This window comes from Azospirillum sp. ST 5-10 (assembly GCF_051225715.1).
In the GTDB taxonomy this organism is placed as follows: domain Bacteria; phylum Pseudomonadota; class Alphaproteobacteria; order Azospirillales; family Azospirillaceae; genus Azospirillum.
In genome coordinates this window covers 1-55,329 of sequence record NZ_JBPJSP010000032.1, presented here as the reverse complement: position 1 = coordinate 55,329, position 55,329 = coordinate 1, and the positions used below count along the sequence as shown (strand labels likewise).

Here is a 55,329-nt window from a genome sequence, read left to right as displayed (position 1 = left end):
AGCCGGTCGCCGGCATGAGCGTCGCCGAGCGCGCCCGCACCGCCGAACTCCTCAACCGCATCACCGCGGGCCGCGCCGTGGTGGTGATCGAGCACGACATGGGCTTCGTCGAGAGGATCGCCCACCGCGTCACCGTGCTGCACCAGGGCCGGACGCTCGCCGAGGGCAGCATGGAGACGGTGCAGGCGAACCCGCGGGTGCGCGAAGTCTATCTCGGCCATTAGAGCAAGATCGCTTTTGGCCGATCCGGCCAAACGCGCGAATCATGCTCCAACCATTTGAATTCGGAGCGGGATTCACACTCCAGGTGATTCCATCTGGAGTGACCCCGCTCCGGGAGGGCATCCGATGCTGGACATCCAGGACCTGCACGTCAGCTACGGCCAGAGCGAGGTCCTCCACGGCATCGACCTGGCGGTCGGGCCGGGCGAGATCGTCGCCGTGGTGGGGCGCAACGGCATGGGCAAGTCGACCCTGATGAAGTCGCTGATCGGCGTGCTGCCCACCGCCCGCGGCGCCATCCGGATCGGCGGCCGCGACATCACCGGCGTGCCCAGCCACCTGCGCGTCAGGAGCGGGCTGGCCTACGTCCCCCAGGGCCGGCAGATCTTCGGCACCATGACGGTGAAGGAGAACATCGAGACCGGGCTGGTGGTGACCGGCCGCGCCGCCGTGCCGGGCGAGCTCTACGAGCTCTTCCCCGTGCTGAAGGAGTTCGCCGGGCGGCGCGGCGGCAACCTGTCGGGCGGCCAGCAGCAGCAGCTCGCCATCGCCCGGGCGCTGGCGACCGACCCGTCGGTCCTGCTGCTGGACGAGCCGACCGAGGGCATCCAGCCCTCCATCATCAAGGAGATCGCCCGCAAGCTGCGGGAGATCCGCGACGCCCGCAACCTCTGCATCGTCGTGTGCGAGCAGGTGCTGAGCTTCGTGCTCGACGTCGCCGACCGCATCCTCGTCATCGAGAACGGCCGCATCGTCCACGCCGACCGCCGCGACCAGGTCGACGAGGCGACGGTCGCCGGATACCTCGCGGTCTGAGGAAACCTCTTTGCCCCCCGCCCCTCCCCCTTTGCACCGGCGGGGACGGCGCCCGCGGCGCGGGACGATGGGGGCGCCCGCTTCGGCACCCAACCAGAACACAGGGAGACCACACCGATGGCCGAAACGCTGATCAAGATCGACCTTGCGAGCTCGCCCTACGACAACGACATGATCCACAACCGCTGGCATCCGGACATCCCGATGGTGGCGTGGGTCAGTCCCGGCGACGACTTCGTCGTCGAGTGCTACGACTGGACCGGCGGGCAGATCAGGAACGACGACGACGCGGCCGACGTGCGCGACGTCGACCTCTCCCAGGTCCACTTCCTCTCCGGCCCGATCGGCGTCAAGGGCGCCGAGCCCGGCGACCTGCTGGTGGTCGACCTGCTCGACATCGGCGCCTTCCCCAGCCAGACCTGGGGCTTCAACGGCTTCTTCTCCAAGAAGAACGGCGGCGGCTTCCTCACCGACCACTTCCCCCTGGCGCAGAAGTCGATCTGGGACATCTCCGGCGTCTACACCCACTCCCGCCACGTGCCGGGGGTGCGCTTCGCCGGCCTGATCCACCCCGGCCTGATCGGCTGCCTGCCCTCGCCCGACCTGCTGGCCAAGTGGAACAGCCGGGAAATGGCGCTGATGGAGACGGCGCCGACCCGCGTGCCGCCGCTCGCCAACCCGCCCTTCGCGCCGACCGCCCACATGGGCCGCCTCAAGGGCGAGGCGCGCGACGCGGCGGCCGCCACCGGGGCCCGCACCGTGCCGCCGCGCGAGCACGGCGGCAACTGCGACATCAAGGACCTGTCGCGCGGCGCCAAGGTCTATTTCCCGGTCTACGTCGACGGCGGCGGGCTGTCGCTGGGCGACCTGCACTTCAGCCAGGGCGACGGCGAGATCACCTTCTGCGGCGCCATCGAGATGGCCGGCTGGGTGCACATGAAGGTCGACCTCATCAAGGGCGGCGTCGCCAAGTACGGCATCCGGAACCCGATCTTCAAGCCGAGCCCGATCACCCCCACCTACAACGACCATCTCATCTTCGAGGGGATCTCGGTCGACGAGGCCGGCACCCAGCACTATCTCGACGTCCACGTCGCCTACCGCCAGGCCTGCCTCAACGCCATCGAGTACCTGAAGAAGTTCGGCTACAGCGGCGCCCAGGCCTACGCCATCCTCGGCACCGCCCCGGTGCAGGGGCACATCAGCGGCGTCGTCGACATCCCCAACGCCTGCGCCACCCTGTTCCTGCCCACCGAGATCTTCGACTTCGACATCCGTCCCAACGCCAACGGCCCGGTCAAGGCGATCGACGGCTCCGTCTACGTGCCGCTGGCCCCCGATCTCTGATCCCTTCACCCAACGCCGCGACGCCCCCTCTCCCCCCTTCGGGGGAGAGGGGGCCCGTTCCAGACGGGAGCCCGCCGATGCCGATGTACGAGTATCTCTGCGCCCACTGCGGGCCGTTCAGCGACCTGCGGCCGATGTCGCGGTCGGCCGAGCCGGCGCCCTGCCCCGGCTGCGGCGCCGAGGCGCCGCGCGCCATTCTCACCGCCCCCCATTTCAGCCTCGTCGCCGGCGCCACGCGGCGCGCCGTCGAGACCAACGAGCGCAGCGCCCACGCCCCCATGAGCAGCGCCGAATACAAGGAACGGCGCGCCGCCGGGCACGGTGCCGGCTGCGCCTGCTGCTCCGGCACCAAGGCGCTGCGTTCCGCGGCGGTGACCGGCAAGGACGGCGCCAAGGCCTTCCCGACGAAGCGGCCCTGGATGATCAGCCACTGACGGCGGCCGGTCCGCGTCGTCAGGTGCTGCCGCGCTGGATCAGCGTCAGGTCGAGGATGTCGGTCGCGCGCTCGGGGGTCTCGCCCTGCAGGCGGGCCAGCAGCAGCGCGCCCGCCCGGCGGCCGAGCTCGCGGCTGTCGACGCCGACGGTCGTCAGGCCCGGCGCGATCTCGTCGGCCATGTCGTTGTCGCCGAAGCCGAGGATGGCGAGACCGTCCGGCACCGCCAGTCCCCGCCGCCGCGCCTCGAAGAGGGCGCCGATGGCGAGCAGGTCGTTGGCGCAGAACACGGCGTCCACCGCGCCGTCGCGGGCGAGCAGCTCGCCCAGCGCCGCCCGGCCGTCGGCCACGCCGTTGACGCTGTCGACGAAGATCTCGGCGGCGATCTCGAGCCCGCCGGCCCGCGCCCCGTCGCGGAAGCCGCTGAGGCGCAGGGCGCCGCGGCCGCTGCGGCGGCCGATGTAGGCGACCCGGCGGTGGCCGCGCCCGGCGAGATGCTCCGCCGCCAGGCGTCCGCCGTCGACGTTGGAGAACCCCACCAGCATGTCGATCGGGTCGCGCGGATAGGCCCACGTCTCCATGATCGGGATGCCCAGGTCGCGCAGGGCCTGCCGGTTCCCCTCGATCTCGATGACGCCGGTGAACAGGACGGCCGCTGGCCGCAGCGCCCGCAGCGACTGGATCATGCTCGTCTCCTTGGCGTAGGAGTACGAGGTCTGGCCGATCATGAGCTGGTAGCCGTGCGGCTCCAGGACCTCGGCGCAGCCCTGCACGGCGAGGCAGAACTGCTGACTCATGATGTTGGAGACGAAGGCGGCGACGATGCTCGACTGGCCGGAGCGCAGGGCGCGGGCGTGCGGGTTGGAGGCGTAGCCCGTGCGCTCGACGATCTCGAGGATGCGCCGGCGCTTCTCCTCGGCCACCTTGGCGGGCTGGCGCAGGGCGCGCGACACCGTGATCGGCGACACCCCGGCGAGCCGGGCCACCTCCTCGATGCGCGGCGGGCGCTGTGCCGTGCGCCGGCCTCCCGCCGCCGGGGCGGCGGGCCCCGGCGCGGTGACGCGCACGACGTCGTCGATCGTCGCCGGGCGCCGCTTCGCGTCGGAGTCGCTCATCCCCACCCTCCCCTCTCCGTCACGCCGCCCGCGCCAGGACCGCGGCCTCGTCGACCGGCCGCGCCACCTGGATCAGGCAGTCGCCGGCCTCGCTGTCGGCGTGCAGCCGCCGCGAGATGACGATGCCGCCCTCGCGGAAGCGCAGCTCCTCCTCCGGCGCGTCGAGGCGCGTCAGGTCGTGGAACCAGCCGGCGACGTCGCCCGCCGCGACGCGCGCGCCGAGGTCCACCGCCGGCTCGAACCAACCGCGCCGGAGCGCGAAGATCAACTGCTCCTGATTGTCGAGCGACAGCAACTGCATGGGCGCCGGCGGCAGCGCCGCGGGATCGAGCACGGGCTGCCGAATCGTGCCGAGGGCCAGGAGCAGGTTGTCGATCGCCCGCGCCGCGGCCGCCATGGTCGCCGGCGTCACCGCGCCGCCGCCGCCGAACTCGCCGCTGATGCCGATGGCGCCGGCGCGGGCCGCCGCCGCCATGGAAGTGGGCGCCTGGGCGCCGTTCTCGGCCACGAAGCCGTACGGCATGCCGAGCCGCCGCATCAGGTCGAGCGCCTGCGCCAGGCGGTCCGGAGTGCCCTGGCGTTCGATGAGCGCGCAGGGCAGATGCGCCATGGAGGTGCCGCCGGCGTGCAGGTCGAACACCACGTCGTGGCGCGGGAACAGCTCGTGTTCGAGGAAGTGCGCCAGCCGGGCCGTCGGCGGGCCGCCGGCGTCGCCCGGGAAGGCGCGGTTGAGGTTGCCGCCGTCGAGCGGCGAGCAGCGCCGCGCCGCCATGACGGCCGGCGCGTTGGTGAGCGGCAGGATGGTCACCTCGCCCCGGACGGCGTGTGCCTCGAGACGGCGGAACAGCCGCCCGAGGAGGAGTTCGCCCTCGTACTCGTCGCCGTGGTTGCCCGCCATCAGGAGGACGCGCGGCCCGGCGCCGTTGCGGATGCGGCAGACCGGAACCTTCACCTGGTAGTAGGGCGAGCGGTCGACCGAGACGGGAACGCTGAGATAGCTCAGCGCCTTCCCCTCGGCGGCGAAATCGAGCGCGTGGAACAGGCCAGTGTGCATTCCTGAAACCTTCTAGCCGCGGCGGCGCGCCCATCGCGCCGCCACCGTCCTGCCGGAAAGGGGCCGCTCACAGAGCGGCGATCGCCGTCATCTCGACACGCAGGTCGGGATCGGCGAGCCGCGCCTCGACGCAGGCCCGCGCCGGCGGGTTGGCCGGATCGATCCACGCGTCGTAGACCTCGTTCATCGCGTCGAAGTCGGTGATGTTGGGCAGGAAGACGTTGACGGCGACGAGCTTGGAGCGGTCCGTCCCCGCCTCGCGCAGCAGGGCGTCGATCTTCGCCAGCACGTCGCGCGTCTGGCCCTGGAGCGACGCCTTGCGGTCGTCGGCCACCTGGCCGGCGATGTGCACCATGCCGTGGCAGACGACGGCCTGGCTCATGCGCGTGCCGACCTGGAACCTCTTGATCATCGGTGATCCCTTTTCGATTGCACTCGGTCGCGCTGTCCGCCTCACATGTGCGGCAGCGTCTGGGCTTCCTTGAACCACGTGAGCTGGATGGCGGCGAGCTTGCCGTTCAGCCGGTTCTGGAAGAGGAAGGTGTTGATCCAGTTGAGGAGGTTCTGCTCGCCCTGGCGCACGGCGGCGTGGGCCGGCGACTGGCGGATGAGGAACTTCAGCCCGACCTCCTTGCCCGGGTTGTCCTCGGCCACCTTGAGGGCGATGGCGCTGTTCTCGGCGAAGGTCTCGACCTGCCCGGCGAGGTAGGCGGCGATGGCGGCCGGCGTGTCCTCGAAGCGCACGAGGTTGACGCCCTTGGCGTTGTCGGTCAGCCAGACGTCCAGGGTCGATCCCTTGGCGACGCCGACGCTGTGGCCCTTGAGGTCGGCCGGGTCCTTGGTGGCGGCCATGCTCGCCGGGCCGTACACGCCGAGGTTCACGGCCGCGTAGGGCTGCGAGAACATCACCTGCAGGGCGCGTTCGGAGGTGGCGCCGGCGGCGGCGATCAGCACGTCGATCTTGTCGGCGAGCAGGCTGGGGATGCGGTTGGCCCCGGTCACCGGCACCAGCTCCAGGGTCACGCCCATGTCGGCCGCCATCAGCTTGGCGAGGTCGACGTCGAGGCCGCTCGCCTCGCCCTTAGCGTTCTTGAAGCCCCAGGGGGCGGCGTCCAGCAGCACGCCGACGCGCAGGCTGCCGGCGTCGAGCACGTCCTGCAGCTTGTCGGCCCTGGCGGCCCCGGGGAGAGCGACGACGGGAAGGGCGACGATGGCACAGGTCAGCGCGGCGGCGACCAGGTTGCGAAACCGTGTCATGAAACTGCTCCTCTGTTCGTTCGTTGTCCGGCCCTGTGCGGCGGGCCTACTTCACCGAGCCGATGAAGCTCCTGAGCTCGGGCGTGCGCGGGTTGGCGAAGAGCTCGGCCGGCGGGCCCTCCTCCCAGACGCGCCCCTGGTGCATGAAGACGAGCTTGGTCGCGACGTCGCGCGCGAACGCCATCTCGTGGGTGACGAGGATCATGGTCATGCCCTGGCGGGCCATGTCCTCCATGACCTTGAGCACCTCGCCGACGAGTTCGGGGTCGAGGGCCGAGGTCACCTCGTCGAACAGCATGAGGTGCGGCGCCATGGCGAGGCAGCGGGCGATGGCGACGCGCTGCTGCTGGCCGCCGGAGAGCTGGCTCGGGTGGGCGTCGACCTTGTCGGCGAGGCCGACGCGCGCCAGCACGTCGAGCGCCAGCGCCCGGCCCTCGCCCTTGGCGACCTTCCCGGTGAGCACCGGGGCCAGGGTGATGTTGCGCTCAACCGTCAGGTGCGGGAACAGGTTGAACGCCTGGAAGACGATGCCGACGCGCTGGCGGAACTGGCGCAGGTTCGCCATGTCGGTCCGCACCGCCTGCCCCTCGACGAGGATCTCGCCGCTGTCGACGCGCTCCAGCGCGTTGATGCAGCGCAGGAGCGTCGACTTGCCCGAGCCCGAGCGGCCGATGATGGTGACGATCTCGCCCTCGTTCACCTCGAGCGAGACGCCCTTCAGCACCGGGACGGAGCCGAAGCTCTTGCAGACGTTGCGGATGTCAACGAGCGCCATTGAGACGGGCCTCCAGGGAACGCGACCACAGCGTGAGCGGCAGGCAGGCGGCGAAGTAGATCGCCGCGACGACGGAATAGACGAGCAGCGGCTGGAACGTGGCGGCGCTGGCGAGCTGGCCGGCGCGGGCCAGCTCGACGAAGCCGACGATGGACGCCAGCGACGTGCCCTTGATGAGCTGGACCAGGAAGCCGACGGTGGGCGGCAGCGCCATGCGGAAGGCCTGGGGCGCCACCACGTGACGGAACTGCTGCCAGGCCGAGAGGCCGAGGCAGGCCGCCGCCTCCCACTGCTCCTGCTTCACCGCCTGGATGCCGCCGCGCCAGATCTCGCCGAGGAAGGCGGCGGTGTAGACGGTGAAGGCGATGCCGACGGCGACGAGGGGCGGCACCTGCAGACCGAGGAACACCGGCACCCCGAAATAGAAGAAGAACAGGAGGCCGAGCAGGGGCACGCCCTGGACGAGCTGCAGGAACCCCGTCGCCAGCCACCGCAGCGCCCGGCTGCCGCTCGTCCGCATCAGGGCAAGGGCGAGGGCCAGCGGACCGCCGAAGGCCAGGGCGATGGCGACGAGGGCGACCGTCCATTGCAGCGCTGCGAACAGCGACAGGAGGTCGGCGGTGGAAAAGGAACGCATGCCGGCTCTCCCTCTCAGCGTCCCACGGGCCAGCGGAAGACGGCGTGCGCCAGGGCGGCGAACAGCGCCTTGAAGGCCATAACGAGGGCGAAGTAGATGCCGCAGACCACGGCGTAGACCTCGAAGCTGCGGTAGGTCCGGCTCTCGACGAAGCCGGCGGTGTGGAACAGCTCCTCCGCGGAGACCTGCGACGCCAGCGAGGTGCCGAGGAGCAGCAGGACGAACTGGCTGGTGAAGGCCGGGTAGACGCAGCGCAGGGCCGGCGGCAGGACGACGTGGCGGAACACCTCCCACCCCGTCAGGCCGAGGCACTGGCCGGCCTCGACCTGGCTGCGCGGGACGGAGTCGAGCCCGGCGCGGAAGATCTCGATGCAGTAGGAGCCGAAATAGATGCCGAGCGCGATCACCGCCGCCGCGAAGGACGACAGCTTCAGGCCGAAGTTCGGCAGCACGAAGAAGACGATGAAGAGCTGGATCAGCGACGGCGTGTTGCGGATCACCTCAATGTAGGCGCGGATCGCCCAGCGCACCGGCCGCGGCCCGCCGCGCACCAGGACGGCGCCGGCCACGCCGATGGCCACCCCGATGGCCGCCGAGGCCAGGGTCAGCACCAGGGTCAGCACGGTGCCGTCGATGAACTGGTCCTGGTAGCGCCAGAGCTGGTTGAAGTTCAGGTTCGTCATGTCGGCCGGTCCCCGCGCCGGTCAGCCGAAGAAGGTCCGGTAGGCGGTCCGGACCCGGCCGGCCGCGTCGAGGCCGAACACCACCCGCCAGCGGTCGAGGCAGGTGCAGGGGTGGGAGATGCCGAACTCCACGACGTCGCCGACCGCCAGCGGATGGCCCGCCGGCACGGCCAGGAAGGCGTGCTGGTCGTTGAGCCGGGTCACCGCCAGCCCGGCCGCGCCGCCTCCGTTCGAGGCGGTCCCGTTCGAGGCGGGCCCGTCAAGGGCGACGCCATCCAGGGCGACGCCGTCGCGGTGGACGCGCAGCGGCTGCGGCAGGTCCTGGTCGAAGGAGGCGTCGCGCATGCCGAAGCCGCAGACGGCGAGGCCCGGCTCGGGGCGCGAGAGCACCTCCGCCCACAGCCGCAGGGCCGGGCGGAAGGCGGTGGCCGCCGGCTCGCCGCCGGACGCGAAGCCGCCGCGGCCGTCCATCGCCCCCAGCGCCCGGGCGTAGACGCCGTGGTCGTGGAAGAAGATGGCGCCGCCGCGCAGCACCACGGTGGCGTTGCCGTCGGCGCGGGCCACCGGGGCGAGGCCGCCGACCACCAGGTCGAAGAAGGCGGAGCCGCCCGCCGTGACGAGGAGGTGCCGGCGCGGTTCGGCGGCGCGCACCAGGGCGAAGACGTCGGCGGTGAGGTCCATGAGCGCGGCGATGGCCGCGGCGGTGGCCGCCGGGTCGGCGCTCGCCGCCGCGCCCTCGTAGGTGGCCACCCCGTCGAGCACGAGGCGTCCGCGCGTCCGGCGCACCGCCTCGATCACCGCCTCCGCCGCCGCCCGGTCGCGCGCCCCGGCGCGCCCGGCGCCGACCTCGACCAGCACCGGCAGGGCGTCGCGCCCGGCCCGCCCGGCGGCGACGGCCAGCGCCTCGACGGCGGCCGGGGAATCGGCGAAGGCACGGACGTCGCCGCCGGGATGGGCCTCCAGCAGGGCGCCGAGACGCTCGCCGCTGGCCCGTCCGCCGATCTCGTTGGCGAGGATCAGCCGCGTCACCCCGGCCCTGAGCAGGACGGCCGCCTGCTGCAGGTTGGCGACCGTGGCGCCCCAGGCGCCGGCGGCGACCAGATCGGCGGCGAGCTGCGGCGCCATCGGTGTCTTGGCGTGCGGGGCGAGCGCCACGCCGTGGCGGCGCGCGTAGGCGAACATCCGGTCGCGGTTGCCGGCGAAGGCCGCCTCGTCGAGGGTCAGCACCGGCAGCGGCATGTTCCCCGACGCCGGGCACCAGCCCGCCGCACCGACGTCGCGCAGGCGCACGGGCGCGGTGCCGGGCGGAACGCCCCGGACGCCGTCGTCGAGGGTGCTGTCGAGCAGAGAGTCGAGAAAGGCGCTCATCGGGATCTGGCCTGCCGAAATGGGGACGGGTGCCGCGAAGTGCGAATGACAACGTTACCATAACAGCGGTTTTCACCAATGGCAACGTTGTCATCGGTGAAAGTCCATTCGTTCGCTCGCACCACGGCCGTCTCCGCCGGCGCGGCGGGCGGCGGCGGGCGACGCGTTCCGACGACGCGCCGATGCGTGCTGCGGCGCTGACGAGGGCATCGCCGCCGCCGGCGCCGGAGAATATCAGGGGCCGCGACACGGTCGCGGCAGCCGACGAGATCTTTCCGGATCGCCGCCACCGCACGACATCTTCGTATTGCCGGCCGTACTTTTGTTGTTCCTGGCAGCATCAATATGGACCCGGACCGCCTGATATCTTTGCTCGTCGCGGCGACCGCGCACGGCAACAGCCTCTCTTCATAAAATTTCAACAAACCCGCCGTTAGACCTATACCTGACCTCTCAAGTTGGGCATAGGTCTTGCGGATGGGTAAGGACGCCGAATTCCTGTCGGACGGATGCGCGTGCCTGAGGCGCGCCGTGGCGCTGATCATGGCGTTCGCGGCCGTCATGCTCGCCTGCCTGTGGGGAGCCGTCCTGCATGAGATCAATCATGAGCGGTCGACCGCGATCGAACTCGGCCAGCGCAAGGCCGCCGACTTGGCGCGCGCCTTCGAAGCGCGGCTGGCCGACCGCTTCAACCGGCTCGACCACGACCTCGTCGAGGTCCGCGACGCGGTGGGCGCGCCGCCCGGCCTTCGTCCCGGCCGGCTGGCGACGCTGAAACGCCCCCTTCTCGACCACGCCCTCATCCAGATGGCGATCATCGACGCTCACGGCCGCCTGATCGATTCGACGCTTCCCGTCTCCACCGGCAGGAGCGTGGCGGACCGCTCCTATTTCCGGGCCCACCGGGAGTGGGCGGCGGCGGGCACCAGCGACCGGCTGTTCGTCAGCGAGCCGATGCTGGGCCGGTTCTCCGACCGCTGGTCCGTCCAGTTCACCCGCCGCATCGAGAGCGCCGACGGCGCATTCGCCGGCATCCTGCTGTTCGCGGTCGATCCCTTCGTCTTCGTCGAGCTGGCGCAAGACCTGCCGATCGGCGACCACGGATTCGTCTCGCTCGTCGGCCGCGACCGCATCATCCGCCTTCTGCAGGCACGCCACGACGCGACGGTGCAGAAGACGTGGCTGGGCCGGCAGATCCCGGCCGACACCGCCCTGGTCGATCCGGAACGGCCGGGCATCGCCGTCGTCCCGATGACGGTCGCGGGCCACGCCACCGTGACCGCCTACCGGCGGATGCCGGGCATTCCCTTGATCGCCGCCGTCCACCTCACGGTCGAGGAGCTGCTCGCGCCGGTGCAGGAGCGGGCGACCTTCCTGGTGGGCGCCGCCGCCGCCGGATCCGCGGTCGTCGTGCTGTTCGCCGCCGGCCTGGCGGCGACGATCTGGCGCCAGCACCGCACCCGCGCCGCCCTCGCCGCCGCCAACGCCCGCCTGCGCGACAGCGAGCAGGCGCTGGAGCAGCGTGTCCTGGAGCGCACCCGGGAGCTGGAGGAGTCAAACCTTCACGTGCAGGAGCTGGCCTACACCGACCCGCTGACCCACCTGCCCAACCGCGCCCGGTTCGCCCAGCGCGCCGCCGAAGCGGTCGACCGTGCGGCGCGGGAGGGGCGCATGATGGCCCTGCTGTTCCTCGATCTCGACCGCTTCAAGATGGTCAACGACACGCTGGGCCACGCGGCCGGCGACGAGCTGCTGGTGGAAGTGGCGACCCGCATCCGGCGCATCGTCCGCCGGTCGGACGTCGTCGCCCGCATGGGCGGCGACGAATTCGTCATCATCGCCGAGAACCTCGCCGCCCCGGGGGACGCCCACCACACCGCGCAGCGTCTGCTGGCCGCCTTCGCGGCCCCGGTGTCCGTGCGCGGCCAGGACCTGCACCTCGGCCTGTCCATCGGTATCGCCCTGTTCCCCGACGACGGGGCGGATGCTTCGACGCTTCTGAAGAGCGCCGACGCCGCGATGTACGCGGCCAAGGCCGCCGGCCGCCACACGGTGCGCCAGTTCAGCGCGGCGATGAGCGACGCCGCGGCACGGCGCCTGGAGCTGGAGACCGCCCTGCGCCGCGCCGTCCAGGAGCAGGCCCTCACCCTGGTCTATCAGCCCAAGCTCTGCCTCGCCACCGGCCGCGTGCGCGGCGTCGAGGCGCTGGTCCGCTGGCAGCATCCGGAATGCGGATCGGTCTCGCCCGCCGAGTTCATCCCGCTCGCCGAGGAGACCGGGCTGATCGAACCGATCGGGGCCTGGGTGCTGGAGGAGGCCTGCCGCACCATCGCCGGCTGGGACGACGAACGGCTCGGCCCGCTCAGCGTCGCCGTGAACGTCGCCGCCACCCAGGTCACCCGTGGCGATCTCGTCGGGCAGATCGAGCGCCTCACCCACGCCCACCGCGTCGACCCCACCCGGCTGGAGATCGAGGTGACCGAAACCGCCGTGCTCGCCGACACCGACCGTGCGTTCGCCACCCTGAACCGCCTGCGGTCGCTCGGCGTGGTGGTGGCGCTGGACGATTTCGGCACCGGCTACTCCAGCCTGGCCCATCTGCGCCAGCTCGACATCGACAGCATCAAGATCGACCGCAGCTTCCTCGACGGCGTCCGCCTCGGCAACCGCAACGCCGAGATCGTCCGCCTGATCATCCGCCTGGCCAAGGCGCTCGACCTGACGGTGGTGGCCGAGGGCGTGGAATGCCCGGAGCACGTGACCTTCCTGAAGGAGAGCGGATGCGACCTGATCCAGGGCTTTCACATCGCCCGCCCCATGCCGCTCGCCGAGCTGGAAGCCTGGGTGGCCGGGCGTCGCGGCGCCGGCGTCTGCGGCCGACGGTCGGGCGCCGCCGCCGCCTGACGGCCGGGGCGCCGCTTCGTCGACAGGGTTACCCCCGATTGTTGACAATTTCCGCAGCGGCGGCCCTGACTGCACAAAGATGAGGCACCGGCCGCCCGTTCCGGCCGCCGAGGTCCGCCCGCCGGGCCGTCCGCGTCCCTGGCACGGGGGTTGCTAATTCCGCTCCGCTGCGCCCGGCACGGGCGGTTCTGATGCGGAGCGGATCCATGGCCTCGAAGACGTTCGGTTCGATGATGGGCGGGTTGGCGCTGGCCCTCGGCCTGGCGCTAGGCGCCGGCGACGCGGCGGCGGACACGCCGATCAAGTTCACCCTGGACTGGAAGTTCGAAGGGCCGGCCGCCGCCTTCCTGCTGGCCCAGGACAAGGGCTACTTCAAGGCCGAGGGGCTCGACGTCACCATCGACACCGGCAACGGCTCGGCCGGCGCGGTCACCCGCGTCGCCAGCGGTGCCTACGACATCGGCATGGCCGACATCAACTCGATGATCGAGTTCAACGCCAAGAACCCGGACAAGGCGATGAAGGCGGTCTTCATCGTCTACGACGTTCCCCCCTTCTCGCTGTTCGCCCTGAAGAAGAGCGGCATCGCCGCCCCCGCCGACCTCAAGGGCAAGACGCTCGGCGCGCCCATCTTCGACGCCCCGCGCAAGCTGTTCCCGGCCTACGCCAAGGCGGTCGGCCTGGCGCCCGACGCCGTCGCCTGGACCACCATGGACCCGCCGCTGCGCGAGCCGATGCTGGTGCGCGGCGACGTCGACGCCATCTCCGGCTTCTACTTCACCAGCCTGCTGAACCTGCGCGCCCAGGGCGTGAAGGAAAGCGACCTCACCGTCTTCAACTACGCCGACGCCGGCCTGACCCTCTACGGCAACGCGCTGCTGCCGGCGCCCAGGCTGATGGCGGAGAACCCCGAGGCGCTCAAGGGCTTCCTGCGCGCCGTCGTCAAGGGCTGGCGCGCCGTCATCGCCGATCCCGAGGCCGGCATCGCCGCGCTCAAGGCCCGCGACCCGCTGATCGACCCGGCGCTCGAGCTCGACCGGCTGAAGATGGCGATCGCCATGTGCGTGCTCACCCCCGACGTCAAGGCCGACGGCATGGGCGGCGTGCGCGCCGACCGCCTGAGCAGCGCCATCGACCAGGTGACCCTGGCCTTCGGCCTCGCCGACAAGCCGGCGCCGGAGGCGGTGTTCGACGCCGCGTTCCTGCCGGCCAAGGCCGACCGCATGCTGACCGCACCCTGAGCATCGGACCCTGAGAGGAAGAGGACCGCTGCCGTGACCGCCCCCTTCGTCGACCTCGACCGGGTCACCCTGCGCTATGGCGAGGGCGACAGCCTGGCCCTGGCCGAAACCACCATGAAGATCGCCCGCGGCGAGTTCATCGCCGTCGTCGGCCCCAGCGGCTGCGGCAAGTCCTCCCTGCTCAAGCTCGTCTCCGGCCTGATGCCGCCCACCGGCGGCACGGTGATCGTCGACGGCCACGAGGTGGCGGGGCCGCTGAAGATCGTCGGCATGGCCTTCCAGAACCCGACCCTGCTGCCCTGGCGCACGACCCTGCAGAACGTCATGCTGCCCATGGAGATCGTCGCGCCGCACCGCGGCCGGCTGCGCCGCAACCGGGCGGAGTACGAGGAGCGGGCACGGCGCACGCTTGCCAGCGTCGGCCTCGCCGGCTTCGAGGACAAGTACCCGTGGGAGCTGTCGGGGGGCATGCAGCAGCGCGCCTCGCTGTGCCGGGCGCTGATCCACGAGCCGGACCTGCTGATGCTGGACGAGCCGTTCGGCGCGCTCGACGCCTTCACCCGCGAGGAGCTGTGGGCGATCCTCCAGGAGCTGTGGACCGTCCGCCCCTTCACGGTGATCCTGGTCACCCACGACCTGCGCGAGGCCGCCTACCTCGCCGACACCGTCTACGTCATGAGCAAGCGGCCGGGCCGGATCGTCCACGCGCGGCGCAACGACCTGCCCCGCCCGCGCACGCTCGAGACCACCTTCACCCGGGAGTTCACCGACCTCGTGCACGAGCTGCGCGATCACATCAGCGCCGTGCGCACCGCCGCCGCGGCCCCCGAGGAGGCCCTGCCATGACCCCGGCCGTCCGCCGCCGGCTCGCCCGGGCCACGCCGCTGTGGTCGGCGCTGGCCCTGTTCGCGGTGTGGGAGCTGGCCTGCCGCGCCTTCGCCATCCCCGAATACATCCTCCCCACCCCGTCGGCCAGCTTCGCCGCCGCCTGGACGTTCCGCGGCGCGATCTGGATGCACGCCTTCCAGACCCTGCTGACGACGCTCGCCGGCTTCGCCCTGGCCGTCGGGTTCGGCGTGCTGCTGGGGGTGGCGGTGGGCTCCTCGCGGGCCGTCTACGCCGCGGCGAACCCGCTGCTGATCGGCTTCAACAGCGTGCCCAAGGTGGCGGTGGTGCCGATCCTGGTGATGTGGTTCGGCATCGGCACGGTGCCGGCGGTGATCACCGCCTTCCTCATCAGCTTCTTCCCCATCGTCGTCAACGTCGCCACCGGGCTCGCCACCCTGGAGCCGGAGCTGCGCGACGTGCTGCGCTCGCTGGGCGCCACCCGCACCGACATCCTGGTGAAGGTCGCCTTCCCCCGGGCGCTGCCGTTCTTCTTCGCCTCGCTCAAGGTGGCCGTCACGTTGGCCTTCGTCGGCTCCGTCATGTCGGAGACCGTGGCCTCCAACCTGGGTGTCGGCTACCTCATGATGTCGGCCAGCTCGAAGTTCAACATGCCCCTGGTGTTCGCCGGCCTGCTGGTGATCGCCGCCATGGGCATCGCCATGTACGAGGCCTTCTCCATCGTCGAGCGGCGCTCCACCCGCTGGGCGCACCGCGGCAACCCGGCGGCGTGAGGCCGCCCCGTCCTGCCTTGTCCTGCCTTGTCCTGCCTTGTCCTGCCTTGTCCTGCCTTGTCCTGCCTTGTCCTGCCTTGTCCTGCCTTGTCCTGCCTTGTCCTGCCTTGTCCTGCCTTGTCCTGCCTTGTCCTGGAGGATCCATGAAGACCCTGACGTCGCTGCTGGGCGGGTTCGCCCTGTCCCTCGGACTGGTCGTCGGCCCGGCCGGTCCCGCCGCGGCCGACACGCCGATCCGCTTCATCCTCGACTGGAAGTTCGAGGGGCCGGCGGCGCCCTTCCTGGTGGCCCAGCAGAAGGGTTACTTCAAGGCCGAGGGGATCGACGTCACGATCGACAGCGGCAACGGCTCGGTGGGGGCGGTCACCCGGGTCGCCGGCGGCAGCTACGACATCGGCGCCGCCGATTTCGGCGCCATGCTGGAGTTCAACGAGAAGAACCCGGACAAGGCGCTGACCGCCGTCTTCATGATCTACGACGCGCCGCCGTCCGCCATCTTCACCCTGAAGAAGAGCGGCCTCGCCAGGCCCGGCGACCTCAAGGGCAAGACCCTGGGCGCCCCCATCTTCGACGCCGCGCGCAAGATGTTCCCGGCCTTCGCCGGCGCCGTCGGCCTGACCCCGGCCGACGTCACCTGGACCACCATGGAGCCGGCCCTGCGCGAGCCGATGCTGGTGCGCGGCGACGTCGACGCCATCTCCGGCTTCACCTTCACCAGCCTGCTGAACCTGCGCGCCAACGGCGTGCCGGAAAGCGACGTCACCGTCTTCACCTATTCCGGCGTCGGGCTGAAGCTCTACGGCAACGTGCTGATCCCGTCGCCCGAGCTGCGCAAGGAGCACCCGGAGGCGCTGAAGGGCTTCCTGCGCGCCGTCGTCAAGGGCTGGCGGGACACCGTCGCCGACCCCTCCATCGGCGTCGCGGCGCTGACGGCGCGCGACCCGCTGATCGATCCGGCGCTCGAGCTGGAGCGCCTGAAGATGGCCATCGCCCAGTGCGTCAACACCGCCGACGTCAAGGCCGACGGCATGGGTGCGGTGCGCGCCGACCGGCTCGCCGTCACCGTGGAGCAGGTGGCCCAGGCCTTCGGCTTCCAGTCGACGCCGTCGCCCGATACGGCGTTCGACGCCTCGTTCCTGCCGGCCAAGGACGAGCGGATGCTGCCGCTGCCGTAAGGGGGCGGCATGGGGGTGACGTTCGACCGGGACCAGCTTCTCGCCGCCTTCGACGCGCTCGGTGCGGCCGCCGTCGACGCGGGGGGTGCATCCCGCACCTTGTGGTCTCCGGCGGAGTTCCGCAACCACAACATCTTCACCGAGGAATGGCCGTTGCGGAGGGCGCGGACGCCCGTCGGCCGGCCGGCATAGACCGCGGGTCCATCGCTACACCAACGCCGCCACCGCCTGTCCCAGCATCACCACACCGGACAGCAGCAGCAGCCCGAGCACCACCCGGCGGAACGCCTGTTCGGAGAAGCGCGTGTAGAGCGCCGCCCCCGCCAGCGCCGGCAGCAGCACCGCCGGCAGCACCAGGGCGAACAGGTGCAGCGCCTCGGCCGTCACCGCGCCGGCGGCGATGTAGGCGACGAAGGTGAGGGCGTGCATGGCGAGGTTGAAGGTCTGGAAGGTGGCGCGCTGGCTGTCGCGGTCCCAGCCGCGCAGCGTGCACCAGATGGTGGGCGCCGGCCCCGGCAGCCCGGCGACGCCGCACATCACGCCGCCGATCCAGCCGACGCCGGCGTCGGCGGCGCGGCCGCCGTGGTGGATGCGCGGCATCGCCCGGGCGAACAGCATGATCGGGCAGTAGACCACCAGCAGCAGCCCCACCCCCAGCCGGAACAGGTCGGCGTCGAGGTGGTGCAGGAGCAGCGTGCCGACCGGCACGCCGGCCGCACCGCCGGCGACGAAGGGCAGGATGCGGCGCCAGCTGAAGCCGAGGCGCACGGTGCGCACGCACAGCAGCTGCCCGACCAGCGAGCCGAACACCACCACCGGGCCGACGAGTTGCGGCGACAGCGTCCAGGCCCAGAAGGCCATGGCGGTCAGCCCGAAGGCGAAGCCCGACAGCCCCTGCACGAAGCCGGCCGCCGCCGCCCCGGCCACCACGCTGACCAGAACCATATCCATGAACGGATCGCCCGCGGCTAGCGCTGCATGCCCCACTTCTGCACGGTGGCGCGCTCGATGGTGCGGAACACCACGCTCTCCACCAGGAGGCCGATGATGATCACCGTCGTCAGGCCGGCGAAGACGTTGGCGATCTCCAGCTGGTTGCGGTTCTCGAAGATGAACCAGCCGAGCCCGCCCGAGCCGGAGGACACGCCGAACACCAGCTCCGCCGCGATCAGGGTGCGCCAGGCGAAGGCCCAGCCGATCTTCAGCCCGGCCAGGATCGCCGGGAACGCCGCCGGAATGAGGATCAGGAAGACGTAGCGCACACCCTTGAGCCCGTAGTTCCGTCCCGCCATGCGCAGGGTCTCGCTGACCGACAGGAAGCCGGAATGGGTGTTCAGCGACACCGGCCACAGCACGGAGTGGATGAGCACGAAGATCAGGCTCGGCACCCCCAGCCCGAACCACAGCAACGCCAGCGGCAGCAGCGCGATCGCCGGCAGCGGGTTGAACATGGCGGTCAGGGTGGCGAGGATGTCGGTGCCGATGCGGGTCGACACCGCCAGCGTCGTCAGCACCGCCGCCAGCGCCACGCCGGCGCCGTAGCCCAGCAGCAGCACCTGGATCGACACCAGGCAGCGCTGCAGCAGCTCGCCGTGCACCGCGGAGTCCCACAGCGCTTCCACCATGGCGCCGAAGGTGGGGAACATCAGCGGGTTGTCGATGGAGGCGGCGTAGAGCTGCCAGACCACGGCCAGCACGACGAGGATGGCGCCACGGCGCACCGCGGTGACGTTGGTCAGCCGTTCCCACGCCGACAGCGGCCGCTCGACGTCGCCGATGTTGCTGGCGTCGAGGATGTCGCGCTCGATCTCCGGGCGCGCCGGCGGGGCGACCGGCGGCGGCATGTGTCCGTCAACCGTGGCGCGCATGGACGGCTCCACCGGGTGTGGCGCCGGCCGCCGCCAGCGGATCGGCGAACAGCATGGCGTGGATGCGCGACTCCAGCTCGCCGAAGGCGGCGTCCTTCACCGTGTCGCGGCTGTGGTGGTCGCTGTTGAGCTCGGCCCGCGCCTGTCCCGGGTGCGGCGTCAGCACGAGGATGCGGCTGCCGACGATGATCGCCTCCTCGATGGAATGGGTGACGAACAGCACGGTGAAGCGCACCTGGTCCCACAGCTCCAGGAGCTCGTCCTGCATGCGCCGGCGGGTCAGCGCGTCGAGGGCGGCGAAGGGCTCGTCCATCAGCAGGATGTCGGGCTCCAGCGCCAGCGCGCGGGCGATGGCGACGCGCTGCTTCATGCCGCCCGACAGCATGTGCGGGAAGGCGTCGACGAACTTGCCCAGACCCACCTTGTGGATGGTGTCGACGGCGCGCTCCTCCATCTCCTTGCGGTTGGCGAAGCGGCCGCAGCAGGCCATCGGGAACAGCACGTTCTGGCGCACCGTCTTCCACGGCAGGAGCTGGTCGAACTCCTGGAACACCATCATGCGGTCGGGCCCGGGGCCGGCGACCGGCCGGCCGTTCAGGCGGATGCGCCCTTCCACCGGCTGCAGGAACCCGGCCACCCCCTTGAGCAGGGTCGACTTGCCGCAGCCCGACGGCCCCAGCAGGATGAAGCGGTCGCCGCGGTGGACGTCGAAGCTGACGCGGTAGGTGGCGGTGACGAGATGCTGGCGGGTCTTGTACTGCAGGGTCACGTCCCGCACTTCCAGGAGCGGGGTGTCGGCACGGGGCGCGCCGCCGCGCCCCACGCCGTCCAGACGCCTCACGCTTCCCATGCCCTCAGCTCCCCGACAGGCCGTGGATGTCGTCGAAGAACAGCTCCGACCAGTCCGCCGCCTTGTTGCGGATCGAGCCGATCTTGTACATGAAGTTCACGTACTTCATGACGTTCTTCGGCTGCAGGGTGAACTCGTTCTCCGGATCGGCGAGGATCTTCTCGACGAAGGCGACCGGCAGCTTCGAGTTCTCCTCCTCGACGTAGATCGCCGCGGCCTTGGCGCGATCCTTGTTGATGAGATCCACCGAGTCCTGGAGCGCGGTGAGGAAGGCCTTGTAGGTCTTCGGGTTGGTCTCGCGGAACTTGGCGGTCGCCCACACCGCGTTGAAGGTGGAGGGGCCGCCCAGCACGTCGTAGGAGCTGATCACCTTGTGCACCCGCTTGTCGTCCAGTTCCTGGTACATGAAGGGGGCGCTGGTGAAGTGCGCGGTGATCTCCGACTTGCCCGACATCATGGCGGTCATGCCGTCGGGATGCTTCATGGAGACGGTGAGGCGGTCCAGCTTGTTCTCGCCGCCCTCGCCGAACGCCTGCTCCGCCGCCATCTGCAGGGTCACCGCCTGGATCGACACCTTGACCGCCGGCAGGGCGATCTTGTCGCTGTCGGTGAAGTCCTTCACCGACTTGATCGCCGGGTTGATGGTGTTGAGGTAGAGCGGCATGGCGTTCAAGGAGGCGACGCCCTTGATCTCGAGGCGCGATCCCTTGGTCTTGTCCCAGATGGTGATCAGCGGGCCGACGCCGCCCGCCACGAAATGGGCGTTGCCGGACAGCAGCGCCTCGTTGGTGGCGGCGCCGCCGCCGAGCTGCACCCAGTTCACGGTGATGTCGCCGAGACCGGCCTTGGCCGCCGCCTTTTCCAGCAGCTTCTGGTTCTTCATCACCATCAGCGGCAGATAGCTGACGCCGAACTGCTGCGAGATCGCCACCTCGCCAACCTCGGCGCGCGCCGGGACGGTGGCGAGCGCCGCCGCGGCGGCGACGGCTGCCGCCAGGACGAAGGCATGCGGTTTCCTGCTGTGGCCCATGGTCACTCCTCCCTTGGGGTGTCCGGCGGCACCGCTTAAGCTGGTGCCACTGACAGTGCGTTCCAGCAACTTTTTCCGTCAGCGTACCCGCGGGCTTGGCGTCTTGTCAACGACAGTCCTATATAAGACTTGCGTACGGCTGGCGTGCGATGCCTGCCGCCGCGGTTCGCACACCATGCGCTAATATGCTGTTCTGGAACGGCTTTGCCCTCACGACGCCCCTTGCCGACCGCGCCGGGGGCCGAGTACACTAACTTAGTTATAGGAATTTTCCGGGAGGATGGAGGCATGGGGGCATTGGATCGTGGGGCCGCGGTGGCGGTCCGCGCGTCGGGGGCCGACCACCGTCCTCTCTACACCCAGGTGCGCGACCTGATGATCGGCCGCATCGGCTCCGGAGCCTGGAAGCCGGGCGAGATGATCCCCAGCGAGTTCCAGCTGGCGTCGGAGTTCGGCGTCAGCCAGGGCACGGTGCGCAAGGCGCTGATCGAGCTGGAGCAGCAGAACCTGGTGGTGCGCTGGCAGGGCCGCGGCACCTACGTGGCGGAGCACTCGCGCCAGCGCTCGCTGTTCCACTTCTTCCACGTCGTCGACGCCGGGGACCGCAAGGAGCTGCCGGTCTCGATCGTCTTCGAGCAGCGCGCCAAGCGGGCAACGCGCGAGGAGGCGCGGCTCCTCCACCTCGGGTCGCGGGCCAGCGTCCACAGCATCCAGCGGGTGCGCCACCTCGCCGGCGGCCCGGTGATCCTGGAGCGGGTGGTGGTGCCGACGGCGCTGTTCAAGGACCTCAAGGTGCCCCTGAACACTCCTCTGGAGGAGGAGCTGTACGTCCTCTACCAGCGCCACTACGGCGTCACCATCGCGCGCGCCGACGAGCGCCTGGCCGCGGTCGCCGCCGGCCCCGCCGACGCCGAGCACCTCGGCGTGCCCGAGGGCTCGCCGCTCCTGGAGATCGTCCGCATCGCCAGCGACGTGAACGGCAACCCCGTGGAGTTGCGGATCAGCCGCGTGCACACGGCCAACCACCGCTACGCCAGCCGGATCGATTGAGGGAACGGCGGGATCGACGGTCGCTCACGGCGACCAGGGCAAGGACCGATACAGGCTGGCAACGGCGGCGAAATCGGCCTCGAAGTCGAGCGCTGCGCCGGTGCGGTCGAACCTCATCTCGTCGTACCGTCGGCGTGATCGCTCGCGGAGTTCCGAATCGTCCATCATGTCGGACGTCGGTTCGAAGTTCCGGCTTCTTGCCTTGGTGAGGAAGATGGCGTGAATTTTCGCAAGTTCGCCCGGCGTGAATCGACGCTGTGACACAACGCGCGCGATGTCATAGATGTCCTGGCGACGGTAGCGGTCGCGCACCTTCTGCTGGACGATGGCCCGCATCTTCTCGGCGACGAGTTCATGAACGCTGTAGGCGAGAATCGTCGGATTGCCTTCGTCCGGCCAGGCGGGATCGCCGCCGTCGGCGATCTCGACCTCCTGCCAATCGTAGACGGGCTCGTTGAAGCTGATGTCGACGTGAAGAACGTTGGCCGCCCCGCGTTCCACGAGCCGGCGCTCCTGCGAGCCGCCCTTTTCCGCATATCCGATGCTCATGCGCAGGGTCGGCCAGGGGAATTCCGGCTGGGGTGGGCGCATTTCGGACGACTGCACGCGAAACAGCAGGTGCGTGTAACCGAGATCGAGGGCCGCCAAGGTCATGTGACGATCGAGGATGGTCTCGATCTGCCGATCGAAACCCTCGGGCGGAGCCGTCGTCGTGAAATCGATGTCCGTCGTGACGCGGGAACTCCCGTAGGCCAGATTCATCAACGTTCCGCCCTTCAGGAACAGCGTATCACGGATGTCGCCCGCCTCGGCGATTGCTCGGATCAGAACGTCAATGGCCTGCCGGCGCCGGTGTTCGACGGGGTGGGCCGCCTTGGCCTCAATCCATTCGCCGATATCGACCCGCAGCCGCGTCATCCGGATACCGCCGGCAGATCGACGTTGATGGACAGCATCCAACCTTCCGAAAAGGTGGGGCGGCCGTCGCTGTTCGGGTCAAGGCGCCGGGATCCGCCGCGCTGTGCGAAAGCACGCCAGCCCTCGACTATGGCATGACTGACACCGAGGTAGTCGGACAGGATGTAACCGGCACGCACCTTCGCAATCGGCGAGTCGAGCGCATTCACCGCAGTGACGATCCGCTCGAGGTAGGTGCGTGCATGATCCCGCCAAACTTCCATCACGTGCGCCATGCCTCCGCAGAGTTGGGGAGCAAGAAGCGTGTCGCAGAACACCTGATCGATCCGCGCCATTCGGACGTGGCTTTCGCGCAACCTGACGGAACGTCCGACCACCTTCGGGGTGAAGACCTTGACGGGACGCTGCCGAACAACGCCCGGGAATTCGTGGCGAAGGAGCCGGAAGCTGGTAAATCCATCGAGCGCCTCCCCCAGGCTGGCACGGTCATTGGCCACCACCGCCTCGGCCAGACTTCGCCATGCACGCTCCTCGGGGCGTGTAATGACCAGATTCTCGGGAATTCGGTCGGTCAACCCGTAGTGCTCCATGGCGGAAAAATGGGACACATAGGCGAAGGGATCGACCAAACAGCAGGCCTCCTCCGCCGTCGCGTCAGGCAGGCGGTTCACCGTGTAGATCCCGCTCGGGAATTCAGCATCCGGAGCCAGTTTGAATTCCGCCGTCAACTGGCGCACGACCCGTCGGTAGTCGGAGTCGGACGCCACCCGTGCGAGGCTGTAGACCGACGTCCCGCGGTACCCGCCCTCCCAGGCGATCTGCCCGATCGTCCGCAGCACGTCGTAGCGTGCGACGATGGGATGCTTGGCCCGGACAAAGGCGTCGTAGCACGCATCCGACAGCCGCAGACGCTTCTTGGACGGTCTCATCAAGGGCCCCACCGCCTACATGTCCTCAGGACATGTAGGCGGTGGGGCCCTTATGTCAAGGGGCGACACCAACAGCTGGACATTGCTGAGAAAATCCGCGCCCTTGACAGACGGCGTTCTGCCCTATATCCGTCCTTAGGACGGATATAGGGCAGAACGCCCAGTTCGGTCCCCGCCTTCCCTACTCCCGCTCGATCCCCGGCCGGTATTCGAACCGCCGCCCCGCTTCCCGCCCCTCCTCGAAGGCGTCGGCGACGACGCGCCGCCGCGTGCGCGCCCTGCTGCGGAAGGACAGGCCGAGCTTGGCGATGTCCTCGTCGATGGCGGCCGCCTTCAGCGGCACCAGGTCACGGCCCGTCGCCGTCTTCAGCCCCGCCTCGCGCTCGTGCCGCAGGCGGCGCAGCTTCTCGATGATGCCGTGCGCCAGACCGACCTGGAAGGAATGGGTGGCGCTGCGCCGCTCGCCGCCGGACGACGCGGCGTACAGCTCGCCGCCGCGGAAGGTTTCGGTCTCCGTGGCGAAGGTCCGCTCGACGACCTCGTAGAGGTAGCCGGCGGCGGCCACGTCGGCGGGCAGCCCGAAGAAGACGTGGCGCAGATCGCCCAGCGGGCCGGTTTCGCCCCACACTCGGCAGTCCAGGAACGCCGCGATGGCCGGCACGCACTCGTCGATGGGGCCGGCGCGGCGGCGCCCGGTGCTGATGCCCAGCCCCTCGCACCTCTGCTGCTTCAGGTCGATCTCGCTGAGCGACAGGCCGTAGCGGTCCAGCAGCTCGGCCACCTTGGCGGCGGCGGCGATGGCCTCCTCCTCGGTGCAGCCCTGCTCGACCGTCTTGGCGCGCAGCGCCTGGATGCGCTGGATCAGGCGGTCGAGATCGGTCCCGCGGGCCGGGCCGCCGGCGCCGGGTGACGACGCGCCGAGCCGCCGGCGCAGGCGCTCGAACAGCGCGCGCGCCTCGACCGGCAGCACACCGTCGGCGACCTCGCGGTCGATCAGGGCGGCCAGCCGGTCGAGCGTCACCGCGCCCGACAGGCCGACCGACGCCCGGTAGGCCATCGCCTCCATCTGCACGGCGGCGAGCCGGGCGTAGGCCCGCGCCAGCTCCGGCGCCCTCCCGCCCGCCTCGGCCATGACCGAACTCGCCAGCAGGTCCAGCACGCTGTCCGCATCCGTCAGCGAACGGGCGCGCTGAACCTCGTCCGCCGGCGGCTCGACGTCGTCGGGCCGGGCCGACCAGGCCAGCGCCAGGGCCTCGATCTCGGGATTCTCCGGTCCGAAGGGGAGGTCGTCGGGCGCCTCGCCGTCGGCCGGCGTGTTCAGTCCGGGAACCGACGGACCGCCGTGGCGCAGGATGTGACGGTACAGCGCATCGGCGCAGCGGTGGGGATTGGACAGGCCCTTGCCGCCCGGCCGGACGTAGCCCATGGCCAGCGCCAGCGCGGCGTCGTCCAGCGGGGTGCGCGGGCCGACGACGATGAACCCGTCCTCGAACGGGCACAGGCGGGTGACGAAATGGACGCCCTCCGTGCCCGCCGGAATGTCGGCGACGTAGAGGCGCAGGTCGCCGCCGGTCGCGACGTCGCGGGCGGTGACGGTGCGCCCCTCGTCCACCGCATCGATGCGCAGGAGACGGAAGCTGGCCTGGCGCATCCGCCCGATCGCCTGCGCCTCCTCCGCCGAGGCGGGCTTGTGGTTGCGCGCCAGGCGGTCGAAGGCGGTGGAGCCGCCGCCCGACGGCTGGAACAGCGCCACGTCGGCGGCGAGCACCATGGCGTCGGCCGTCAGCCGCTCGATGTCGGGATGCTCCGGGTCCAGGGCTCCCGGCGGCAGCCAGCCGCGCAGCGCCTGCTCGATCCGGTTGGCCGGAACGAAGCGCATCGCCTCCAGCAGCAGGTCCGCCGTCCGGCCGCACGCCTCCTCGGCGCGCTCCACGGTTCCCTTGCCCATGCCTCTCTCCCCGATGCCGCGGGGCGAGCATGTCCGCCGGAACCCAGGGGGTCAACACCGGACACGGGACGCGGACGATCGGCCGCCCTTGCGTTCGGTCACCCGCCGCCGTCCCGGTCGGCTCCCGCCCGGCGCCGCAGGTCGGCGTAGACGGCATCGGCGACCACGACGCCGCTCTCCCGCGCCGCCCGCCGCGACTCGTACCGGCGCTCGCCGGGCAACCGCGTGCCCGGCTGGGCGAGGATCGCCTCGCACAGCACCGCCACCCGCCGGGCGAAGCCGCCGTCGGCCCCGAAGGCCGCGGGGTCCAGCAGCAGGAAGAGCTGGCCGACCCGGGGCGGCGGCCCCTCGGCATCGAAGAAGGAGCTGGCCTCGTAGCCGAAGCGCGCGCCGGTGAGACAGGTCGCCAGCACCTCCACCATCAGCACCAGCGCCGCCCCCTTGGCGTCGCCCATGGGCAGCATGGAGCCGGCCAGCGCCGCCTTGGCGTCGCTGGTGGGCCGACCGTCGGCGTCGAGCGCCCAGCCCTCGGGGATCGGCCGGCCCTCGCGGGCCGCCACCATGATCTTGCCGCGCGCCACCTTGGAGAGGGACAGGTCGATCACCAGCGGCTCGCCGCCCGCCCGCGGCGCGGCGAAGGCGACGGGGTTGGTGCCGAACAGGGCGCGGGCGCCACCCCAGGGCGGAATCGCCGCGGGGGAATTGCCGAACGCCAGCGCCACCAGCCCGGCCCGCGCCGGCCCCTCCACATGGTATCCGGCCATGCCGAAATGATGGGAGTTGGCGACCGCCAGGGCCGCCACGCCGGTCTCCCGCGCCGCCTCGGCGGCGACCGCCAGGCCCTGGCGGATGGCGGGATAGGCGAAGCCGTCACAGGCATCGGCGAGCACGGCGCCGGGGGCGCGCCGGGTCACCACCGGTTCGGCGTGCCCGGCCACCTTGCCGGACGCCGCCTGGTCGGCGTAGCTGGCGACCCGCGACAGCCCGTGCCCGGCCTGCCCGTCCGCCTCGGCCGCCACCAGCGCGTCGGCGACGGCCGCCGCGGCGGCTTCCCCGGTGCCGGCGGCAGCGAGGGCGCGTACCGTCAGGTCGCGCAGGTGCTCCAGGGGAAAGGGTCCCGCCATCACGCCACCTCCGTCCGCGCGGCCAGCGCCCGGCGGACGGCGTCCGCCGTCACCGCGCTGACCCGCCGGTTGGACTGCGCCGTCACCCCGGCGATGTGCGGCGTCAGGATCAGGTTCGGCACGCCGGCGAAGGGGTTGTCCGGTCCCAGCGGCTCGCGCTCGAAGACGTCGAGCAGGGCGCCGCCGAGCCGGCCGGCCCGCAACGCCGCCGCCAGCGCCGCCTCGTCGAGCACGCCGCCGCGGGCGGCGTCGACCAGCACCGCATCCGGCCGCATGCGGGCCAGCGCCGCGGCGTCGATCAGCCGGCGCGTGCCCTCGGCCAGCGGCACGTGCAGGCTGACCACGTCGCTGGTCGCCAGCACGGTGTCGAGGTCCGCCCGGCCGACCGCCAGCTCGCGCCAGGCCGGCGCGTCGGCCGGCACGAACGGGTCGTACGCCTGCACCGCCATGCCGAGCGCCGCCGCCCGGCGCGCCGTCGCCCGGGCGATGCCGCCGAACCCGACCAGCCCCAGGGTGCAGCCGGCGATCTCGCGGCCGATCAGCCGCTCCCGCGGCCAGCGCCCGGCGGCCACGTCGGCCGTGGCGAAGTAGGCGCCGCGCAGCAGCACGAGCGCCCCGGCGATCACGTACTCCGCCACCGAATCGTCGTTCGCCCCGGTCGCCGGGAAGACCGCGACACGGCGCGCCCGGCACGCCTCCACGTCGATGTTGTCGAGGCCGACGCCGAGCCGGCCGACCGCCACCAGGTGCGGTGCGGCGTCCAGGAGCGGCGCCCGCACCGGGGTGCGGTTGCGCACGATCAGCGCCCGCGCCGCGCCGACGGCGCGCCGCAGCTCGTCCGGCCGGTCGACCAGCCCGGGGTCGTAGAGCACCCGGTGGTCGGCGGCGAGCCCGGCCACCGCCGCCTCGTCCATGAACTCGCTGATCACCACCTCGGGCGGCGCGTCCGCCATGCTCCCCTCCCTCCGCCGTCATCGGCGCCATCTCCGGCGCCATCTTCGGTCCGGCCCGCCGCAGCGGGCCCTCGTCTCTTTGGTCTTATATAAGAGATGAAAGATTGGCTTGACAAACGGATTTTCCCATCCCTACCCTGAACGCCAAGGAGAAGCGCGAACCGCGCGGACAGGGAGGAGAGCGATGTCGCATCCGATCGCGGCGTCCCCGGGCGGGACGGCCGTGCCGGCCGTCGCCCGCGGCGGCGTCCCCAACGCCAATGGGCAGCCGACCCCGCATTTCGTCGTCCACAACAAGGGCGACACCGTCGGCGTCGTCGTCACCGAGGACGTGCACCAGGGGGACACCATCAGCGGCTGGCTGATGGAGACCGACGAGACCATCGAGCTGACGGCGCTGGCCGACATCCCGCTGGGCCACAAGGTGGCCGTCCAGGCCATCAAGGCCGGCGACACCATCGTCAAGTACGAGCACGACATCGGCCGGGCGGTGGAGGACATCCCCCGCGGCGGCTACGTCCACGCCCACAACATCAAGACGAAGAGGTGGTGAGATGGCGGCCCCCCGCGACCATTTCCTGGGGTACCGGCGCGAGAACGGCCGCGTCGGCATCCGCAACCACGTCGTCGTGCTGCCGCTGGACGACATCTCCAACGCCGCCTGCGAGGGTGTCGCCAACAACATCAAGGGGGTGATGGCGCTGCCCCACTCCTACGGCCGCCTGCAGTTCGGCGCCGACCTCGACCTGCACTTCCGCACCATCATCGGCACCGGCGCCAACCCCAACGTCGCCGCCGTGGTGGTCATCGGCATCGAGCCGGAATGGACGAGGAAGGTGGTGGACGGCATCGCCCGGACCGGCAAGCCGGTGGAGGGCTTCGCCATCGAGCAGAACGGCGACATCGCCACCATCGCCCGCGCCTCGCGCACCGCCAAGGAATTCGTCCACTGGGCGACCGAGAAGCAGCGCGAGCGCTGCGCCATCGAGGATCTGTGGGTCGCCGCCAAGTGCGGCGAGAGCGACACCACCACCGGCATCGCCTCCTGCCCCTCGGTCGGCAACCTCATCGACAAGCTCGACCCGCGCGGCATCACCTCGTGCTTCGGCGAGACGTCGGAGATCACCGGCGCCGAGATGGTGTGCGCCGAGCGCGCCGCCACGCCGGAGGCGCGGGAGAAGTTCCTGCGGACCTGGCAGGCCTACCAGGACGAGGTGATCGAGGCCAACAAGGTCGACGACCTCTCCGACAGCCAGCCCACCAAGGGCAACAAGTTCGGCGGCCTCTCCACCATCGAGGAGAAGGCCTTCGGCAACCTGGAGAAGATCGGCCGCACGGCGAAGTACATCGACGTCCTGGAGCCGGCCGAGGCGCCGGGCAAGGGCCCCGGCCTCTACTTCATGGACACCTCCAGCGCGGCGGCCGAGTGCTGCACGCTGCAGGCCGCGGCCGGCTTCGTCGTGCACCTGTTCCCCACCGGCCAGGGCAACGTCATCGGCAACCCCATCATGCCGGTGGTCAAGATCACCGGCAACCCGCGCACGGTGCGCACCATGGGCGAGCACGTCGACGTCGACGTCACCGGCGTCCTGCGCCGCGAGATGACCATCGACGACGCCGGCGACGCGCTGATCGACATGACCCTGCGCACCGCCAATGGCCGCGCCACCGCGGCCGAGGCGCTGGGCCACCGCGAATTCGTGATGACCAAGCTGTACCGCAGCGCCTGAGGGACGGCCCGCCGGCCCTCACACCGCGGAACGAACGATCGGGCGAAGGAGCCCCCGGCCCATGGCGAAGGACCGCATCACCGGTATCGCCTTCCCGCTGTTCTGGGTCTTCTTCGGCCTGTTCTGCGCCGACGTGCTGGCCGGCAAGCTGCGCGTGCTGACGGGCGGCGGCGGCGGCTCGCCGCTGGGCGACGTCGGGCAGTTCCTGATGCTGGCGTGCGCCGCCGCCCTGTTGACCGTCGCGGCGCTGCGCCGCGAACGGATGAAGCTGGAACGAGACACCGCGAGCCAGGAGACCGCCGCACCGGACACACCCCGCGAGAAGACGGCCGCACCGGCGTTGGGCGCCGGCAAGACGGCCCGCTCGCCAGTCACCAAGGGAGGAGACCATGGATGGTATGGGAAAGCGGCGGATCGACCGCGCGCTCGCCGAACTCGACCACATGACCGGCCGCCGTGCCGCGGGCGGCCGTGACGAGAGCAGCCGTGACGAGGGCAACCGTGACGGGGCCCTGGCGTCCGAGGAGCGCCGCAACTTCTTCCGGGTCTCCGCCCGCTTCGGCGTGACCGCGGCGCTGGTCGCCGCCGGCGCCGGCACCCTGGCGTCGGGCGAGGCCGCCGCCCAGACCGCCCAGGAGGAGCGCGAGCGCGAGGCGGCCGCCGCCCACAAGATCACCCTGGCGACCGAGTACCGCATCGGCACCACCCGCTCCTACCCGATGATGCAGCTGAACGTGAAGGAGAACATCCAGAACTTCAGCCGCGGCAAGGTCTACGTCAAGCTGCAGCCGGGCGGCGCGCTCGGCACCGGCACGGCGCTGGCCCAGAAGGTCCAGGCGGGCACCGTGGAGTGCGGCCAGTTCAGCCTGTCCAACTTCGCCCCCTTCGCCCCGGCGGTGGACCTCATCAACATCCCCTACTGGGTCGGCGAGAACCAGAAGTTCGTCAACCTCGTCGGCTCGAAGGTGTGGGAGGAGAAGGTCGTCGACCGGGTGCGCGAGAAGGGGTTCGAGCCGCTGTTCTTCTTCTGCATCGACCCGCGCACCGCGGCCAAGCGGCGCGGCCTGTCGGACGAGCCGTTCCGCACCCCGGCCGACCTCGCCGGCATCAAGTTCCGCGTCCCCGGCTCGGCCATCCTCAAGGAGTTCTACCGGCTGCTCGGCGCCAACCCGACGCCGGTCGCCTGGGGCGAGACGGCGAGCGCCATCAAGCAGGGCGTGGCCGACGCCCTCGACCCCGCGGCGGGCGCGCTCTACGCCTTCGGCTTCAAGGACGTCCTGTCCTGGGTGACCTTCAACCGCCCGGTTCCCGACAGCCAGGTCTACGCCCTCAACAAGGCGTGGTTCGACGGGCTGCCGGCCGATCTCAAGGACGCGCTGCGCCAGGCCGGCGAGGTGTCGTTCCAGCAGAACCTCGCCCAGGTGCCGGCGTCGCGCGCCTTCGCCATGGCCGAGATGGCGGCGGCCGGAGTGAAGTTCTACGTGCCGACGGCCGACGAGCTGGCGCAGTGGAAGGACGCCGCCGGCGCCCAGCGCGCCGAGTGGGACGAGCTGAAGGCCAGCGTCCTCGGCGACGCCGGCGCCTTCAAGCTGCTGGAGGACGCGGCCAACACCATGGGCCGGTACTACGTGCACGACGTGTGAGACACCTGTCCCCTCCCCCGGCCGCGCCGGGGGAGGGAGGGGCCCGCGCAGCGGGAGGGTGGGGGCAAGGTCCTGCGGACCGGCAACCGCCCCGGACCGTCACATCAGGGGCGCAAGCCGTCTGCAAGACCTTGCCCCCACCCGGCGCCTGCGGCGCCACCCTCCCCCGGCGGAGCCGGGGGAGGGGCGGAAGGGAAGCCCCATGCCCGACCTCCTCTCCCGCTTCGAGCGCAACGGCGAGCGCTGGCTGCTGCTCGGCTTCTACAGCTTCATCGTGCTGGTGATCTTCGTCGAGGTGGTGCGCCGCTTCGTGCTGTCCTACTCCAGCGTCTGGGGCGAGGAGACGGCGCGCTTCGCCTTCATCTACCTCGTGTGGATCGGCGCGGCCTCGGCGGTGCGCGAGCGCGCGCACATCCGCATCGACGTGCTGACCGACCATCTGCCCGAGCGCGCCGCGGCCGCCCTCTACATGCTGGGCGACCTGCTGACGCTGGCGCTCGCGGTGACCGCCCTCTACTGGTCGCTCGACCCGGTCGTCACCTCGCTGACCTTCGGCTCGGTCACCGACGGGCTGCGCATCGGCCGCGCCTGGTTCCTCGTCGCCGTGCCCTTCGGCTTCCTGCTGATCGTCCTGCGCGTCGTCCAGTCGATGGCGCGCGACGTCGCCGACCTGCGCGCCGGGCGCCCGCCCTACCGCGGCGCCCGCCTCTTCGACTGACACCCCCAGGGGAGCCGCCCGCATGCTCTATCAGGTTCCCGGCGCCACCCTCGAGCTCGGCTGGGACATTCTCGGCCCGGTTCTGCTGATGGTGGCGCTGTTCGCGCTCAGCGTGCCGGTGTGGGTGACGCTCGGCTGCGGCGCCATCGCCCTGCTGGTGGCGACCGACGTGCTGCCGCTGACCCTGCTGGGCGAGGCCCTGTTCGAGGGGGTCGACGCCTTCGCGCTGATCGCCATCCCCCTCTACATCCTCACCGGCGACGCCCTGGTGCGCTCCGGCCTGTCCGACCGGCTGCTCGACATCGCCGAGGCGACCATGGGCTCGCTGCGCTCGGGCCTCGGCTCCACCACCGTTCTGGGCTGCGGCTTCTTCGCCTGCATCTCCGGCTCCGACGCGGCGGGGGCGGCGGCGGTCGGGCGCATCACCTACGCCCGGCTGGTGGAGCGCGGCTACCCCCGCGCCTACGCCTGCGCCCTGGTGGCCTCGGGGTCGTGCACCGGCATCCTGATCCCGCCGTCGATCGCCTACATCATCATCGGCCTGGTGCTCGGCATCTCCGCCTCCACCCTGTTCCTGGCGGCGGCGGTGCCGGGGGTGATGATCATGCTGGCGATCATGGCCACCAACATCCTCCTCAACCGCCTGCACGGCTACGAGAACACCGACGACCGCTTCTCGCTGCGGCGCTGGCTGCGGGCGGTGTGGGCGGGCCGCTACGCCCTGGCGATCCCCGCCGTCATCTGGGGCGGCATCTATTCCGGCGTGTTCACGCCGACCGAGGCGGCTGCGGTGGCGGTGGTGCTCACCATCGCCATCGGCCTGGGACAGGGCACGCTCACCCTGGCCGACTTCCCGAAGATGCTGGAATCCTCGGCCAAGGTGAACGGCGTCATCGTCCCCATCATCGCCTTCGCCCTGCCGCTCGCCCAGGTGCTGTCGGCCCTCGACGTGCCGCAGGCGGTGGTGCAGGAGATCACCGCCGTCACCAGCGATCCCACGGCGATCATCCTGCTGATGCTGGGCGTCTTCATCCTCGCCGGCTGCGTGATGGAGACGACGCCCAACATCGTCGTCCTGGCCCCCATCATGCTGCCGCTGGCCCAGGAGATCGGCATGGACCCGATCCATTTCTGCATCTTCATGGTGACGGCGCTGGGGGTCGGCTTCATCACCCCGCCGCTCGGCCTCAACCTCTTCGTCCTCTCCGGCCTGACCGGGGAGCGCATCATGCCGATCGCCGCCAAGGCCGTCCCCTACGTGCTGGCGATGCTGGGCGTGGTGCTGCTGCTCGCCTTTGTGCCGGCCCTGTCCCTGTGGGCGCTGCGCTGACGCCGCCCCCCATCCCCGAGGTTTCCCCATGCCCACTCCCCTCAAGTCCGCCGTCAAGACCGCCGCCTCGGGCGAGGCCGACGTGCGCGAGGCGGTGCGCGCCATCCTCGACGAGATCGAACGCGACGGCGAGGCGGCGGCGCGCCGCTGTGCGGCCCGGCTCGATGGCTGGGACGGCGACGTCGTCGTGCCGCGCGAGGCCATCGCCGCGGCGGCCGAGCGGGTGCCGCAGCGCCTCAGGGACGACATCCGCGCCGCCCACGACCGGGTGCGCCGCTTCGCCGAGGCCCAGCGCGCCACCATCGCCGACCTGGAGATCGAGCTGTCGCCCGGCCTGACCGCCGGCCACCGCACCGTGCCGGTGCAGACCGCCGGCTGCTACGTGCCGGGCGGGCGCTACGCCCACGTCGCCTCGGCCATCATGTCGGTGACGACGGCGCGGGTCGCCGGGGTGGAGCGGGTGGTCGCCTGCTCGCCGCCGCGGCCGGGGGTCGGCATCGCCCCGGCGATCCTCTACACCCTCGACCTCTGCGGCGCCGACACGGTGCTCAACCTGGGCGGCGTCCAGGGGGTGGCGGCGCTGGCCTTCGGCCTGTTCACCGGCCGGCCGGCCGACATCCTGGTCGGCCCCGGCAACCAGTACGTGGCCGAGGCCAAGCGCCTGCTGTTCGGCCGGGTCGGCATCGACATGGTGGCCGGCCCCACCGAGATCCTCATCGTCGCCGACGACACCGCCGATCCCGGGATCGTCGCCGCCGACCTGGTCGGCCAGGCGGAGCACGGCTACAACTCGCCGGCCTGGCTGGTCTCGCTGTCGCGCCCGCTGGCGGAGCGGGTGCTAGCGCTGGTGCCGGCGCTGATCGACGCCCTGCCCGAGGTCAACCGCGCCAACGCCGCCGCGGCGTGGCGCGACTACGGCGAGGTGGTGGTCGCCGACGACCGCGAGGAGGCCGCCCGCCTCGCCGACGCCTACGCCGCCGAGCACCTGGAGGTGCACGCGGCCGACCTCGACTGGTGGCTGGGGCGGCTGCGCAACTACGGCTCCCTGTTCCTCGGGCCGGAGACCACGGTCGCCTACGGCGACAAGGCGTCGGGACCCAACCACATCCTGCCGACCAAGGGGGCGGCCCGCTACACCGGCGGCCTGTCGGTCGGCAAGTTCCTGAAGACCTTGACCTGGCAGCGCATGACCCGCGACGCCAGCCGCGACGTCGGGCCGGTGTCGGCGCGCATCTCCCGGCTGGAGGGCATGGAGGCGCACGCCCGCACCTCCGACGTCCGCCTCGCCACCTGGTTCCCCGGCGAGCGCTTCGACCTGGCGGCGGACGCGGGCGGCCATGACTGACCTGCTGCGCGACCTGTTCGCCCTCGACGGCCGGGTGGCGCTGGTCACCGGCGCGTCCTCGGGCATCGGCCGCCGGATGGCCCTCACCCTGGCCCGCGCCGGCGCCGCCGTGGTGGCGCTGGCGCGGGACTCCGCGGCGCTGGCCGACACCGTCGCCGCGATCGAACGGCACGGCGGGCGCGCCGCGCCGCTGCCCGCCGACCTCGCCGCGCCGGACGACGCCGGCATCCTGGCGGAAGCCGCCGGCCGGCCGTTCGGCCCGCCGGCCATCCTCGTCAACGCCGCCGGCGTCAACCGGCGCGAGCCGGCCGATGCGGTGACGCCGGAGAGCTGGGACGCCACCCTGCGCCTCAACCTCACGGTGCCGTTCTTCCTCGCCCGCGCCCTGGTCGGCGGCATGCGTGAGGCCGGCTACGGCCGCATCGTCAACGTCGCCTCCCTGCAGAGCTTCCGCGCCTTCCCCGATTCCATCGCCTACGGCGCCTCGAAGGGCGGCATCGCCCAGCTGACGCGGGCCATGGCCCAGGCCTGGTCGGCCGACGGCATCACCGCCAACGCCATCGCCCCGGGCTTCTTCCCGACCCGCCTGACCGCCCCGGTGTTCGCCGACGCCGACACCGCGGCCCGCCACGCGCGGGCCACCGCGATCGGCCGCAACGGCGTCCTGGAGGACCTGGACGGCGCCACGGTGTTCCTGGCCGCCCCCGGCTCGGCCTACGTCACCGGCCAGGTGCTGGCGGTCGACGGCGGCTATCTCGCGACGTGAGGATGCGATGCGCGCCCTGCTCTACACCGGCCCCCGACGGATGGACCTGACCGAGGTCGACGACGTCGCCCCCGCCGCGGGCGAGGTGGCGGTGCGCGTCGAGGCGGTCGGCATCTGCGGCTCCGACATGCACGCCTGGCTCGGCCACGACGAGCGGCGCCCCGCCCCCCTGGTGCTCGGCCACGAGGCGGCGGGGACGGTGCTCGGCGGCGCGCTCGCCGGGCGGCGGGTGGCGGTCAACCCGCTGGTCACCTGCATGGCCTGCCCGGCCTGCCTGGCCGGCCGCACCAACCTGTGCCCCGACCGGCAGATCATCTCCATGCCGCCGCGCCCCGGCGCCTTCGCCGAGCGCATCGCCCTGCCCGAGCGCAACCTGATCCCCCTGCCCGACGGCTTCGACGCCGCCGCCGCGGCCCTGGCCGAGCCGCTGGCCTGCGGCTGGCATGCGGTGCGGCTGGCCGGACGCGCGCTCGACCGGCCGCTGCCGGCGGCACGCTGCCTGGTGATCGGCGGCGGCGCCATCGGCCTGTCGGCGGCGCTGGCGCTCGCCGCCTTCGGCGCCGCCGGCATCCGGATGGCCGAGCCCAACCGCCGCCGCCACGCCGCGCTGGCCGCCGCCGGCCCGTTCGCCGTCTTCGACCCCGCCGACGGCGGTCCGGGCGGCGGCGGTCCGGTCGACGGCGCCGCCGACCTGGTGGTGGACGCCTACGGCGGCGAGGCGAGCCGTGCCGCGGCGTGCCGGGCGGCGGCGCCGGGCGGCGTCATCGTCCACATCGGCCTGGCCGCGCCGGCCGGCGGACTCGACGTGCGCCGCATGACCCTGCAGGAACTGACGGTGGTCGGCGCCTACACCTACACCGCGGCGGACTTCCGCGACACGGTCGCCGCCATGCTGACGGGGCGCCTGGGGGCGCTGGACTGGTCCGAGCGCCGGTCCCTGGCCGACGGGCCCGCGGCCTTCCGCGACCTGCACGCCGGCGGCGTGGCGGCACCGAAGCTGGTGCTGGTGCCGTGACGACGCCGCATCAGGGCAGGCGTTCCCGGCGCAGCAGCAGCTCCTCCATCACCAGGGCCGCCAGTTGGCGCAGCGTGTACTGCTCGGTGACGGTGAAGCGGCGCGGCTCGCGGCCGATGATGCAGAAGGTGCCGACCGCGTAGTTCTCCGGCGTGATGATCGGGGCGCCGGCGTAGAAGCGGATGTGCGGATCGCCCAGCACGAGGGGGTTGTCGCGGAAGCGCGGGTCGCTCACCGCGTCCTCCACCACCGTCGGCCGGCGCGAGAGGATGGTGTGATTGCAGAACGCGACGTCCCGCGGCGTTTCCGGAACGCCGAGGTTGCAGGCCGACTTGAACCACTGGCGGTCGGCGTCGACCAGCGACACCAGGGCGATCGGCACCCGGAAAGCCTCGACGGCCCAGCGGGTCAGCCGGTCGAAGGTCTCCTCGCACACGGTGTCGAGAACGCGCAGCCCGTGCAGCGCGGCCAGCCGGGCCGGTTCGTCCCGGATCGGCGCCCGGTCCTCGTCGTCGCCGAGGGACGTCGTGGCGACGTCCGGGTAATAGGCGATCGGCGGCTCCTCGTGCTCGATCGTCGTCATGCGCAAAGATCCGGCCTGCGCCGCCGCGTGGTGTGGGAAAAGGGCCATCGGCCATCGGTCATTCATCGTCGGGCACATGTTCAGAGGGCGACAGGGTGGACGCGCAAGGTCTCGCGGCGACGGTCCGGCACCGGCCCGCCGACGCAGCGACGCCTTTGACCCTCTTATACGCGACCGTGGCGGTTCGGTTTGCCGAAAAACACCGTCAATCCAAGAAAAACAATCGCGCCACAACCCTCTTGTTCGGATTTTTCCCCGCCCCTTGACGAACATTCCCTTCGCCGATCCCACAAAGTTCAAAGCACACGATGGAAACCGGCGGGAACGGCACGCCCTGGACTATTCCTTAATTTATTATTTCAAGTGATGATGTCTGCGCGGATCTGCCGACCGCGCCGACCGCGACAATTCGCCGCACAGGCGGTCCCGCGCGGCTCGCCCGTCAGCGCAGCTGACGTGCCAGCTCTTCGCGCAGGCAGGCGCTGACCGGATCCGCGGCGGCCGCGCCGCGGGCCGGCGCCTCTTGACGGAACGCCTCGGCGCCGGGGTGGGACGGCAGACCGAGGACGCCGGCGCTCCCGGCGACCTCGACGAGGGGCGAGCGCCGCACGGAGGACGCCAGCCGCGCGCAGTTGCGCCGGTCCCACAGCGCCTCCAGCAGCCGGCGGCCGGTGTCGCGGTCGACACCGGCTCCGCCGACCCACAGCATCTCGACCGCGGCGACCGGCACGGCGGCGTCGTCGCCGCCCGGGCCGGCGAGCCAGGCCAGGCCGAAGGCGCCCTGCTCGCGCCCCAGCCGTTCCACCGCCGCCGGGTCGACCGGCAGCAGGCGCAGGCCGCGCCGGCGCAGGTCGTCGACGGCGCTCGGCAGCAGGCGGGTGTCGACGACCGCGTCGAGCGTTCCCGCCGCCACCGCGGCCAGCGCGTCGCGGGTGTCCATGGGACGGAGATCGAGGTCGGCCGCCGCGACGCCGTGCCGCCGGAACACTTGGCGGCCGGCCAGCCAGCTGTCCGAGTAGGTCGACCCCCACGACACCCGCCGGCCGGCCAGGCCGGCGATCGAGACCACCTCGCTGTCGGCGCGCACGGCGATCCACACCGGCCGGGAACCGACATGCGCCAGCACCGCCACCTCGCGCAACGGCGTGCGCAGACCCAGCAGGCCGGGGCTGGCCAGGGCCATCTGCACGACGTCCGCCTGCACCACCGCCGACGCCGCCGTGCCGGCGGCGACCCGCTGCAGCGCCTCCACCGACGTGCCAGAGGACTGCACGACCGCCAGCAGTCCGGGCACGCCGCAGCCACCGCCGCGGTCGCACGGCCAGTCGCCCGGCGGCTTGCTGACGGCGGCCGCGATGGCCTGCGCCACCTCGTACTGGGCGCTGCCCGGCGGGCCGCCCAGCACCGGCAGCAGCCGTGGCTCCTGCGCCGGCGCGGCGGTGCCCGCCAGCAGCAGGGCCAGCAGCGGGGAAAGAAACGTCAGGCACGCGGCCGACCGGCGGCCGCGGATGGAAGGTGCGGGCATGGGAAATCGTCCCTGACCGGCCCGCGACGGGCCGGCTGCGTCGATCGGGCATCGCGGCCGCGGGGATCCGGGCGCCGTCCCGTCCCGGTAATATGGCACCGCAGCATGGCCGTGCGTAGGGCCAGACGCGAATGGTTCATGGAGCCAGTGGAGGTACGGCGGACGCGACCCTGCCCTGCGCTTCGCGCGATGGTGCGCCGCCGCCCGGCGTGCCACTTAGGCGGCCTTCCGGGGAGGCGATCTTGAGCTGGCAGACGCTGTCCGTCTTCGTGGTCACCGCGTTCTTCCTGTCGATGACGCCGGGGCCGAACATGCTCCTGGCGATGGGGCTCGGCGTGCGCTTCGGGGCGCGCCGAGCCGCCTGGGCCGGGCTCGGCATGTGCCTGGCGCTGGCGGCCATGGCCGCCCTCTCGGCGCTCGGGCTGGGGGCCCTGCTGGCGGCGTCGGAGCCGGCCTTCCAGGCGGTGAAGTGGGCGGGGGTCGCCTATCTCGCCTGGCTCGGCGTGGCGAGCTGGCGCGCCCCGGTCGAATCGGCCGGACCCGACGGGCGGCCGGCGGCCGACGCCGAGGCGGCGCCGCTGCGCCTGGCGGCGCGCGGCGCCCTGGTGGCGGCCAGCAATCCCAAGGCGCTGGTCTTCATGGCGGCGCTGTTCCCGCAGTTCATCGACCCGGCGGCGCCGCTGGCGCCGCAGCTCGCCGCCCTGGTGGGCGCCATGGTGGTGATCGAGTTCGGCTGGATCATGGCCTACGCCGCGGGCGGCACCAGTTTGGCGGCCCGCCTCACCGGGCCGCGCGCGGCGCGGCGCCTCAACCGGCTGACCGGCGGCCTGCTGATCGGCGCCGGCGCCCTGCTGGCCCTGGCCCGCCGCGTGTGAGGCGAAAAGCCCCTGCCCACGGGGGCCGATTCCGTCTATCAAGGCCGCTCGGACCCAGCAGACCGGGAGCGCGGCACGCCATGTTCGACAGCACCTGCGACCTCTACGACCGATTCGGCGAGGCGGCCCGCGTCGCCGAGCCGGTGTTCCGCGACTTCGGCGCCCGCCTCCGCTTCGCCGGGACGGCCGTGACCGTGAAGTGCTTCGAGGACAATTCCCGGGTCAAGGAGATCCTCGCCAGCCCCGGCGCCGGCAAGGTGCTGGTGGTCGACGGCGGCGGCAGCCTGCGCTGCGCCCTGATGGGCGATCTCATCGCCAAGGACGCCGTCGCCAAGGGCTGGGAGGGGGTGGTGATCCACGGCTGCGTGCGCGACGCCGCCGTGCTCGCCGGCCTCGACCTCGGCATCAAGGCGCTGGCGGCGATCCCGCGCAAGACCGACCGCCGCGGCGAGGGCCAGACCGGCCTGGCGGTGACCGTCGCCGGCATCCGCGTGGCGCCCGGCGACCTGGTGTTCGCCGACGCCGACGGCGTGCTGGTGCTGGACCCGGCGTCCTGGGACGCGGCCGCCGGGTGAGCCGGGAGGGGCGCCGCCGCCAGGCGGCCGCCCTCAGGTCCAAGCGGAACGGTTGAGAGCAACGTGGCGGTTGAGGAAAAACCCCTCGCCCCTTGGAGGAGAGGGGCTCAGGTCCGCACGTCGGGCGCCGTCCGCCCGGTGTGGCGGACGATGGCGGCGAGGTCGACGGCGATGGACGCCAGATCGGCCAACGCCTCCTCGGTCTCCAGCCCGTGGCGCGCCGGGTCGGGCTCGTAGCGCTCGAGATAGACCCGCAGGGTGGCGCCGGACGTGCCGGTGCCCGACAGGCGGTAGACGATGCGCGCCCCGTCCGCGAAGCCGACGCGCAGCCCCTGGCGCTCGGAGCGGCTGCCGTCCACCGGGTCGGTGTAGGCGAACTCGTCGGCGGTGGCGATGCGGCGGCCCTGCACCGTCTGCCCGGCAAGCTGCGGCAGGCGGGCGCGCAGGTCGGCGATCAGGGCGTCGGCCGCGTCCTGGGCGATCCCCTCGTAGTCGTGGCGGCCGTAATAGGTGCGCCCGTAGGTCTGCCAGTGCTCGGCCATGATCTCGGCGACCGACAGGCGCCGCGCCGCCAGCACGTTCAGCCACATCAGCACCGCCCACAGCCCGTCCTTCTCGCGGACGTGGTCGGAGCCGGTGCCGAAGCTCTCCTCGCCGCACAGGCGGATGCGGCCGGCGTCCAGCAGATTGCCGAAGAACTTCCAGCCCGTCGGCGTCTCGTAGCAGTCGAGCCCCAGCGCCGTCGCCACCCGGTCCACCGCCCGGCTGGTCGGCATGGAGCGCGCCACGCCCGTGAGCCCGCCGGCGAAGGCCGGCACGTGGCCGGCGTTGGCGGCCAGCACCGCCAGGCTGTCGCTGGGCGACACGAAGACGCCGCGGCCGAGGATCATGTTGCGGTCGCCGTCGCCGTCGGAGGCGGCGCCGAAGTCGGGGGCGTCCGGACCCTCCATGCGCGCCACCAGGTCGCGGGCGTGGGCGAGGTTGGGGTCGGGGTGGTGGCCGCCGAAATCCTCCAGCGGCACGCCGTTGATGACGGTGCCGGCGGCGGCGCCCAGCCGGCGCTCCAGGATCTCGGTGGCGTAGGGGCCGGTGACCGCGTGCATGGCATCGAACACCATGCGGAAGCCCGAGGCGAACAGGGCGCGGATCGCCGCCATGTCGAACAGGCTCTCCATCAGCTCGGCGTAGTCGGCGACGGGATCGACCACCTCCACCGTCATACCGTCCAGCCGGCTGGTGCCGAGCGTCTCCAGGTCGACGTCGGCGGCCTCGACGATGCGGTAGGCGTCGATCTCCCTGGAGCGGCGGAAGAACGCCTCGGTCAGCGCCTCCGGCGCCGGACCGCCGTTGCCGGCGTTGTACTTGAGGCCGAAGTCGCCGTCGGGCCCGCCCGGGTTGTGGCTGGCCGAGAGGATCAGGCCGCCGAACGTGCCGCGCTTGCGGATCAGGCACGACGCCGCCGGCGTCGACAGGATGCCGCCCCGCCCGACCACCACGTGCGCCACCCCGTTGGCCGCCGCCATCTTCAGGATGGTCTGGATGGCGGCGCGGTTGTGGTGGCGGCCGTCGCCGCCGACCACCAGGGCCGCCCCGGCCAGCCCGTCCAGGCTGTCGAAGATGGACTGGACGAAGTTCTCCAGATAGCGCGGCGCCGCGAAGACGCGTACGGCCTTGCGCAGCCCCGAGGTTCCCGGCCGTTGGTCGGTGAACGGGGTCGTTGGGTGGGTAACGGCAGTCACTGGACGTCCTCCCTGGATACGCGGCGGCCTCCCGGGGCCGTTCCGTGCCCGTCCTGTATGGACCGGCCGCCCCCGCGGGATCAACAGGCGCCGCGCCGAGACCGCGGGGAACGGCGCGATTCCGCATCGTGGAAACGGATCGCACGAATACCGGTCAAACCATGGACAATCCGTCACCATGACGATCGTGGGAGGAAACCCGTCATGAAGATCGCCACCCGGATCGCCATCGGCTTTTCCACCGTCCTCGCCCTCACCCTGGTCGTTGCCCTGGCCGGCTGGACGAGCCTGCAGCGCTTCGCCGATTTCGCCGGGGCGGCGTCGCACCTGGCGGCGATCGACGCGGGTGTGGCCCGGGTCGCCGAAGGGGTGGCGGTCTACGGCCACACCGGCGAGGCCACCGACGCGGCCGAGGTGCGGAGCGGGCTCGACCGGGTGCGCGAGCAGGCGGCGGCGTTGCGCGCGGCGGCCGCGGAGGGCGCCACCATCGCCGAGGCGGTCGAGCGTTACGCCGCGACCTTCGGCCGCCTCGTCGCCCAGCGCGAGGAGGAGGAGCAGCGCCTCGACACGCTGACCGCCCGCTCGGCCGAACTCCGGGTCGCCGCCGAAGGCATCCTGCGCCGCCAGAGCGACCGCTATGAGGAGGCCAGCCGCGGCCTCGCCGCAGCCGAGGCTTCCCTCGACGAAGCCCGGGGCACGGCCTCGATGACCGAGCATCTGGTGGGCCGCATCGGCGAGCTGCGCGCCGGCCTCGCGACGTTGCGGCGAGCCCCTTCGTCCGATGCCGCGGCGGCCGCCGTCGCCGCCGTCGAGGCCGTGCTGGGCGAGGCCGACGCCCTGCAGCGCCGCGTCGCCGGCAGCGCCGAGGAGTCCGCCGTCGCCGACATTGTCGCCACGGCGCAGGGCTACCGTACGGCGCTGGACGGTCTGGCCGGGGCGGCGGCCGGAGGAGCGCTGCCGCCCGACCGGATCGCCACCGCCGACACCGCCGCCGCCGCGCTGGACGCGGCGGCCGCCACCCTGGCCGAGAGCCAGATGGCCGCCTTCGCGTCCCTGCGGGAAGCCACCGGCTATGCCCAGGCCGCCGCGCAGGACGAACTGAACGCCGCGGCCCAGGTCCGCACGCTGGCGCTGCGGATCGCCGCCGCCGTGCAGATGGCGGCGGTCGGCCAGCGCGACTTCCAACTGACCCGCGGGAGCGAGGCCGGCGACGCGGTGGATGCCGCCATGAACCAGGTCCGCGCCCTGGCGGGCGAGGTCGCGGATTTGGTCGACACCGACGACGGCCGCGCCGAGGCCGCGGCCATGGACGCGGCCGCCAGCGCCTTCCAAGAGGAGTTCGCCGCCCTGGCGGCGACGGCGGACCGGCAGGCCGCGGCCGCCATGGCGATGGACGCCGACACCGACGCGATCGCCGACACGGTGGGGCGCCTGGTGGCGGCGCAGGAGGCGGCGCGCGACGGCACCCGTCGCAACGCCGAGGGGCTGATCGTCGTCGGCGCCGCGCTGGCCCTGCTGCTGGGCGCCGGCCTCGCCTGGGCGATCGGCCGCAGCGTGGTGCGGCCGCTGCACGCCATGGCCGGGGCGACCGCGCGCCTCGCCGACGGCGACCTCACGGTCGCCATCCCCGGCGGCGAGCGCAAGGACGAGATCCGCGGCCTCGCCGCGGCGGTCGAGGTGTTCAAGCGCAACGCGCTGGAACGCCGCCGCCTGGAGGAGGAGCGCGACCTCCTGCAGCGGCGCGGCGAGGCCGAACGCCGTCAGGCCATGCGCGACGTCGCCGACGCCTTCGAGGCGTCGGTCGGCGCCGTCGCCGAACGGCTGCGGCAGGCGGCCGACGCCATGGCGCAGGACGCCGCGGCCATGTCGGCCGACGCGGCCGCGACCCGCACCGGCGCGGCCACGATGGCGACGGCGGCCGAGCAGACCAGCGCCAACGTACAGACCGTCGCGGCGGCGGCCGACGCGCTTTCGGCCTCGGTCGGTGCCATCGCCGACCGCCTCGCCGAATCCGCCCGCGCCGCCGCCGGGGCCGCCACCCGCGCCGGCGACACCAACCGCATCGTCGAGGGGCTGGCCGCCGCCGCCGGCCGGATCGGCCGGGTGGTGGAGATGATCGGCGAAATCGCCGGCCAGACCAACCTGCTGGCGCTGAACGCCACCATCGAGGCGGCGCGCGCCGGGGAGGCCGGCAAGGGCTTCGCCGTCGTCGCCGGCGAGGTCAAGACGCTGGCCGGGCAGACCAGCCGGGCGACGGCGGAGATCACCGCGCAGATCGCCGACATGCAGGCCGCCACCGACGAGGCGGTGGCGGCGATCCGCGCCATCGTCGGCTCGGTCGAGGCGATCAGCGCCTCGGTCGGCGACGTCACCCAGGCGATGAACGAGCAGGGCGACGCCACCCACCGGATCGCCCGCGGCGTCCAGGAGGCCGCCGTCGGCTCCCACGTGGTGAAGGAGCGCATCGCCGAGGTGACCGCAGCCGCCGTCAAGACCGGCACCGTCGCCCAGGCGGTCCACACCGCCTCCCGCGGCCTGGCCGGGCAGACCGACGCGCTGCGCACCGAGGTGGAGGGATTCCTGCGGCGCGTGCGGGCCTCCTAAGCAGGTTTGCCCCACGCCACCGTGAGACGATCTGCTAAGTCTTTGAGACGGGCTGTGAGGCACGCCGCCGACGCCGCTGGTAGCGTCGCCGACGGCCCGGTGCGGCCCCGGGGTCGCCAGGCCGGCGGCGGCGGACCGCTGGCAGGGCGAATGTCACTGGCCTTTCCACCGTCGAATCTTATCATCCGGCGGCACGCCGGGCGTACAGCGGGATGGGATGCGATGACTCGATCGGAACGCCGGCCGGCTGCCGCCACGCCGCGGACCACGCCGGCGCCGACAGGCACGTACGGCCGGGCGGCGCGGCGCCTGCCCCTTCCTCCCCTGAGACTCCGGCACGGACCATGACCCTCTTCCGCAAGAGCGCCCTCGACCGGCTGTCCAGCCCGGAGCGGCTGGACACCGTCTTCGTGGCGGCGCCGACCGGATACTGGATCGCCTTCCTGGCGGCGGCCCTGCTGATCGGCGCGGCCGTGGTCTGGTCGCTCGTCGGGCGCATCCCGACGCGGGTCGCCGGCGACGGCATCCTGCTGAGCGCGCGCGGCGAAGTGTTCTCGGCGGCCGCCAAGGGCGGCGGCTCGCTGCTGGAGTTCCGCGTCCAGCCGGGGCAGCGGGTCGCCGCCGGCGACACGCTGGCGGTCATCGACCAGAGCCTCGTCCTGCGCCGGCGCGACGCCGAGGCGGCGACCCTGCGCCAGATGCAGGCCCGGCACACCGAACTGGTGGAGGAGGACCGCCAGCAGAGCGCCCGCCGCCGGGAGATCCTGAGCGCCCAGAAGACCGCGCTGGACGACCAGCTCCGGCGGCTGCGCACGCGGCTGCAGGCGGTGCGCACCCAGGCGGCCGACCAGCGCGCCCTGCTGGAGCGCGGGTTCACCACCCGCGCCCGCGTGCTCGACGTCGAGCGCGAGCTGAACGAGCTGGTCGAGCGGATCGACGGGCTGGAGCAGAAGTCGCTGGCGCTCGACGCCGAGGAACACAGCCGCCAGGCGGAATGGCGCCTGAAGCTGCTCGACCATGACAACGAGATCCAGCGCCAGCAGGACCGGCTGCGCACCGTCGAGGCGGAGCTGCGCGAGAACTCCACCGTCCAGGCGCCGGTGGACGGCATCGTCACCGAACTCGCGGCGTCGCTCGGCGACGTGGTGTCGCCCGGCATGCCGGTCATCCGCATCGTCCAGGAGGCGGAGGTGCTCGACGCGCTGGTCTTCCTGCCGCCTCTCAAGGCCAAGCAGGTGCGGCCCGGCATGGCGGTGCAGGTCGAACCCGGCGTCGCCAAGAAGGAGGAGTACGGGGCGGTGTCCGGGCGCGTGCGCACCGTGTCCGACCTGCCGGCCTCGCGCGAGGCGCTGACCGCCATGCTCCACAACGCCGGGCTGGTGGAGCTGTTCATGCGCGAGGGGCCGCCGATCATCGTCCGCGCCGACCTGGAGGCGGACGCCGCCACCGTCTCCGGCCTGCGCTGGTCCAGCGGCGAGGGCCCGCCCTACCGCATCGAGCCGGGCACCCTGGCGCGCCTCAACGTCTCCGTGCGCGAACAGGCGCCGGCGGAGCTGGTGCTGCCGTTCCTGCGCTCGCTGGTCGGGACCTGAGATGGCCGGTCGTCAGGCCCGCCGGCCACGCCGCCATCCACGCGCCGTCACGCCGACGCTGCTGCAGATGGAGGCGGTGGAATGCGGCGCCGCGGCACTCGGCATCGTCCTGCACCATTTCGGCCGTCATCCGCCGCTGGAAGAGCTGCGCGTCGAGTGCGGCGTGTCGCGCGACGGCAGCAAGGCCAGCGACATCCTGCGGGCGGCGCGGCGTTACGGCTGCGAGGCCTCGGGCATGCGGCTGGAGCCGGCGGCGGCGCTGGCCATGCCGTTTCCCTTCATCGCCCACTGGAACTTCAACCATTTCCTCGTCGTCGAGGGGGTGCGCGGCGGCACGGTGTTCCTCAACGACCCGGCGACCGGCCCGCGCCGCGTCACCATGGTCGAGTTCGACGCCGCCTTCACCGGCATCGCGCTGTGCGTCAGGCCGGGGCCGGAGTTCACGCGCGACGCCCGGCCGCCCGGGGTGCTGCGCCAGGTGGCGCCGCTGCTGGCGCGGGCCGGGTCGGCGGTGCCGCTGGCGGTGCTGATCAGCCTGCTGCTGATCGTGCCGGGGCTGCTGATCCCCGCCTTCACCAAGATCTTCGTCGACGACTACCTGATCCACGAGAACACCGGCTGGCTGCGGCCGCTGATCGCCGTCATGCTGGCGACCGCCGTCCTCTACGGCGGGCTGACGTGGCTGCAGCAGCTGGTGCTGCTGCGCGCCCAGACCGCGCTCGCGGTGGCGGGCTCGGCGCGCTTCCTCTGGCACCTCCTGCGGCTGCCCGTGGAGTTCTTCACGCAGCGCCACACCGGCGACGTGGCGAACCGGGTGCACGCCAACGACCGGCTGGCCGCCATCGCCGCCCGGGAGGTCGGGGCGAGCGCCGTCAACGCCATCACCGCCGCCTTCTACGCCCTGGTGATGCTGGCGCTGGACCCGCTGCTGGCGACCGTCTGCCTGCTGCTCGGCACCACCAACCTGGCGGTCTGGAAGCTGATGGCGCGCCGGCGCGAGGACGCCGGCCGGCGCCTCGCCCAGGACCTCGGCCGTTTCGAGAGCGCCACGGTGACCGGCATCCTCGCCATCGAGACCTTGAAGGCGACCGCCACCGACGACGACTATTTCGGCCGCTGGTCGGGCCTGCAGGCGAACCACAACGCCAACCAGCGCCGGCTCGGCTCCTACGGGCTGGTCGCCGCCGGGTTCCAGCCGCTGGTGAGCGGGCTGACCACCGCCGCCATCCTCGGCATCGGCGGCCTGCGGGTGGTCGACGGCCACATGACGATCGGCACGCTGGTCGCCTTCCAGATGCTGGTGCAGAGCTTCATGGGCCCGCTCTCGGCCCTGGTCGCGGTGTTCGGCACGCTGATCGAGGCCAAGGCCGACCTGGCGCGGGTCGCCGACGTGCTGCGGCACCCGCGCGCCCTGCCCTTCGCCGAGCCGGCCGCGGCGCCGGCGCAACCGCCCGTCCCGATCCGCCGCCTCGCCGGACGGGTGACGCTGGAGGGGGTGACCTTCGGCTACCAGCGCTACGCCCCGCCGCTGATCGAGGGGTTCGACCTGGAGGTGGCGCCGGGCGCCCGGATCGCCGTGGTCGGCGGGTCCGGCAGCGGCAAGTCGACGCTCGCCCGGCTGATCGCCGGTCTGCACCGGCCGTGGAGCGGCACCATCCGGTTCGACGGCGTGCCGATGGACGCGCTGCCGCGCGCCGCCCTCGTCGCCTCGGTCGGCGTGGTGGCGCAGGAGGTGCACGTGCTGGCCGGCACGGTGCGCGAGAACCTGTCCATGTGGGACCCGACCGTCGCCGACCGGGCGCTGATCGCGGCGCTGCGCGACGCCGACATCATGGAGGTGGTGGCCGCCCGCCCCGGCGGCCTGTCCGACCGCATCGCCGAGGGCGGCGCCAACTTCAGCGGCGGCCAGGCGCAGCGGCTGGCGATCGCCCGCGCGCTCGCCCGCGACCCGGCGATCCTCGTCCTCGACGAGGCGATGGCGGCGCTCGACCCCGTGACCGAGCAGCGCATCGACGAGGCGATCCGCCGCCGCGGCTGCACCTGCATCGTCGTCGCCCACCGCCTCAGCACCGTGCGCGACGCCGACGAGATCGTCGTGCTCGACCGCGGCCGGGTGGCGGAGCGCGGCAGCCACGACGCGCTGATCGAGCGCGACGGCGTCTACCGGCGGCTGATGGGCGGCGAATGACGGCCATGCCCGACCAGCGGACCCTCGCCCCGACCGGCGACGACGGCCCCCGCACCCTGGCCGGCAACCGCCCGCTGCGCCTCGACGGGCTGTCGCGGCTGCTGCGGATCGCCGAGGGACGGGTCTCCGTGTTCGCCATGCGGCTGGACGCGCAGGAGCGGCCGGTCGGCACGCGCCTGCACGTGGTCACCGTCGGGCCGGGGGACGTCCTGCCGGGCTGGCCGGAGGCCGGGGCCGGGACCGGGCTGTTCGCCGTCGCCATCGGCACGGCGACCCTGGCCGGGCTGGACCGCGCCACGCTCGCCGCCGCCGCGGCCGCCGGCGACGCGGACGCCCGGGACGCGGCCGACCGGCTGGACACCATCCTGGCGGCGTTCGGAACCGCCCACGCCCCGACCGACGTCCCTCCCGACGCCCAGCGGATCGAACCGGGCGAGACCCTGCACGCGGACCGCCCGCGCACCCTCGTCGGCCACCCCGCCGTCTGGGCCGAGGTCGACGACGGGGCGGACGGGCCGCACCTGCTGACCGCGCGCGCCTGGCTGACGGTCGCCGCGGGACGGACGGTCCGCGCGCTGTCGACCGCCGACGTGCTGGCCCGCCGCGGCTGGGCCCCCATCGACACGGTGTGCGCGGGCGTCCTCCAGTGGCTGCGCGCCGAGATCGGGCTCGCCGACGTCGAGGCGCAGGAACGCATCGAGGCCCGCGCCGCCGGCGACGAGACGGCGGTCCGCGCCTCCCTGCGCGCGGCCGTCGGCCTGCTGGGCGGCCCCGCCAGCGAGCACGGGGCGGCGGGCGCCGCCGGCGATCCGGTGGCCGTGGCGGTGCGGCGCGTCGCCGGCCAGCTCGGCATCCCGCTCCGCCCGCCCGCGGGCGAGGAGCCGGGCGGCGCCGCCGGCCTGCCGCGGGCGGTGCAACGGCACGCGCGCGCCTCCGGCTTCCGCTGCCGCGCCGTCACCCTGCCCGACGGGTGGTGGCGCCGCGACATGCCGTCCTTCGTCGGCGCGCGGGCCGACACCGGCGCGGCCTGCGCCGTCCTGCGCCGCGGCTCGGGCCGCTTCGACATCGTCGACGCCGACGGCCGGCGCACCCGCGCGACCGCCGGCACGGCCGCCGCCGTGGCCCGCGAGGCCGTGGCGCTGTACCGGCCGCTGCCGGCCCGCGCGCTCGGCGTGCGCGACGTGCTGACGCTCGCCTTCGCCGGCTCGGGACGGGACGTCGCCGGCGCGGTCCTGCTGACCCTGGTGTCGGTCCTGCTCGGGCTGCTGGTCCCGGTGGCCACCGGCATCCTGGTCAACGAGGCCGTGCCCTACGCCGAGGTGGCGACGATCGTCCACATGGCCCTGGGGCTCGCCGCCATCGCCGTCGGCAGCGCCATGTTCGCGCTGGTCCGCACCTTGCTGCTGCTGCGCTTCGAGGGGCGCGCCGACGCCCAGCTCCAGGCCGGCACCTGGGACCGCCTGCTGAGGCTGCCCGCCACCTTCTTCCGGCGCTTCCAGACCGGCGACCTGCTGATGCGGGCGCTGGCGCCGACCCAGCTCCGCCAGGTGGTCGCCGACACGCTGCTCAGCAGCGGTCTGTCCGCCATCTTCTCCGTCGTCAACTTCGCGCTGATGCTGACCTACGACGTGCGCCTGGCGCTGGCGGCCGTCGCGGTGGCGCTGGTGGCCGGGGTGCTGCTGTCCGCCACCGGCGTCGTCCAGCTGCGCTACGAGCGCCGTACGCTGGAGCGGGCCGCGGAGGTCTCCTCGACCCTGATCGACATGCTGAACGCGCTGCCGACGGTGCGGGTCAACGGCGCCGAGGACCGGCTCTTCGCCCGCTGGCTCGGCCTGTTCAGCGCGCAACGGCGCGAGGGGTTCCGGGTCGGCCTGGCGGCCGCCGCCTTCGCCGTGCAGAACGCGCTGATCCCCCTGCTGGCGACGCTCGCCTTCTTCCTGGTCGTCGCCACCGCGGCCGATCCCATATCGGTGGGCGACTTCGTCGCCTTCAACGCCGCCTTCGGCCAGTTCATCGGCGCCGTGCTGGGCGTGGTGACGGCGCTGACCGCCTCGCTCGACGCCGTCCCCATCTTCAAGCGGCTGAAGCCGATCCTCGACGCCGTGCCGGAGAGCACCGCCGACAAGCCGGAGGTGGGTCCGCTGGAAGGCCATATCGCCGTCGACGACGTGACGTTCCGCTACGGCGACGGGCCGCCGGTCCTCGACGACGTCAGCTTCGCCGCCGAGCCCGGCGCCTTCGTGGCGCTGGTCGGGCCGTCGGGCTCCGGCAAGTCGACCCTGTTCCGCCTGCTGCTGGGGTTCGAGACGCCGGAGAGCGGCATCGTCAGCTACGACGGCCGGTCGCTGGCGGACGTCGATCCCGCCTCGGTGCGCCGCCAGCTCGGCGTCGTCCTGCAGCGCGGCACCCTGCTGCCCGGCAGCATCCTGGAGAACATCGTCGGCTCGTCCCCCCTCGGCCTCGACGACGCCTGGGAGGCGGCGCGGCTCGCCGGGCTGGAGGAGGACATCCGCGCCATGCCCATGGGCATGCACACGCTGCTGTCCGACGGCGCCGCCACCCTGTCGGGCGGCCAGCGCCAGCGCCTGATGATCGCCCGCGCCATCGTCCGCCGGCCGCGCGTCCTGCTGCTGGACGAGGCGACCAGCGCGCTCGACAACCGCACGCAGGCGATCGTCGCCGACAGCCTGGCGCGGCTGAACGCCACCCGCGTCGTCATCGCCCACCGCCTCAGCACCGTCGTCCACGCCGACCGCATCTGCGTCCTCGAGCGCGGCCGCATGGTGCAGAGCGGCACCTACCGCGAGCTGATGGCGACGGACGGACCGTTCCGCGCGCTGACCCGCCGGCAACTGGTGGACGGGGCGGGGCGGGCGTGACCGGCCCGCCCCGCCCCGTCCACCAGTTGCCGCGGGATGAGACTCCCCGCCAAGTCTTTGAGACGTTCCGTCGGGCCGCCGGACCGGCGATCCGCTACCGTTCGGCCATCACACCGACGGGCCGGAACGCCGGCCGTCCCAGGGGGAGCGCGATGGCCGACACGAACCACGCCGCGCCGCCGTCGACCGGCACGGTCGAGCGCCGGCTGAAGGAGATCCTCGCCGCCGCGACGGTCGACCCCGCCCTGCGCCGGCGGCTTCAGGACGATCCCGCCGCCGTGCTGGCGCAGGCCGGGCTGCCCGTCGCCGACGGCGTGCGGGTGACCGTCGAGGAGGCCGCCATGGACGAGGTGGCCGCCGTCCTCGACCGGAGCACGCAGGACCACATCGTCCTGCCGCTGCCGCCGCGCCGGGACGGCGTGCTGTCCGATGACCAGCTGGACGCGGTGGCCGGCGGCGGGGTGGGCATGGGGCTCCTGGCCGGAGCCTTCTTTCCCATCAACGCCCTGATCACCATCGGCAACAACCTGACCAAGCCGCAGAACATCGGCAACGCGCTGGGGCAGCTCGCCCAGGGCGTCGCCGATCACTGGAACGCGCCGAACTGAGCGGGGACGCCGGCATCGCGCCGGCCCCGCCCTTTCGACGACCCCGGTGCGCGCCACCGCCCGAGACCAAGGAGACCGCCCATGACCGACGCCGCGACCAGCCCGGCCGCGCCCACCGTCGAGCTCGCGCTCGGCCGCATCATCACGGCCGCCGCCGGCGACGCCGCCCTGCACCGGCGCCTGAAGGCCGACCCGGCCGCGGTGCTGCGCGACGCCGGCCTGGCCGTTCCGGCCGGCGTCACCGTGACGGTCGAGGAGGTCGCCCGCGACGGCGCGGCCGGGGTCCTGGCGCGCAGCACCGACGACCACCTCGTCCTGCCGCTGCCGCCGCTCGCGGACGGCGCGCTGTCCGACGAGGACCTCGACGCCGTGGCCGGCGGCGGGCCGCTGGAGGGCCTGTGGAGCGCCGTCACCCTGCCGTTCAACCTGGCGACCCGCTTCATGAACTCGAACAGCGGCCACGGCCTCGGCGAGTACGCGAGCGAACTCGCCGCCGGCGTCACGCAGAAGTGGAACAACCCGAACACCGTCTGACGCAATGCCGGTCCGACGCCGCGAGGAGACGAACAGCATGTCCCATGAAGTCACCCCCGATGGAACCGTCCTGGCCAGGGAAAACGCCGAAGCGGCCCTGAAGGGGCTCCTGAGCGCCGCCGCCTCCGATCCCGTCCTGCGGGACCGCCTGAAGGCCGCACCGCTGGACACCCTGCGCGACGCCGGCCTGCGGGTCGCCGACGGCGTCACCGTCTCGGTGGAGGAGGTGCCCCTGGCGGAGCTCGCCGCCGCCGCCGCGCGCAGCACCGACCGCCACGTCGTCCTGCCGCTGCCGCTGCCCAACGCGCCGCTGTCGGATCAGGACCTCGACGCCGTGTCCGGCGGCGGTCCCCTGCTGGGCGTCCTGGCCACCGTGGGCATGCCCTTCGCCTCCCTCTTCGAGGTGGTGGCGAACCTCGGCAACCCCGAACGGATGGGTGCGCGGCTCGCGCGGACCGGCCAAAGCGTCGCCGAGCTGTGGGGTCGCCCGGGCGTGTGAGACGGCCGCCGCCGGCGGCTACAGCGCCGCCAGCCCGTCCACCCAGCGCCCCAGCTCGGCGGCGACCGACGACATCGCCGCGGCGTGGGCGAAAACGCCCGCCGAGGTGGCCCGCGCGTCGCGCGGCGTCATGCCGAAGGTGCTGCGGAAGGCGCGGCTGAAGGACGCCTCGGAGCCGAACCCCCAGGCGTACGCGACGTCGGCGATGCGGGGGCGCCGGTCCGCGGCGATCAGGTCGGCCATGCTGCGGGCCAGGCGCCGCTCGACGATGTAGGCGGAGACGCCGCCCAGGGGCTCGAACATGCGGTAGAGGGTCGGGCGCGAGACCCCGACCGCCGCGGCGACCGCCGCCGCCCCCAGCTCGGGATCGGCGAGGTTCGTCTCGATGTAGCGCTTGGCCGCGCGGAAGCGGGCGGCGCGCATCTCGGGCACCACCAGGTCGAGGGCGTCGAGCGTCGGCTTCAGGCAGCCGGCGACGAAGGCCGCGCTGCCGCGCCCCAAGGCGAGCGCGTCGCGCGCCGACAGATGACGGGCCGCCTCGTGGAGCGTGCGGACGTGGCTGCCGAGCAAGGCGCCGACCGCGCTGTCGCCGCGCAGCACGAGCCCGTGCAGGGCGTCGGGGGCCGACAGCATGGGCGCCAGCAGGTCACGGGAGAAGCACAACGTGCAGTGGGTGAAGTCCACGTCCGTGGTCTCGGTCGGCTGCGCCATGTCGATGATGCAGACGTCCCCCGCCCGGGCGGTGACCGGCCGGCCGGCCATCGTGCCGCCGAAGTGCCCGCGCTGCACCAGCTGCACCAGGTAATGGTCGACGCCGCTGCGCGCGATGGCGTAGGGGCTGCGCCGGAACGTCTGGGTGACCGACGAGCAGGAGCCGACGAGCACGCTGCCCATGTGGTAGGTGTCCATGGTGCCGCGGAACGCGTGCACCGCCGCGGCGTCGGCGAGGCTCAGGTCGAAGAACGGGGCGAACTCGCTGCGCCACCGCCAGAACGCCTCCTCCGCGGCCAGTCCGGCGCTGTCGAAGCGCAGAACGGGAAGAGTGCCGTCCGTCTCGGCCATGGTCGTCCGTGCCGCCCGTCGAGGTTGTGGTCCGGACATAGGAGCCAGAGCAACGGCCACGCCGTCAAGGGGCTGCCGCTGACCGCTTGCCCGCGTCCGCCGCGGCGGCGGACGCGGTGTCCCATCACTTCAGCGCCAGGACCAGCTGGAACGCCTTAATGACCATGCGCTTGCGGTGGTAGAAGCGGTGCGCGTCGGTGCGCTGCGTGCCCGACACGACCTCCATCTGGGCGCAGCCGCGCTCCTTGGCCTGGCCGGCCAGCCAGTCGAACAGGGTGTCGCCGAGGCCCAGCGAACGGTGGGCCGAGCTGGTCACCAGGTCCTCGACGTACATGTAGGTGCCGCGCGACAGGGTCTCGTGGACGCGGAAGCCCGCACAGCCCGCGATCTCGCCGTCGACGCGCAGCAGGGCCAGGGTGTAGCCGTCGTCCATCTGGCGGCGGACCTGGTTGCGATAGGCCTCGACGTCGGTCAGGTGGCTGCGGAGCTGCCGCATGATGGCGAAGCTCGCGTCGATGTCGGCATCGTTGCGCGCCGGCTCGATGGCGATGTTGCCCTGGCTCATGGTCGCTCTCCTCTCCTTAGTGTTCCGGGACGGGACCGGCTCCGTCGCGCGTCCGGCCGGCACCGCGGGAGAGGGTGGTCAGGAAACAATGGGACCAGCAAGCAAACGCCGGACTCTTTCCACCCCTTGACATCGGGCGGCGGCGCTCCAACCGGCCACGAGTTGCCTGTTGACACCAGGTATATGGTATACCAGAATGCGCCTGCATTGTGACGCCAACAATCGGCCAGGCAACCCATTGCCCAGGCCGAGGGTGTCGAAGGTAGGGAGAGGGCCACGCAACCATGAAAATCTGCATCTATGGATCGGGAGCGATCGGCGGCTATCTCGGCGTTCGTCTGCACCAGGCCGGGGCCGACGTCAGCCTCGTGGCGCGCGGCGCCCATCTCGAGGCGATGCGCGCGAACGGCGTGAAGCTCCTCGTCGGCGACGAGGAGCAGGTCGTCCATCCCCGTTGCACCGACGACCCGGCCGAGCTGGGCCCGCAGGACTACGTCATCGTCGGCCTCAAGGCCCATTCCGTGCCGGGCGTCGTCGACGCCATGCAGCCGCTGCTGGGCGAGGACACGGCCGTCGTCACCGCGGTCAACGGCATTCCCTACTGGTACTTCCACAAGCACGGCGGCGAGTTCGAGGGGCGCACCCTCGAGACGGTGGATCCCGGCGGCAAGCAGTGGAACGGCCTGGGGCCGGAGCGCGCCATCGGCTGCATCGTCTATCCCGCCACCGAGGTGGTGGCGCCGGGCGTCATCAAGCACGTCTACGGCGACAAGTTCCCGCTGGGCGAGCCGGACGGCTCGACCTCGGCGCGCGTGCAGGCGCTGAGCCAGGTCATGGAGGCCGGCGGCCTGAAGGCGCCGATCCGCGACCGCGTGCGCGACGAGATCTGGCTGAAGCTGTGGGGCAACCTGTGCTTCAACCCGATCAGCGCGCTGACCCACGCCACCCTCGACGTCATCTGCGGCGATCCCGAGACCCGCGCCGTCGCCAAGGCGATGATGCTGGAGGCCAAGGAGATCGGCGACCGGCTGGGCGTCCATTTCCGGGTCGACGTGGAGCGCCGCATCAACGGCGCCGCCGCCGTCGGCGCCCACAAGACCTCGATGCTCCAGGACCTGGAGCGCAGCCGTCCCATGGAGATCGACGCGCTCGTCTCGGTGGTCCAGGAGATGGGCCGGATGGTCGGCGTCGCCACGCCCACCCTCGATGTCGTCCTCGCGCTGGTCCGCCAGCGCGGCGAGATCGCCGGCTGCTACACCCGGCCCGCCGCTCCGGCGCCGGCCGCCACGGAGCCGCCGGTCGTCGCCGCCGCCCAGTAGCCGTCCCCGCGTCATCGTCTTCCCCAGGCGCCGCCCCCTCGCTCGTCCCTCCGGGAGAGCGAGGGGGCTTCGCGGCGCCAGCCGTGGGAAAGGTGAAAGGGGGCGGGAACCGCGTGCCCTGTCCTTCCGGCACCCTCACCCCTCCCGTGCCTCGCAGCCCCCTTCCCTCTCCCGGGGCGGGACGGGACCGGGGCGAGCGCCAAGAACAAGGTTCCAATACGACCATGAAGATCGCAATTCCCAAGGAGCGGCGTGCCAACGAGAAGCGCGTCGCCGCCTCGCCGGAGACGGTGAAGAAGCTGAAGGGGCTGGGCCTCGA

The 55,329-nt window shown here is 72.4% G+C and carries 52 protein-coding genes (1 of these 52 only partly in view); 30 read left to right on the top strand and 22 right to left on the bottom strand.

Annotated elements, in window-relative coordinates; genetic code table 11:
- From urtD to ACSBPG_RS26305, 4 genes are all read left to right on the top strand, one after another.
- Nucleotides 1–224, top strand: partial view of an urea ABC transporter ATP-binding protein UrtD gene (gene urtD / locus ACSBPG_RS26320; RefSeq protein WP_435540210.1) — the end only. It extends 571 nt beyond the left edge of the window; only the last 224 of its 795 coding nucleotides appear in the window; the start codon falls outside the window, past its left edge; its stop codon occupies nt 222–224.
- Between the two features lie 124 nt (nt 225–348).
- Nucleotides 349–1,038: an urea ABC transporter ATP-binding subunit UrtE gene (urtE, locus tag ACSBPG_RS26315; protein WP_435540209.1), complete on the top strand. Its 690-nt coding sequence runs from the start codon at nt 349–351 to the stop codon at nt 1,036–1,038.
- A gap of 117 nt (nt 1,039–1,155) precedes the next feature.
- The gene (fmdA, locus tag ACSBPG_RS26310) at nt 1,156–2,385 is read left to right on the top strand and encodes a formamidase (RefSeq protein ID WP_435540208.1); all 1,230 of its coding nucleotides are present in this window, start codon (nt 1,156–1,158) and stop codon (nt 2,383–2,385) included.
- Nucleotides 2,386–2,462: 77 nt separating this feature from the next.
- Entirely contained in the window at nt 2,463–2,819 is a 357-nt protein-coding gene (locus ACSBPG_RS26305; protein ID WP_435540207.1) for an FmdB family zinc ribbon protein, read from the top strand.
- A gap of 19 nt (nt 2,820–2,838) precedes the next feature.
- On the opposite strand, the gene ACSBPG_RS26300 is transcribed toward ACSBPG_RS26305, so the two are convergent.
- From ACSBPG_RS26300 to ACSBPG_RS26265, 8 genes are all read right to left on the bottom strand, one after another.
- A complete protein-coding gene (locus ACSBPG_RS26300) occupies nt 2,839–3,933 on the bottom strand; it encodes a LacI family DNA-binding transcriptional regulator (RefSeq protein ID WP_435540206.1) in 1,095 nt (364 codons plus the stop codon).
- Between the two features lie 19 nt (nt 3,934–3,952).
- Nucleotides 3,953–4,987, bottom strand: a complete 1,035-nt coding sequence (locus tag ACSBPG_RS26295; RefSeq protein WP_435540205.1) for a deacylase — start codon at nt 4,985–4,987, stop codon at nt 3,953–3,955.
- Nucleotides 4,988–5,054: 67 nt separating this feature from the next.
- Nucleotides 5,055–5,399: a RidA family protein gene (locus ACSBPG_RS26290; RefSeq protein ID WP_435540204.1), complete on the bottom strand. Its 345-nt coding sequence runs from the start codon at nt 5,397–5,399 to the stop codon at nt 5,055–5,057.
- A gap of 41 nt (nt 5,400–5,440) precedes the next feature.
- Nucleotides 5,441–6,244 (bottom strand): transporter substrate-binding domain-containing protein, encoded by an 804-nt coding sequence (locus ACSBPG_RS26285; protein WP_435540203.1) that lies wholly within the window; start codon nt 6,242–6,244, stop codon nt 5,441–5,443.
- 46 nt (nt 6,245–6,290) lie between these two features.
- A complete protein-coding gene (locus tag ACSBPG_RS26280; protein ID WP_435540202.1) occupies nt 6,291–7,019 on the bottom strand; it encodes an amino acid ABC transporter ATP-binding protein in 729 nt (242 codons plus the stop codon).
- Nucleotides 7,006–7,656 (bottom strand): amino acid ABC transporter permease, encoded by a 651-nt coding sequence (locus tag ACSBPG_RS26275; RefSeq protein WP_435540201.1) that lies wholly within the window; start codon nt 7,654–7,656, stop codon nt 7,006–7,008. Before ACSBPG_RS26275 ends, ACSBPG_RS26280 begins: the two co-directional genes overlap by 14 nt.
- A gap of 14 nt (nt 7,657–7,670) precedes the next feature.
- Complete coding sequence (locus ACSBPG_RS26270; protein ID WP_435540200.1) at nt 7,671–8,339, bottom strand: amino acid ABC transporter permease; 669 nt, start codon at nt 8,337–8,339, stop codon at nt 7,671–7,673.
- A gap of 21 nt (nt 8,340–8,360) precedes the next feature.
- Complete coding sequence (locus ACSBPG_RS26265) at nt 8,361–9,707, bottom strand: alanine racemase (protein WP_435540199.1); 1,347 nt, start codon at nt 9,705–9,707, stop codon at nt 8,361–8,363.
- A 477-nt stretch (nt 9,708–10,184) separates the two neighbouring features.
- Between ACSBPG_RS26265 and ACSBPG_RS26260 the strand changes: the two genes are divergently transcribed.
- The 6 genes from ACSBPG_RS26260 (at nt 10,185) to ACSBPG_RS26235 (ending at nt 16,838) form a co-directional block, all read left to right on the top strand.
- Nucleotides 10,185–12,611 (top strand): putative bifunctional diguanylate cyclase/phosphodiesterase, encoded by a 2,427-nt coding sequence (locus tag ACSBPG_RS26260; protein WP_435540198.1) that lies wholly within the window; start codon nt 10,185–10,187, stop codon nt 12,609–12,611.
- Nucleotides 12,612–12,817: 206 nt separating this feature from the next.
- On the top strand, nt 12,818–13,852 hold the full coding sequence (locus ACSBPG_RS26255) for an ABC transporter substrate-binding protein (protein WP_435540197.1): 1,035 nt from the start codon (nt 12,818–12,820) through the stop codon (nt 13,850–13,852).
- 33 nt (nt 13,853–13,885) lie between these two features.
- Entirely contained in the window at nt 13,886–14,698 is an 813-nt protein-coding gene (locus tag ACSBPG_RS26250) for an ABC transporter ATP-binding protein (protein WP_435540196.1), read from the top strand.
- Nucleotides 14,695–15,471 (top strand): ABC transporter permease, encoded by a 777-nt coding sequence (locus ACSBPG_RS26245; protein WP_435540195.1) that lies wholly within the window; start codon nt 14,695–14,697, stop codon nt 15,469–15,471. Before ACSBPG_RS26250 ends, ACSBPG_RS26245 begins: the two co-directional genes overlap by 4 nt.
- A 143-nt stretch (nt 15,472–15,614) precedes the next feature.
- Nucleotides 15,615–16,646 carry an ABC transporter substrate-binding protein gene (locus ACSBPG_RS26240; RefSeq protein WP_435540194.1) on the top strand — a complete coding sequence of 344 codons (1,032 nt, stop codon included), beginning with the start codon at nt 15,615–15,617 and terminating at the stop codon, nt 16,644–16,646.
- 9 nt (nt 16,647–16,655) lie between these two features.
- Nucleotides 16,656–16,838 carry a hypothetical protein gene (locus tag ACSBPG_RS26235; protein WP_435540193.1) on the top strand — a complete coding sequence of 61 codons (183 nt, stop codon included), beginning with the start codon at nt 16,656–16,658 and terminating at the stop codon, nt 16,836–16,838.
- A gap of 15 nt (nt 16,839–16,853) precedes the next feature.
- On the opposite strand, the gene ACSBPG_RS26230 is transcribed toward ACSBPG_RS26235, so the two are convergent.
- The 4 genes from ACSBPG_RS26230 to ACSBPG_RS26215 are packed head-to-tail and all read right to left on the bottom strand — an operon-like array spanning nt 16,854 to nt 20,394.
- Nucleotides 16,854–17,597 (bottom strand): sulfite exporter TauE/SafE family protein, encoded by a 744-nt coding sequence (locus ACSBPG_RS26230; RefSeq protein ID WP_435540192.1) that lies wholly within the window; start codon nt 17,595–17,597, stop codon nt 16,854–16,856.
- 17 nt (nt 17,598–17,614) lie between these two features.
- Nucleotides 17,615–18,514, bottom strand: coding sequence for an ABC transporter permease (locus ACSBPG_RS26225; RefSeq protein WP_435540191.1), 900 nt, complete (start codon nt 18,512–18,514; stop codon nt 17,615–17,617).
- Nucleotides 18,498–19,364: an ABC transporter ATP-binding protein gene (locus ACSBPG_RS26220; RefSeq protein WP_435540190.1), complete on the bottom strand. Its 867-nt coding sequence runs from the start codon at nt 19,362–19,364 to the stop codon at nt 18,498–18,500. Before ACSBPG_RS26220 ends, ACSBPG_RS26225 begins: the two co-directional genes overlap by 17 nt.
- A 4-nt stretch (nt 19,365–19,368) precedes the next feature.
- A complete protein-coding gene (locus ACSBPG_RS26215; protein WP_435540189.1) occupies nt 19,369–20,394 on the bottom strand; it encodes an ABC transporter substrate-binding protein in 1,026 nt (341 codons plus the stop codon).
- Nucleotides 20,395–20,682: 288 nt separating this feature from the next.
- Here ACSBPG_RS26215 and ACSBPG_RS26210 point away from each other — a divergent pair, with 288 nt between their 5' ends.
- Nucleotides 20,683–21,444 (top strand): GntR family transcriptional regulator, encoded by a 762-nt coding sequence (locus tag ACSBPG_RS26210; protein WP_435540188.1) that lies wholly within the window; start codon nt 20,683–20,685, stop codon nt 21,442–21,444.
- A gap of 24 nt (nt 21,445–21,468) precedes the next feature.
- On the opposite strand, the gene ACSBPG_RS26205 is transcribed toward ACSBPG_RS26210, so the two are convergent.
- From ACSBPG_RS26205 to ACSBPG_RS26185, 5 genes are all read right to left on the bottom strand, one after another.
- The gene (locus tag ACSBPG_RS26205) at nt 21,469–22,362 is read right to left on the bottom strand and encodes a nucleotidyl transferase AbiEii/AbiGii toxin family protein (protein ID WP_435540187.1); all 894 of its coding nucleotides are present in this window, start codon (nt 22,360–22,362) and stop codon (nt 21,469–21,471) included.
- Nucleotides 22,359–23,291, bottom strand: coding sequence for a hypothetical protein (locus ACSBPG_RS26200; protein ID WP_435540186.1), 933 nt, complete (start codon nt 23,289–23,291; stop codon nt 22,359–22,361). The genes ACSBPG_RS26205 and ACSBPG_RS26200 overlap by 4 nt, the downstream gene beginning before the upstream one ends.
- A gap of 181 nt (nt 23,292–23,472) precedes the next feature.
- Entirely contained in the window at nt 23,473–25,239 is a 1,767-nt protein-coding gene (locus ACSBPG_RS26195; RefSeq protein ID WP_435540185.1) for a DUF7168 domain-containing protein, read from the bottom strand.
- 98 nt (nt 25,240–25,337) lie between these two features.
- Entirely contained in the window at nt 25,338–26,363 is a 1,026-nt protein-coding gene (locus ACSBPG_RS26190; RefSeq protein ID WP_435540184.1) for an Ldh family oxidoreductase, read from the bottom strand.
- Nucleotides 26,363–27,316 carry an NAD(P)-dependent oxidoreductase gene (locus ACSBPG_RS26185; protein WP_435540183.1) on the bottom strand — a complete coding sequence of 318 codons (954 nt, stop codon included), beginning with the start codon at nt 27,314–27,316 and terminating at the stop codon, nt 26,363–26,365. Before ACSBPG_RS26185 ends, ACSBPG_RS26190 begins: the two co-directional genes overlap by 1 nt.
- A gap of 184 nt (nt 27,317–27,500) precedes the next feature.
- Here ACSBPG_RS26185 and ACSBPG_RS26180 point away from each other — a divergent pair, with 184 nt between their 5' ends.
- From ACSBPG_RS26180 to ACSBPG_RS26140, 9 genes are all read left to right on the top strand, one after another.
- Nucleotides 27,501–27,869 (top strand): UxaA family hydrolase, encoded by a 369-nt coding sequence (locus ACSBPG_RS26180; RefSeq protein ID WP_435540182.1) that lies wholly within the window; start codon nt 27,501–27,503, stop codon nt 27,867–27,869.
- Between the two features lies 1 nt (nt 27,870).
- Nucleotides 27,871–29,046 carry a UxaA family hydrolase gene (locus tag ACSBPG_RS26175; protein ID WP_435540181.1) on the top strand — a complete coding sequence of 392 codons (1,176 nt, stop codon included), beginning with the start codon at nt 27,871–27,873 and terminating at the stop codon, nt 29,044–29,046.
- 61 nt (nt 29,047–29,107) lie between these two features.
- On the top strand, nt 29,108–29,521 hold the full coding sequence (locus ACSBPG_RS26170) for a hypothetical protein (protein ID WP_435540180.1): 414 nt from the start codon (nt 29,108–29,110) through the stop codon (nt 29,519–29,521).
- Entirely contained in the window at nt 29,436–30,689 is a 1,254-nt protein-coding gene (locus ACSBPG_RS26165) for a TRAP transporter substrate-binding protein (RefSeq protein ID WP_435540179.1), read from the top strand. Before ACSBPG_RS26170 ends, ACSBPG_RS26165 begins: the two co-directional genes overlap by 86 nt.
- 202 nt (nt 30,690–30,891) lie before the next feature.
- Entirely contained in the window at nt 30,892–31,407 is a 516-nt protein-coding gene (locus tag ACSBPG_RS26160) for a TRAP transporter small permease (protein WP_435540178.1), read from the top strand.
- Between the two features lie 22 nt (nt 31,408–31,429).
- Complete coding sequence (locus ACSBPG_RS26155) at nt 31,430–32,737, top strand: TRAP transporter large permease (protein ID WP_435540177.1); 1,308 nt, start codon at nt 31,430–31,432, stop codon at nt 32,735–32,737.
- Nucleotides 32,738–32,765: 28 nt separating this feature from the next.
- A complete protein-coding gene (hisD, locus tag ACSBPG_RS26150) occupies nt 32,766–34,082 on the top strand; it encodes a histidinol dehydrogenase (RefSeq protein WP_435540176.1) in 1,317 nt (438 codons plus the stop codon).
- Nucleotides 34,075–34,848, top strand: coding sequence for an SDR family NAD(P)-dependent oxidoreductase (locus ACSBPG_RS26145; protein WP_435540175.1), 774 nt, complete (start codon nt 34,075–34,077; stop codon nt 34,846–34,848). The genes hisD and ACSBPG_RS26145 overlap by 8 nt, the downstream gene beginning before the upstream one ends.
- Before the next feature lie 7 nt (nt 34,849–34,855).
- Nucleotides 34,856–35,863 carry an alcohol dehydrogenase catalytic domain-containing protein gene (locus ACSBPG_RS26140; RefSeq protein ID WP_435540174.1) on the top strand — a complete coding sequence of 336 codons (1,008 nt, stop codon included), beginning with the start codon at nt 34,856–34,858 and terminating at the stop codon, nt 35,861–35,863.
- A 10-nt stretch (nt 35,864–35,873) separates the two neighbouring features.
- On the opposite strand, the gene ACSBPG_RS26135 is transcribed toward ACSBPG_RS26140, so the two are convergent.
- Nucleotides 35,874–36,446, bottom strand: coding sequence for a GAF domain-containing protein (locus tag ACSBPG_RS26135; RefSeq protein WP_435540173.1), 573 nt, complete (start codon nt 36,444–36,446; stop codon nt 35,874–35,876).
- A gap of 442 nt (nt 36,447–36,888) precedes the next feature.
- Nucleotides 36,889–37,971, bottom strand: a complete 1,083-nt coding sequence (locus ACSBPG_RS26130) for a TAXI family TRAP transporter solute-binding subunit (protein ID WP_435540172.1) — start codon at nt 37,969–37,971, stop codon at nt 36,889–36,891.
- Nucleotides 37,972–38,213: 242 nt separating this feature from the next.
- On the opposite strand from ACSBPG_RS26130, the gene ACSBPG_RS26125 reads away from it, so the two are divergent.
- Both ACSBPG_RS26125 and rraA read left to right on the top strand, forming a co-directional pair.
- Nucleotides 38,214–38,846: a LysE family translocator gene (locus ACSBPG_RS26125; RefSeq protein ID WP_435540171.1), complete on the top strand. Its 633-nt coding sequence runs from the start codon at nt 38,214–38,216 to the stop codon at nt 38,844–38,846.
- Between the two features lie 80 nt (nt 38,847–38,926).
- Nucleotides 38,927–39,421 (top strand): ribonuclease E activity regulator RraA, encoded by a 495-nt coding sequence (rraA, locus tag ACSBPG_RS26120; RefSeq protein ID WP_435540170.1) that lies wholly within the window; start codon nt 38,927–38,929, stop codon nt 39,419–39,421.
- 107 nt (nt 39,422–39,528) lie between these two features.
- Here the strand turns inward: rraA and ACSBPG_RS26115 are convergent, their stop codons facing one another.
- Nucleotides 39,529–41,160 (bottom strand): alpha-D-glucose phosphate-specific phosphoglucomutase, encoded by a 1,632-nt coding sequence (locus tag ACSBPG_RS26115; protein WP_435540169.1) that lies wholly within the window; start codon nt 41,158–41,160, stop codon nt 39,529–39,531.
- Nucleotides 41,161–41,364: 204 nt separating this feature from the next.
- On the opposite strand from ACSBPG_RS26115, the gene ACSBPG_RS26110 reads away from it, so the two are divergent.
- From ACSBPG_RS26110 to ACSBPG_RS26080, 7 genes are all read left to right on the top strand, one after another.
- Complete coding sequence (locus ACSBPG_RS26110) at nt 41,365–43,764, top strand: methyl-accepting chemotaxis protein (protein WP_435540168.1); 2,400 nt, start codon at nt 41,365–41,367, stop codon at nt 43,762–43,764.
- Nucleotides 43,765–44,108: 344 nt separating this feature from the next.
- Nucleotides 44,109–45,356: an NHLP bacteriocin system secretion protein gene (locus tag ACSBPG_RS26105; protein WP_435540167.1), complete on the top strand. Its 1,248-nt coding sequence runs from the start codon at nt 44,109–44,111 to the stop codon at nt 45,354–45,356.
- Between the two features lies 1 nt (nt 45,357).
- Nucleotides 45,358–47,544, top strand: a complete 2,187-nt coding sequence (locus ACSBPG_RS26100; RefSeq protein WP_435540166.1) for an NHLP family bacteriocin export ABC transporter peptidase/permease/ATPase subunit — start codon at nt 45,358–45,360, stop codon at nt 47,542–47,544.
- Nucleotides 47,545–47,549: 5 nt separating this feature from the next.
- Entirely contained in the window at nt 47,550–50,423 is a 2,874-nt protein-coding gene (locus ACSBPG_RS26095; protein WP_435540165.1) for an NHLP bacteriocin export ABC transporter permease/ATPase subunit, read from the top strand.
- Between the two features lie 152 nt (nt 50,424–50,575).
- Nucleotides 50,576–51,031, top strand: a complete 456-nt coding sequence (locus tag ACSBPG_RS26090; protein ID WP_435540164.1) for a hypothetical protein — start codon at nt 50,576–50,578, stop codon at nt 51,029–51,031.
- Nucleotides 51,032–51,112: 81 nt separating this feature from the next.
- The gene (locus tag ACSBPG_RS26085) at nt 51,113–51,565 is read left to right on the top strand and encodes a hypothetical protein (RefSeq protein WP_435540163.1); all 453 of its coding nucleotides are present in this window, start codon (nt 51,113–51,115) and stop codon (nt 51,563–51,565) included.
- 37 nt (nt 51,566–51,602) lie between these two features.
- Nucleotides 51,603–52,064, top strand: coding sequence for a hypothetical protein (locus tag ACSBPG_RS26080; RefSeq protein ID WP_435540162.1), 462 nt, complete (start codon nt 51,603–51,605; stop codon nt 52,062–52,064).
- An 18-nt stretch (nt 52,065–52,082) separates the two neighbouring features.
- Here the strand turns inward: ACSBPG_RS26080 and ACSBPG_RS26075 are convergent, their stop codons facing one another.
- A complete protein-coding gene (locus ACSBPG_RS26075; protein ID WP_435540161.1) occupies nt 52,083–53,126 on the bottom strand; it encodes a helix-turn-helix domain-containing protein in 1,044 nt (347 codons plus the stop codon).
- Nucleotides 53,127–53,250: 124 nt separating this feature from the next.
- Nucleotides 53,251–53,754 carry a GNAT family N-acetyltransferase gene (locus tag ACSBPG_RS26070; RefSeq protein ID WP_435540160.1) on the bottom strand — a complete coding sequence of 168 codons (504 nt, stop codon included), beginning with the start codon at nt 53,752–53,754 and terminating at the stop codon, nt 53,251–53,253.
- 221 nt (nt 53,755–53,975) lie between these two features.
- On the opposite strand from ACSBPG_RS26070, the gene ACSBPG_RS26065 reads away from it, so the two are divergent.
- Nucleotides 53,976–55,010 carry a 2-dehydropantoate 2-reductase gene (locus tag ACSBPG_RS26065; protein ID WP_435540159.1) on the top strand — a complete coding sequence of 345 codons (1,035 nt, stop codon included), beginning with the start codon at nt 53,976–53,978 and terminating at the stop codon, nt 55,008–55,010.
- The last annotated feature ends 319 nt before the right edge of the window (nt 55,011–55,329 follow it).

What these genes read in the sequence shown, in the direction of transcription:
- ACSBPG_RS26220 (WP_435540190.1), bottom strand. Translation starts at nt 19,364, where the DNA reads ATGGGAAGCGTGAGGCGTCTGGACGGCGTGGGGCGCGGCGGCGCGCCC.
- ACSBPG_RS26280 (WP_435540202.1), bottom strand. Translation starts at nt 7,019, where the DNA reads ATGGCGCTCGTTGACATCCGCAACGTCTGCAAGAGCTTCGGCTCCGTC.
- ACSBPG_RS26140 (WP_435540174.1), top strand. Translation starts at nt 34,856, where the DNA reads ATGCGCGCCCTGCTCTACACCGGCCCCCGACGGATGGACCTGACCGAG.
- ACSBPG_RS26095 (WP_435540165.1), top strand. Translation starts at nt 47,550, where the DNA reads ATGCCCGACCAGCGGACCCTCGCCCCGACCGGCGACGACGGCCCCCGC.
- ACSBPG_RS26170 (WP_435540180.1), top strand. Translation starts at nt 29,108, where the DNA reads ATGGCGAAGGACCGCATCACCGGTATCGCCTTCCCGCTGTTCTGGGTC.
- ACSBPG_RS26180 (WP_435540182.1), top strand. Translation starts at nt 27,501, where the DNA reads ATGTCGCATCCGATCGCGGCGTCCCCGGGCGGGACGGCCGTGCCGGCC.
- rraA (WP_435540170.1), top strand. Translation starts at nt 38,927, where the DNA reads ATGTTCGACAGCACCTGCGACCTCTACGACCGATTCGGCGAGGCGGCC.
- ACSBPG_RS26175 (WP_435540181.1), top strand. Translation starts at nt 27,871, where the DNA reads ATGGCGGCCCCCCGCGACCATTTCCTGGGGTACCGGCGCGAGAACGGC.
- ACSBPG_RS26190 (WP_435540184.1), bottom strand. Translation starts at nt 26,363, where the DNA reads ATGGCGGGACCCTTTCCCCTGGAGCACCTGCGCGACCTGACGGTACGC.
- ACSBPG_RS26100 (WP_435540166.1), top strand. Translation starts at nt 45,358, where the DNA reads ATGGCCGGTCGTCAGGCCCGCCGGCCACGCCGCCATCCACGCGCCGTC.
- ACSBPG_RS26285 (WP_435540203.1), bottom strand. Translation starts at nt 6,244, where the DNA reads ATGACACGGTTTCGCAACCTGGTCGCCGCCGCGCTGACCTGTGCCATC.
- ACSBPG_RS26065 (WP_435540159.1), top strand. Translation starts at nt 53,976, where the DNA reads ATGAAAATCTGCATCTATGGATCGGGAGCGATCGGCGGCTATCTCGGC.
- ACSBPG_RS26240 (WP_435540194.1), top strand. Translation starts at nt 15,615, where the DNA reads ATGAAGACCCTGACGTCGCTGCTGGGCGGGTTCGCCCTGTCCCTCGGA.
- ACSBPG_RS26105 (WP_435540167.1), top strand. Translation starts at nt 44,109, where the DNA reads ATGACCCTCTTCCGCAAGAGCGCCCTCGACCGGCTGTCCAGCCCGGAG.
- urtE (WP_435540209.1), top strand. Translation starts at nt 349, where the DNA reads ATGCTGGACATCCAGGACCTGCACGTCAGCTACGGCCAGAGCGAGGTC.
- ACSBPG_RS26210 (WP_435540188.1), top strand. Translation starts at nt 20,683, where the DNA reads ATGGGGGCATTGGATCGTGGGGCCGCGGTGGCGGTCCGCGCGTCGGGG.
- ACSBPG_RS26305 (WP_435540207.1), top strand. Translation starts at nt 2,463, where the DNA reads ATGCCGATGTACGAGTATCTCTGCGCCCACTGCGGGCCGTTCAGCGAC.
- ACSBPG_RS26265 (WP_435540199.1), bottom strand. Translation starts at nt 9,707, where the DNA reads ATGAGCGCCTTTCTCGACTCTCTGCTCGACAGCACCCTCGACGACGGC.
- ACSBPG_RS26200 (WP_435540186.1), bottom strand. Translation starts at nt 23,291, where the DNA reads ATGAGACCGTCCAAGAAGCGTCTGCGGCTGTCGGATGCGTGCTACGAC.
- ACSBPG_RS26155 (WP_435540177.1), top strand. Translation starts at nt 31,430, where the DNA reads ATGCTCTATCAGGTTCCCGGCGCCACCCTCGAGCTCGGCTGGGACATT.
- ACSBPG_RS26135 (WP_435540173.1), bottom strand. Translation starts at nt 36,446, where the DNA reads ATGACGACGATCGAGCACGAGGAGCCGCCGATCGCCTATTACCCGGAC.
- ACSBPG_RS26205 (WP_435540187.1), bottom strand. Translation starts at nt 22,362, where the DNA reads ATGACGCGGCTGCGGGTCGATATCGGCGAATGGATTGAGGCCAAGGCG.
- ACSBPG_RS26130 (WP_435540172.1), bottom strand. Translation starts at nt 37,971, where the DNA reads ATGCCCGCACCTTCCATCCGCGGCCGCCGGTCGGCCGCGTGCCTGACG.
- ACSBPG_RS26230 (WP_435540192.1), bottom strand. Translation starts at nt 17,597, where the DNA reads ATGGATATGGTTCTGGTCAGCGTGGTGGCCGGGGCGGCGGCGGCCGGC.
- ACSBPG_RS26075 (WP_435540161.1), bottom strand. Translation starts at nt 53,126, where the DNA reads ATGGCCGAGACGGACGGCACTCTTCCCGTTCTGCGCTTCGACAGCGCC.
- ACSBPG_RS26215 (WP_435540189.1), bottom strand. Translation starts at nt 20,394, where the DNA reads ATGGGCCACAGCAGGAAACCGCATGCCTTCGTCCTGGCGGCAGCCGTC.
- ACSBPG_RS26160 (WP_435540178.1), top strand. Translation starts at nt 30,892, where the DNA reads ATGCCCGACCTCCTCTCCCGCTTCGAGCGCAACGGCGAGCGCTGGCTG.
- fmdA (WP_435540208.1), top strand. Translation starts at nt 1,156, where the DNA reads ATGGCCGAAACGCTGATCAAGATCGACCTTGCGAGCTCGCCCTACGAC.
- ACSBPG_RS26275 (WP_435540201.1), bottom strand. Translation starts at nt 7,656, where the DNA reads ATGCGTTCCTTTTCCACCGCCGACCTCCTGTCGCTGTTCGCAGCGCTG.
- ACSBPG_RS26260 (WP_435540198.1), top strand. Translation starts at nt 10,185, where the DNA reads ATGGGTAAGGACGCCGAATTCCTGTCGGACGGATGCGCGTGCCTGAGG.
- ACSBPG_RS26145 (WP_435540175.1), top strand. Translation starts at nt 34,075, where the DNA reads ATGACTGACCTGCTGCGCGACCTGTTCGCCCTCGACGGCCGGGTGGCG.
- ACSBPG_RS26090 (WP_435540164.1), top strand. Translation starts at nt 50,576, where the DNA reads ATGGCCGACACGAACCACGCCGCGCCGCCGTCGACCGGCACGGTCGAG.
- ACSBPG_RS26110 (WP_435540168.1), top strand. Translation starts at nt 41,365, where the DNA reads ATGAAGATCGCCACCCGGATCGCCATCGGCTTTTCCACCGTCCTCGCC.
- ACSBPG_RS26080 (WP_435540162.1), top strand. Translation starts at nt 51,603, where the DNA reads ATGTCCCATGAAGTCACCCCCGATGGAACCGTCCTGGCCAGGGAAAAC.
- hisD (WP_435540176.1), top strand. Translation starts at nt 32,766, where the DNA reads ATGCCCACTCCCCTCAAGTCCGCCGTCAAGACCGCCGCCTCGGGCGAG.
- ACSBPG_RS26245 (WP_435540195.1), top strand. Translation starts at nt 14,695, where the DNA reads ATGACCCCGGCCGTCCGCCGCCGGCTCGCCCGGGCCACGCCGCTGTGG.
- ACSBPG_RS26270 (WP_435540200.1), bottom strand. Translation starts at nt 8,339, where the DNA reads ATGACGAACCTGAACTTCAACCAGCTCTGGCGCTACCAGGACCAGTTC.
- ACSBPG_RS26165 (WP_435540179.1), top strand. Translation starts at nt 29,436, where the DNA reads ATGGATGGTATGGGAAAGCGGCGGATCGACCGCGCGCTCGCCGAACTC.
- ACSBPG_RS26255 (WP_435540197.1), top strand. Translation starts at nt 12,818, where the DNA reads ATGGCCTCGAAGACGTTCGGTTCGATGATGGGCGGGTTGGCGCTGGCC.
- ACSBPG_RS26185 (WP_435540183.1), bottom strand. Translation starts at nt 27,316, where the DNA reads ATGGCGGACGCGCCGCCCGAGGTGGTGATCAGCGAGTTCATGGACGAG.
- ACSBPG_RS26290 (WP_435540204.1), bottom strand. Translation starts at nt 5,399, where the DNA reads ATGATCAAGAGGTTCCAGGTCGGCACGCGCATGAGCCAGGCCGTCGTC.
- ACSBPG_RS26300 (WP_435540206.1), bottom strand. Translation starts at nt 3,933, where the DNA reads ATGAGCGACTCCGACGCGAAGCGGCGCCCGGCGACGATCGACGACGTC.
- ACSBPG_RS26195 (WP_435540185.1), bottom strand. Translation starts at nt 25,239, where the DNA reads ATGGGCAAGGGAACCGTGGAGCGCGCCGAGGAGGCGTGCGGCCGGACG.
- ACSBPG_RS26225 (WP_435540191.1), bottom strand. Translation starts at nt 18,514, where the DNA reads ATGCGCGCCACGGTTGACGGACACATGCCGCCGCCGGTCGCCCCGCCG.
- ACSBPG_RS26295 (WP_435540205.1), bottom strand. Translation starts at nt 4,987, where the DNA reads ATGCACACTGGCCTGTTCCACGCGCTCGATTTCGCCGCCGAGGGGAAG.
- ACSBPG_RS26235 (WP_435540193.1), top strand. Translation starts at nt 16,656, where the DNA reads ATGGGGGTGACGTTCGACCGGGACCAGCTTCTCGCCGCCTTCGACGCG.
- ACSBPG_RS26085 (WP_435540163.1), top strand. Translation starts at nt 51,113, where the DNA reads ATGACCGACGCCGCGACCAGCCCGGCCGCGCCCACCGTCGAGCTCGCG.